A 56,190-nucleotide genomic window follows, 5' to 3' on the forward strand; every position below is an offset into this window, starting at 1 on the left:
GATCTCCAGCGACAGCGCGGGCCCCTGCGGTCGGGGACCCCGCAGGGGACGGCCGGGGGCACCCAGGCGCGCGGAGGACTCGCTCGACCGCGTCACCGGTACCTGTCCGGGCTCTGTCACGGGTCCCTCCTCTCACTGGGCTCGCGCGACATTGTGCCGCACGCTACTGTTTCCATGATAGAACTATTTCTCGATAGAAGTGCATCACTGCGATGGAGGAGACGACGTGAGTGGCGGACATGGGTTCTCGGGGGCGGGGCGCGTCCTCGGCAGGCTGGTGGGGCCCCGCGTGAAGTGGCTGGTCGTCGTGGCGGCGGTGCTCGTCTCCGCGGCCGCCTTTGCCTTCGCCGGTCAGCCCAAGGCGGTCTCCACCACGGCCGCCTCACTGCCCGACAGCGCCGAGGCGGCCCAGGTCGCCGCCCTGCGCGAGCAGCTCCCCTCCAGTGGCGTCACCCCGGCGATCGTCGTCTACAAGGCCGCCTCGGGCGAGGTCGACACCCAGGCCGTCGAGGCCTCGCGAGCCCGGGCCGTCGCCGCCGTCCAGAAGTGGGCGCCCACCAGCGCGGGCGCGGGCGGCGGGGCCCCGGCCACGACGATCCCGCCGCAGCTGTCGAAGGACAAGGGCACCGCCCTGGTCCTCGTGCCCCTCAAGGCCGACCTGCCCGACGGCGACAACTCCGAGGCCGTCAAGGCCCTGCGTGCCGCGGTCCGCGAAGGCCTGCCGCAGGGCCTCACCGCCACGGTCACCGGCGGCCCTGCGTTCGGGGCCGACATCGGCGCGGTCTTCGACGGAGCCGACATCCGCCTGCTCGGCGCCACCGCCGGCGTGGTCGCCCTCCTGCTCCTGGTCACCTACCGCAGCCCGTGGCTGTGGCTGGTGCCGCTGACCGTCGTCGGCACCGGCGACCAGGTCGCGAGCAAGGCGCTCACCGTGCTCTCCCGCATCAGCGAGGTCCGCGCCGACGGCGCCGTCACCGGCATCACCTCGGTGCTCGTCTTCGGCGCGGGCACCAACTACGCGCTGCTGCTCATCGCCCGCTACCGGGAGGAGCTGCGGCGCACCGAGGACCGCCACGACGCCATGCGTGCCGCGCTGGGCTCGGCCGCCCCGGCGATCCTGGCCAGCGGCGGCACCGTGATCCTCGCCCTGCTCAGCCTCGGCCTCGCCGAGGACCCCTTCGCCCAGTCGCTCGGGTACGCCGGCGCCATGGGGATCGCGGTCGCCCTCCTCTACGCGCTGCTCGTGCTCCCGGCCGCCATGGTCCTCTTCGGCCGCCGCCTCTTCTGGCCCTTCGTACCCCGTGTGGGCACCCTCGACCCCAGCCACGCCGGGGTGTGGCGTCGCCTCGGCGACGCCGTCACCGGCCGTCCCGTGGTCGTCGGCCTCGCCGCCGTGGCGGTGCTGGTCACCCTGGCCCTCGGCGGGCTCAGCCTGTCGGTCGGCCAGTCGCCCAACGAGCAGTTCCTCGAGAAGCCGGAGGCGGTCGTCGGTCAGGAGCAGCTCGCCGCCGCGTTCCCGGCCGGGACGAGCGAGCCCGCGACCATCATCGCCAGGGCCTCGACCGCGGACGCCGTCACGAAGGCCGCCCAGGGCGTGGCCGGAGTGCAGGAGGTCCGCAAGGCCGGCGGTGGTGACCAGCTCGTCGAGCTGAGCGCGGTCCTCGACGCCTCACCGGGGACGACCAAGGCCTTCGACCAGGTGCGGGCGTTGCGCACCGCCGTGCACGCCGTACCCGGTGCCGACGCCCTCGTGGGCGGCACCGACGCCGAGGCCCTCGACGCCCGCACCACCGCCGACCGCGACCGGTGGCTGCTGTTCCCGCTCATTCTCGGGATCGTGGTCGTCGTGCTGCTGCTCCTGCTGCGCTCGGTCGTGGCGGCGCTGGTCCTCGTGGCCACCGTGATCGCCACCTACGTCGCGAGCATGGGCGCGAGCTGGTTCGCGTTCCAGCACCTGCTCGACTACCCGCCACTGGCCGTCAGCACCCCGCTGCTGGCGTTCCTGTTCCTCGTCGCGCTCGGCGTCGACTACAACATCTTCCTCACGACCCGGGCGCGCGAGGAGGCCGCCGGTGGCTCGCACGCCCGCGAGTCGATCGTCATGGCGCTGGCGGTCACCGGTGGCGTCATCACCAGCGCCGGCATCCTGCTGGCGGCGGTGTTCGCGGTCCTGGGGGTGCTGCCCCTGGTGCAGCTGGCGCAGATCGGTGTGATCGTCGGGTTCGGCGTCCTGCTCGACACGCTCCTGGTGCGGTCGGTCCTGGTCCCGGCGGTGGTCAGCCTGCTCGGCGAGCGGTTCTGGTGGCCGAGCCACCCGGCCGACCGCGCGGCCGGCCAGGCCGCCGGCCGCTCAGCGGACCGGGCGGGGTCAGCCGCCGAGCCCGAGGTCAGCCACTGACTTCTCCCGCATCTCGACCTTGCGCACCTTGCCCGTCACGGTCATCGGGAACTCTTCGACGACCATGACGTAGCGCGGGATCTTGTAGTGGGCGAGCTGACCCGTCGCGAACGCCCTCACGGCCTCCGCGTCGAGCGGCTCGGCCCCGTCACGCATGCGGATCCACGCGCACAGCTCCTCGCCGTACTTCTCGTCCGGGACCCCGATGACCTGGGCGTCGAGGATATCGGGGTGGGTGTAGAGGAACTCCTCGACCTCGCGCGGGTAGATGTTCTCGCCACCGCGGATGACCATGTCCTTGATGCGGCCGGTGATCTGGACGTAGCCCGACTCGTCCATGACGGCGATGTCGCCGGTGTGCATCCAGCCGTCGACCAGCACCTCGGCGGTCTTGTCGGGCTGCTCCCAGTAGCCGAGCATCACCGAGTATCCCTTGGTGCAGAACTCCCCGGCCTGGCCCCGCGGCAGCGTCTCCCCCGTGAGCGGGTCGACGACCTTGATCTCCAGGTGCGGCCCGACGCGCCCGACCGTGCCGACCTTCTGCTCGAAGGTGTCGTCGGTGCGGTTCTGCGTCGAGACCGGCGACGTCTCGGTCATGCCGTAGGCGATGGTCATCTCGGTGATCCCCGCCTCGATGAGCTTGGTCATCATCGTTGCAGGACAGGGAGATCCGGCCATGATGCCGGTGCGCACCGAGGACAGGTCGTACTCCGCGAAGTCCGGGAGCGACCACTCCGCGATGAACATCGTGGGCACGCCGTACAGCGAGGTGCACCTCTCCTCGGCCGCCGCCCGCAGGGTCGCGGCGGGGTCGAACCCGGGCGCCGGGATGACCATCGCGGCACCGTGGGTGGTGGCCGCCAGGTTGCCCATGACCATGCCGAAGCAGTGGTAGAAGGGCACCGGGATGCAGATCCGGTCGGCCTCGGTGTAGCGGCACAGCTCGCCCACGAAGTAGCCGTTGTTGAGGATGTTGCGGTGGCTGAGGGTCGCCCCCTTCGGGAACCCGGTGGTGCCCGACGTGTACTGGATGTTGATCGGGTCGTGGCGGTCGAGGCCCGCCTGCACCTGCGCCACCTGCTCGACGGTGACCTCGCCGGCCCGGGCCAGCAGGGCGTCCCAGCTCTCGCGGCCCAGGACGTACGCCCCGACCACCGCCGGGCAGCGGTCGCGGACCTCCTCCAGCATCGCCACGTAGTCGCTGGACCTGAAGGACTCGGCGAGGAAGAGGTGGGAGATGCCCGCCTGGTTGAGGACGAACTCGAGCTCGTGGGTGCGGTAGCTCGGGTTGATGTTGACCAGGACCGAGCCGATCTTGGCGGTGGCGTACTGCACGAGCGTCCACTGCGCGCCGTTCGGCGCCCAGATCCCGACCCGGTCGCCCTTGGCCACGCCGGCGGCGAGCAGCGCGCGGGCGAGCAGCTCCACCTCGGCGCCGAGCTCGGCATACGTCCACCGGGTCCCCTGCGCCACGTCGACGAGGGCCTCACGGTCCCCGAACCGCGCGACCGTGGCGTCGAGGTTGTCGGGGATGGTCTGCTCGAGCAGGGGCGGCTCCGTCTCGCCGACGGCGTGCGACAGCGTTGTCATGGTTGCCATCCCACCGTGCAGGGGGCCATCCCACAACCCCGTGTCCGGCGGGTTCGGTGGACGGAAACCCGGTGTCGGCGAGGGGGCCCGCCCGGGTACCGTCGCTGGCGACATGAGTGCCACCCTCAAGGCCACCGACCTCGCCGCCGGCCACGGCGCCCGCGCCCTGTTCTCCGACCTCGACCTGGTCGTCGCCCCCGGCGACGTCGTCGGGCTCGTCGGGGCCAACGGCGCCGGCAAGTCCACCCTGCTGCGGCTGCTCGCCGGCGAGCTGGAGCCGGAGAACGGCTCGGTCTCGCTGAGCCCTCCCACCGCCACCGTCGGGCACCTCCCGCAGGAGCCGGAGCGCCGGCCCAGCGAGACGGTCGCCGGCTTCCTGGCCCGCCGCACGGGCGTCGCCGACGCCGAGGCGACCATGAACGCGGCCGCCGACGCCCTCGCCGACGGCGCGCCCGGCGCCGACGACCGGTACGCCGCCGCGCTGGAGACGTGGCTCGCCCTGGGCGGTGCCGACCTCGACGAGCGGAGCGCCGTGACGGCGGCCTCCCTCGGGCTCGGGGTCGACCTCGGGACGCCGATGAGCGCGCTGTCCGGGGGCCAGGCCGCCCGTGCGGGGCTGGCGGCACTGCTGCTGTCGCGTTACGACGTGCTGCTGCTCGACGAGCCCACCAACGACCTCGACCTCGATGGTCTCGAGCGGCTGGAGCAGTTCGTCAGCGGCCTGCGGAGCCCCGCCGTCATCATCAGCCACGACCGGGAGTTCCTCGCGCGCACGGTCACCCGCGTGGTCGAGCTCGACCTCGCGCAGCAGCAGGTGGCCGTCTACGAGGGCGGCTACGACAGCTACCTCGCCGAGCGCGAGGTGGCCCGGCGGCACGCGCGAGAGGCCTACGAGGAGTTCGCCGACACCAAGGAGCGGCTCGAGCAGCGCGCAGTCACCCAGCGCAACTGGATGACCGTCGGCGTTCGCAACGCCCGCCGCAAGAAGACCGACAACGACAAGTTCATCCCCGCGTTCCGCGCCGAGTCGGCCGAGAAGCAGGCGGCGAAGGCCCGCCAGACGGAGCGGATGATCGAGCGGCTCGAGGTGGTCGAGGAGCCGCGCAAGGAGTGGGAGCTGCGCATGACCATCGCCGCGGCGCCGCGATCGGGTTCGGTGGTGGCCTCCGCCTCGCAGGCCGTGGTGCGCCGGGGCGGCTTCACCCTCGGACCGGTCGACGCCCAGGTCGACTGGGCCGACCGCGTCGTCATCACCGGCGCCAACGGCTCGGGCAAGACGACCCTGCTCGGCGCCCTGCTCGGCACCATCCCGGTGGACGAGGGGACCGCCGGCCTCGGCTCGTCGGTCCGCCTGGGCGAGGTCGACCAGGCGCGCGCCCTGTTCCTCGGTCCCCAGCCGCTCGCCCGGGCGTTCGGCGAGGCGCTGCCCGACTGGCCCGATGCGCAGGTGCGCACCCTGCTGGCGAAGTTCGGGCTCGGCAGCGAGCACGTCCACCGGCCTGCGGCGTCGCTGTCCCCGGGCGAGCGCACCCGCGCCGCCCTGGCGCTCCTGCAGGCCCGCGAGGTCAACCTGCTGGTCCTCGACGAGCCGACCAACCACCTCGACCTCCCGGCGATCGAGCAGCTCGAGCAGGCCCTGGACTCCTTCGGCGGCACGGTGCTGCTCGTGACCCACGACCGCCGGATGCTCGCCGACGTGCGCGCCACCCGCCGCTGGCACCTCGAGGCGGGGCGCCTCACCGAGCTCTGAGCTGCCGCCTCAGCCGATGAACAGGTCGGGCGCGAGGCCCTCGTCACGACCGGTCATGGAGTACGGAGCGAAGTCCTCGACCCCGCGCGAGCGCAGCAGCTCCTCGTCGACGACCGTCTGCCCGTTGAGGGCCTGGCCCGGCGTCACCAACACCTCGTACGCGGCGTCGGCGACGATCTCGGGGCGGCGCGACACCTTGACCATCTGGTCGCCGCCGGGCAGGTTGCCGATGGCGTCCGTGGCCACGAGCGTGGCCGGCCACAGGCAGGTCGAGGAGATGCCCTTGGCGCCCAGCTCGTGCGCGAACCCGAGGGCCGCCAGGGTCATCCCGTACTTCGCCATCGTGTAGGCGGGGTGCCCGCTCAGCCAGCGCGGGTCGAGGTTGATGGGCGGGCTCAGCGTGAGGACCTTGGGGTTCGGCGAGGCGAGCAGGTGCGGGATGGCGGCCCGGGTCAGCATGAACGTCCCACGCACGTTGACGTCCTGCATGAGGTCGTAGCGCTTCGGGTCGAGGTCGACCGAGTGGCTGAGGTTGAGGACGCTCGCGTTGTTGACGACGACGTCGATGCCGCCGAACTGCGCCACCGTCTGCTCGACCGCCGTGGCGATCGTCTCGTCGTCACGGATGTCCCCGACGATCGGCAGCGCGTGGCCGCCGGCCTCCTCGATCGCCCGGGCGGCGGTGTGGATGGTGCCGGCCAGGCGCGGGTCGGGCCGGTCCGTCTTGGCGACCAGGGCGATGTTGGCCCCGTCGCGGGCCGCCCTCGTGGCGATGGCCAGGCCGATGCCGCGGCTGCCGCCGGACATGATGATCGTGGTCCCGCTCAGCGACGTCGTCATGGGGCCTGAGCCTAGTTACCGATCGGTAGCCCCGGAACGCCGTGGAGGCGTGGGGCTCGTCACCCCCGTCGTCTCCCCTCTCGGCTCCTCCTCGTCCAGCCCGGCGAGCACGAAGGGCGGGAACCCCACCCGGGTTCCCGCCCTTCGTGCCCACTCAGGAGGCCTTGCGGCGCCCTGCTGGTCGCCTCACGGCTGGCGGCTGCGCTGGGCCAGCTCGCTGGTGCGCTCCGCCTCGAGCCTCGCCCGGGCGATGATCGCCTCCGCCTCGGCGTGGGCGGCCGCCACCACGTGGTCGGCGGTCGCCTGCGTGCTGCGCAGGAGGGTGAACTCCAGGTCGTGCAGCGCGTCGGCCGCCCGGTGCTGGGAGTGACGACCCTCGGCGGGGTGCTCGAGCTCGTGGATGACGGCGGCCAACCCGGTGTGGAAGTGGCCGAGCGCCGCGTCCACGTCGCGGCCCAGGCCCTGGAGCAGGTCCCGCGCGGCCACGATGGCGTCGTCGCCGGAGCGCACCCGGGCACGGACCTCGTCCTGGGCCGAGGTCAGCACGTCGAGGGCGGCGAGCGCCTTGAGCTCGTGCGACTCGGAGGGCGACTCCTGGGCGAGGGCGCGGCGGGCGCGCAGCTCGGTCCGGGCTTCGGCCACGGGCTCCGACGCGGGCTCCGGCTGGACCTCCGACGCGGTCCCGGTCTCGGGCGCTCCGTCCTCGGGAGCAGCCTGGACGGCCTCCGCCAGGGCGGGGGCACCCGTACCGGTCGCGGCGGCCGTGGCCGCCTCGTCCCCCATCGAGACGGTGGTGCGCAGCGGCGTCTCCTTGACGAAGAGCACGGCGAGGAGGGCGACGAGGCCGGCCACCGCGGCGATGAGGAAGATGTGGCCGGTGGAGTCGCCGTAGGCGGCGCGGACGATCTCGCGCACCGGTGCCGGCATGTCCTTGACGTCGAGCGTCCCGGTGCCACCGCCGGACTGGGCGGCCGCTGCGGCCTTGGGGCCGAGCGCCTTGAGCCCCTCGACGATGTGGTCGCGGACGCCGTTCGCGAGCACGGCCCCGAGGACCGAGACGCCCATCGCGCCACCGAGGGTGCGGAAGAACGCGATGCTCGCCGAGGCCGCACCGATGTCACGGACGTCGACCGAGTTCTGCACGGCCAGGACGAGGTTCTGCATCATCGCGCCCATGCCGAGGCCCATGAGGGCCATGGCCGTGCCGATCTGCCACATGGGGGTGGTGTGGTCGAGCTGGCCGAGCCAGGCGAGGCCGACGGTGAGGAAGACGCCGCCGACGATGATGATCCCCTTCCACCTGCCGGTGTTGCTCACGAACCGGCCACCGAGGGTCGAGGACACCAGCAGGGCGCCCATGAGCGGGATGGTGAGCAGGCCGGCGTGGGTCGGCGTGTAGCCACGGGAGATCTGGAAGTACTGGGTGAGGAAGGTCGTGCCGCCGAACATGGCGACCCCGACCGCGACGCTGGCGACGATGACCAGGCCGGTGGTGAGGTTGCGCAGCAGCCGGATCGGGATGATCGGCTCGGCCGCCCGCAGCTCCACGGCGATGGTCAGGGCGAGGCCCACGAGGGTGCCGCCGAGGTAGAGCCCGGTCTGCGTCGACCACCACGGGAAGTCCTGCCCGGCGAAGGTGACCCACAGGAGGGGCAGCGACGAGGTGATGGCGATGAGCACGGCGCCCAGGTAGTCGATCTTCGGCATCCGCTTGGGCGTGGTGATGTGCAGGGTCGCCTGGAGGATGAACATGGCGATGATCGCGAGCGGGACGCAGACGTAGAACGTCCAGCGCCAGCCCAGGCCGCTGTCGACGATGAAGCCACCGAGGAGCGGGCCGCTCACGGTCGAGACTGCCATGACGGCACCCATGTAGCCGGAGTACCGCCCGCGCTCACGCGGGGCGATCATCGCGCCCATGATCGACTGGGTCAGGGCGGTGAGCCCGCCCATGCCGAGGCCCTGGACGACGCGGCAGGCGATGAGGAAGCCGACGCTGTGCGACTGTCCCGCGGCGATGGAGCCGAGGACGAAGACGCCCAGGGACAGCTGGACGAGCAGCTTCTTGCTGAACAGGTCTGAGAGCTTGCCCCAGATCGGGGTGCTCACGGTGGTGGCGAGCAGCGACGCGGTGATGACCCACGTGTACTGGCGCTGGGTGCCGTGCAGGTCGCCGATGATGGTGGGCAGCGCGGTCGAGACGATGGTGCTGCTGATGAGGGCGGTGAACAGTCCGGCGAGCAGGCCGGTCATGGCCTCGAGGATCTGCTTGTGGCTCATCTCGTCGGCGGCGGGTCGCACGACCGGTTGGCGGGGTGGCGCGGAGGCGGTGGTGGCGGACATCACTGGCTTTCGGTGGTGGGGTGGTTCGTGGTGGCGGGGCGCAGGCTGGGGGCGAGCCCGCTGTGGCGGGGTGCGCCCTGGGCTGCGGCCCGCAGGAGCGCCTGCTCGAGGTGGGCGAGGGTGCCGGGCATCCGCTCGACCTCCTCCTCCGGAACGCCGTCGAGGGCGGCGCCGAGGAGCTCTGCGTACTCGCGCTGGATGGCGGCCAGCTGCTCGCGCCCCGAGTCGGTGAGGATGATGTGGCAGGACCGGGCGTCGTGCTCGTCGCGCTCGCGGGTGACGAGGCCGTCCTCCTCGAGGCGCGGCAGGACCCGGCTGACGACCGAGGGGGCGACGCCCGCGGCGACGGCGAGGTCCCCCGGGCGGTCGCGGCCACCGGTGGCGCGGGACAGCGCCTTGAGGACGGCGACGGGGGTGCCCGACGCACCGAGCTGGTCGTGCCGCTGGCGGGCGACCGCCCGGCTGGCGCGGATGAGGCTGGTGAGGGCGGCGATGACCTCGGCTGGCCCGTCAGGACGGTCGGTGCCTGCGGCGGGCCTGGTCGCGAAGCTGGTGACCACGGCTACTCCTTTGGTTGCAGAACACAACCATAAACCTCCTTGGTTGCCCTATGCAACTTGTCGCGGAGACCGCGGAACACCGGTGGGGTGCGGCCCGGGTACGAATGCCGGGGTGGGCCCCGGAAGTGGACCCGGAGGACAGCCCGGGGGAACAGTCCCCGGAGGCGGCGGATCAGTGGGCGGTGTCGTTGAGCAGCTTCAGGAGCCGCGCCAGCTCGGCGATGTCACCCTGGTCCCACGTCGTCAGCTGCGCCCGCAGCCGTTCGCGGCGTCCTTGGAACGAGCGCTCGAGCGCCTCGGAGCCCAACGGCGTGAGCCGGACCTGGCGGGCGCGCGCGTCGATCGGGTCGGGGACGCGCTCGATGAGGCCGAGCTCCTCGAGCACCGCGAGGTTGCGGCTCATGGTCGACTTGTGGAGGCCGAGGGCCTCGGAGATGTCGCCGCCGCGGGCGCCCCCGCCGGCGTCGCCGAGGTCACGGACGGTGACGAGCACGGCGTACCCGGAGGGGTCGAGGTCCGGGTGGACCTCGGTGGCGGTGCGCTGCTGGGAGCTGCGGGCCCGGCGCAGCAGCCTGGTGAGCTCCGTCTCGAGCTCGCCGTGGGGCGTCGTGGGCGGCATGGGGAAAGAGTAGGGGCGCCGCGGGCTGCTCCGCTGCCGCTGGAGGCAGTCGCTGCGGACTCGTGACAGGGTGGGCCGGTGCAGGGACGCCAGAGCTTCCGCGGCCAGATCGCCGGGGTCGGCAGCTCCAGCGGCACCCGGGTCGTGGTCGGTCGCTGGACCTCCTCCCCCTTCGGCGCCTTCGCCGACGTCATGCTCGAGCAGGCCGACGGCCACCGCGTCCTGCTGGCCCCCAGCCCGGAGGTGGCCGGGTTCGTCGCCGACACCTACGTCTTCGACGAGGTCGTCGTGGGTCCGGTCAGTGCCGCGGTCACGCTCGGGAGGGCCGGCAGCCCGGAGGGCTCACGGTGGGACGTCCGCGCCGGTGAGCTCGTCGCCCGCTTCACGGTCGGGGGCCGCGCTCCGCTGGGCAGGGTGTTGCGCGCCGTACCCGGACGCGTCGGCGACAGCACGGCGTTCGCCACGCTGGTCGGCCCCGTCGCCCGGGTGGTCCTGCGCGGGGTCCGCACCCGCGGTCAGGCCCGGTCGGGGCGCAGGGAGTGGTACGCAGCCCAGGACCTGCACCGCGTCACGTCCCTGTCGGGTCGGTGGCGGGGCACCGAGCTCGGCACGCTCGCGCCGGTGGACCCGCCCTGCCGCTTCGGCTTCTCCTCGACCCCGCGCACGCCCGGGGTGACCCGGGTCGTGACGACCGTGGAGAGCCTGGGCTGACCCCCGTGCCGGGCTAGAGGACGACCGCTGCGCCCATCGCGACCGTCCGGTCCTCAGGCAGGTGGAAGTACTCCGTCGGCGAGGCCGCGTTGTGGGCCAGCCCGACGAAGAGGCGCTTGCGCCAAGCGGGCATCTCGCGACCGACGCCCCGCTGGATGCTGATCCGGGACAGGAAGTAGTAGGCCTCGGCCGGGTCGAGGTCGACCAGACCGCGCTCGCGCGCCTGCGCGAGCGCCTGCGGCACGTCCTGGTCCTCCTGGAAGCCGAAGCTCACCGTCAGGTGGTCGATGGCGTCGTACGGGTCGCCGAGGGGGTCCACCTCGAACCGGTCGTCCGGCGCGACCACGGGGACGTTGGCCGACCGGGTCGTGACGATGAGCACGTGCTCGTGCAGCACGTGGTTGAAGGTGGCGTTCTCCCGCAGCGCGAGCGGGGTCGTGTCCTTGTCGGTGTGCAGGAACACGGCGGTCCCGGGGACCTTCGTCACCGGGTCGGTGCCCAGCCACTCGACGAACGGCCCCAACGGCCCTTCCTTCTCGACACGGCGCTCGGTCACGAGGGTCCGGCCCCGCTGCCACGTGAGCATGACCGTCGCGACGAGGACGGCGATGAGGATGGGGAGCCAGCCGCCGTGCACGACCTTGGTCAGGTTGGCGCCGAAGTAGACCAGCTCGAGCACCGCCAGCGGCACCCCGAGCAGGAGGAGCCGACCCCGGCTCCACCCCCAGGCGGACTCGGCCAGCAGGAGGAACAGGGTGGTGGTGATGAGGAACGTCCCCGTCACCGCGAGCCCGTACGCCGTCGCGAGCTTCTCGGAGGACCGGAACGTCACGAGGAGGAGCAGCACCCCGGCGAACAGCGTCCAGTTCACGGCCGGCACGTAGATCTGCCCGCGCTCGACCCGGGAGGTGTGCCGCACGGTGAGGCGCGGGAGGTAGCCGAGGCGCTCGGCCTGCCGCGACACGGAGTACGCCCCCGAGATCACCGCCTGCGACGCGATGACCGTGGCCAGGGTGGCCAGCACGACGAGCGGCACCTGCGCCCAGCCCGGGGCCATGAGGAAGAACGGGCTGCGCGCCGAGGTCGGGTGCTCGAGGATCATCGCGCCCTGGCCGAGGTAGTTGAGCGTCAGGCACGGGAAGACGACGAAGAACCACGCCCGCCGGATCGGTGAGCGGCCGAAGTGGCCCATGTCGGCGTACAGCGCCTCGGCACCGGTGATGGACAGCACCACCGCGCCCATGGCCACGAACGCGACGAACGGCCGGTCCACCACGAAGAGCACGGCGTAGGACGGGGACAGGCCGCGCAGGATGGCCGGGTCGCGGACGACCTGCCCGATGCCCAGCACCGCGAGCACGGCGAACCACAGCACCATGACCGGGCCGAAGAAGCGTCCCACCAGCTGGGTGCCGAACCGCTGGACGACGAACAGGCCGGTGATGATGACCGCGCCCAGGGGCACGACGAGGTGGCCCAGGCCCGGGGCCGGCACGGCCAGGCCCTCGATCGCCGACATCACCGAGATGGCCGGGGTGATGACGCTGTCGCCGTAGAACAGGGAGGCACCGAGGACGCCGAGGACCATGACCAGCCCGAAGCGCCGACCTCCCGGGCGCACGGAGCTCCTCGCCAGCGCGGCCAGCGCCATCACGCCGCCCTCGCCGTCGTTGTCCGCCCGGAGGATGAAGACGACGTACTTGATGCTCACCACGAGGGTGATCGACCAGAACACCAGGGAGATCACGCCGTACACGTCGCCGGGGGTGGTGGCGACGGCGTTGTGGTCGATGGAGAACACGGTCTGCACCGCGTAGAGCGGGCTCGTCCCGATGTCGCCGAAGACGACGCCGAGGGCGGCGAGCGCCAGCGGCACCCAGCCCTTGCGCGGTGCGTTCGCATGTGAGGTCACAGCCGCCAAGCCTCGCACGCCGACCGCACCACCCCCACCACCCATGGTCCCGAGATCACACCGCGAGACACGGTCCGCGGGTTGGGACACGCCTGCGGCGGGAGCGCCGAGTCGACCCGTCAACTGGAACACTGCACCCGTGCGCCGCATCACCCAGTCCCGCAAGCTGCACCAGGTCCGCTACGACGTCCGCGGGCCGATCCTCGTCGAGGCCCAGCGCCTCGAGGCCGAGGGGCACAAGATCCTCAAGCTCAACATCGGCAACCCCGCGCCCTTCGGGTTCGAGGCGCCCGAGGCCGTGCTGCAGGACATGGTCCACCACCTGCCCAACGCCCAGGGCTACAGCGACTCCCGCGGCATCTACTCGGCGCGCACCGCAGTGGCGCACTACTACCAGTCGCGCGGGCTGACCGACACCCACGTCGACGACGTCTTCATCGGCAACGGCGTCTCCGAGCTCATCTCGATGGTGCTCACGGCGTTCGTCGACGACGGCAACGAGGTCCTCGTCCCGGCGCCCGACTACCCGCTGTGGACCGGCGCGGTGACCCTGGCCGGCGGCACCCCCGTCCACTACCGCTGCGACGAGTCGAACGGCTGGAACCCCGACCTCGAGGACATCGAGTCGAAGATCACGCCCAACACCCACGCCCTGGTCGTCATCAACCCCAACAACCCGACCGGCGCCGTCTACAGCGAGGACGTCGTCCGCGGGCTGGTCGACATCGCCCGCCGCCACGACCTCGTCCTCATGTCCGACGAGATCTACGAGAAGATCCTCTTCGCCGACGAGCACCACCGGCCGGTGCACCACCACACGGCGAGCTTCGCCGGGGACGACGTCCTGTGCCTGACCTTCAGCGGCCTGTCCAAGGCCTACCGGGTGTGCGGGTACCGCGCCGGCTGGGTCATGGTCTCGGGTCCCAAGTCGATGGCCGCCGACTTCCTCGAGGGCCTCACCCTCCTGGCCAACATGCGGATGTGCGCCAACGTCCCGGGGCAGCACGCGATCCAGACCGCCCTCGGCGGCTACCAGTCGATCGAGGAGTACATCCACCCCGGCGGCCGGTTCTACGAGCAGAGCAAGACCGCGTGGCGGCTGCTCAACGAGATCCCCGGTGTCTCGTGCGTCGAGCCGCACGGCGCCCTCTACTGCTTCCCCCGGCTCGACCCCGAGGTCTACGCCATCGACGACGACCAGGCCTTCGTCATCGACCTGTTGCGGGAGAAGAAGATCCTGGTTACCCACGGGACGGGCTTCAACTGGTTCGAGCCCGACCACTTCCGCCTCGTCACCCTGCCCGACGTCGAGGTGCTCACCGAGGCGATCGGCCGGATCGCTGACTTCCTGGAGACCAAGCGCGGCTGATGACCCCGCGCCCACGAAGCCGCGCCCACCGCAGTCGTGTCGGGCTGCTTGCTGCCCTGTCCGGCGGAGGGGTGCTCGGCTCCCTGGGCCGGTACGCCGTGGGCGCGGCCGTGCCCCACCCCACCGGGGGGTTCGCGTGGTCGACCCTGCTGGTCAACGTGACCGGATCGTTCGCCATGGGCGTGCTGGTGGTGTGGGTGCTGTCGATGGACCGCCCCCACCCTCTGCTGCGGCCGTTCCTCGGGGTCGGGGTGCTCGGTGGCTGGACGACCTTCTCGTCGTTCGCCCTCGACGCGCGCACCATGGTCACCGCCGGGCACGGCCTCCTCGCCGCGGCGTACGTCGTGGGGTCGGTCGTCGTCGGGCTGGCCGCAGTCGGCCTCGGGGTCACCCTCGGCGAGCGGACGTTCGGGCCGCGCCCATGACCCTGACCTCCGCGCTCCTCGTCGCGCTCGGGGCCTCCGTCGGCGCGCCCCTGCGCTTCCTCGTCGACCGCTGGGCCCGCAGGCACAGCCGAGCCGGCACCACGCTGGGCACCCTCATCGTCAACCTCGTCGGCTCGTTCCTCCTCGGGGTGGTCGCCGGCCTCCCCGACGCCACCTCCTGGGTCCTGCCGCTCGTCGGGATCGGTTTCTGCGGTGCGCTGACGACGTTCTCGACTCTCGCGTTCGAGCTGTGGGTGTTCCTCGAGCGGCGCGAGTGGAAGCCGTTCGCCGCGACCCTGGGCATCTCCCTGGGCGCCGGCCTCCCCGCCGTCTGGCTGGGGTGGGCCGTCGCCGCCGGGTGACCTCGCCGCCACGAGCACGCGCGGCCGGCGCGAGCACCTGGGTGCTGGCGCCGGCCGACGTGCCCGGACGGCGGCGGTCTCAGTGCCCGCTGGAGCCGGCGGCCCGGTCGGCCGCGACGGGCATCGCGGGCAGCTGGCGGGCCACCACGGCGGCCACGAGCATGAGCCCGACGAGGATCGCGAGCGCGACCTCCATCGCGGGACGGAACATCTCGACGGGCACCGAGGACGCGTGGCTCTCGACCACGGAGAAGAACACCGAGCCGACCACCGCGACGCCCGCCGCGCCGGACAGCTGGCCCGTGGTGCTGAACAGGCCCGACGCCGAACCCGCCTTGTCCACGGGCACGTCCGCCAGGGTGAAGACACCGATCGGCGACACCATGAGGCCGAACCCGGCCCCGGCCACGACGAACGCCGGCACGAAGGACCAGACCGAGGTGCCCGAGTCGGCGCCGTGGACGGCGAGGGCGAACAGCACGGCCCCGGCGGCCCACGTCAACGCACCGACCTGCAGCACCCGACGCCCGATCCGCGGCGCGAGCACGACCACCCCGACGCCGGCGAACATCGTCGTCGTCAACGCGAACGGCACCCCGGCGAGCCCGGCCTTGAGCACCGACCAGCCGAGACCCGCCTGCAGGTAGACGGTCTGGCACAGGAAGTACGAGCTCATCGCGAGGAACAGCAGCGCGTTCAGGGCCGAGCCGGCGGCGAACCCGCGGCCGCGGTAGAGGCTCGTCGCGACGAGCGGCTCGCGCCCGGCCCGCTCGGCGCGCACCTGGGAGCGGGCGAAGACCCCGAGCACCACGGCACCGGCGGCCATCGCGGCGTACACCCAGGCCGGCCACCCGAGCTCGCGACCCATGGTGAGGGGGTAGAGCACCGCGAGCAGCCCCGCGGCCAGGACGGTGACCCCGCGCAGGTCGACCCGCGGGCGGCCGGTGGCCACGGACTCGGGCACCCAGCGCAGCGCGGCGACGACCGCGAGGGCGCCGAACGGGACGTTGACGAGGAAGATCGAGCGCCAGCCGAGGCCACCGAGGTCGGCCTCGGTGAGCAGGGCACCGATGACCGGGCCCAGGACGGCGGAGAGCCCGGCGAGCCCGGTGAACATGCCCATCGCCTTGGCCCGCTCGTGCGGGGCGTACATGACCTGCAGGCTGGACAGCACCTGCGGGATCATCGCGGCCGCGGCCAGGCCCTGCAGCGCGCGGAAGCCGACCAGGGCCGAGGCGTCCGGGGCGAAGCCGCACGCGGCCGACATGAGCGTGAAGCCCACCAGTCCGGCGAGGAAGACCTTCTTGCGGCCCCACAGGTCGCCGAGGCGTGAACCCGTGATGAGGCCGACGGCGAACGCGAGGGGGTAGGCCGCGACCATCCACTGCAGCTGCGCCGCGCTCGCCCGCAGGCCGGTCTCGATGGTGGGCAGGGCGACGTTGACGATCGTGGTGTCGAGCAGCTCCATGGTGGAGGCGAGGAAGAGGCTGAGCAGGGCGATGGTGCGCGCCCGCCCGTACGGCAGGGGGCTGCGGGCGACGGCGCCCTCGGGGGCTTGGACGCCTGCAGGTTCGTCGACGGCGACGGTGGCGGTCATGGTGGTCTCCTCGTGGATGGGGATGGTCCGGGTGCTTCCGTCATCGACGCTAGGGATCCTTCCGGTCAGTTCCTGACCGCTTTCTCGGGCATCCTTGAGGACATGGCCAACACCAGCTCCCGGACGCTGCGCCTGCTGTCCCTGCTCCAGACCCACCGCTTCTGGTCCGGCCCCGAGCTCGCCGGACGGCTCGAGGTGTCCGAGCGCACCCTGCGCCGCGACGTCGAGCGGCTGCGCGAGCTCGGATACCCCGTGGACTCGGTACGTGGCGTCGAGGGCGGCTACCAGCTCGGGGCCGGCGCGACGATGCCCCCGCTCACGGTCGAGGAGGACGAGGCGATCGCGATGGTCGTCGCCCTCAACGGAGCCGCCCAGCTCACCGCGGGCGACCTGTCGCAGGCCTCGGTCAGCGCCCTGTCGAAGGTCGTCCAGGTGCTGCCACCCAGGCTGCGCCGGCGGGCGGAGGCGCTGCGTGCGGTCACCGACGACTCCCCGTTCGCCCAGGCGCCCGCGGTCCACGCCGACGTCCTGGCCAGCGTGGCCCAGGCGATCCGCGACACCGAGCGGGTCCGGTTCACCTACGAGGCGCGCGGGGGCGCCAGCGCCGGCGCCCAGGTCCGGCGCCACGTCGAGCCCCACCGGCTCGTGACCGTGGGCCGCCGCTGGTACCTGCTGGCGTACGACCTCGACCGGCAGGACTGGCGCTCGTTCCGGCTCGACCGGCTCACCGACCCCCTCGGCACCCGTGCCCGGTTCCGCCCGCGCGAGGTGCCCGGCGGGGACGCGGCGGCCTACGTGCGAAAGGGCTTGTCCCGCAGGGAGATCGGCACCGCGGTCACCGCCCTCGTGGACGCGTCCGCGGCGAAGGTGGAGGCGCGTATCGGGCGGTGGGCGACCGTCACGGCCGTGGATGCTCAGAGGTGTCGCATCCAGATGGAGGGTCGGCAGGCGCACTGGGCGGTCTTCGGCCTCGGCGTGCTGGAGGCCCCCTTCACGATCGAGGAGGCACCGGTCGAGGTCCACGAGCTCCTGCGCCGGTGGGGCGAGCACTTCACCGCCGCAGGCAACCCGGCCGGCCCGGCTGCTCGCGGCTGATCCTCGCGCCGACCCTCCCGGCTGACACCGCTCGCTGACAGACTCGGGGCATGACCAAGACCTGGCAGCTCACGGTGGACTGCTCCGACACCGCCCGGCTCGTGGAGTTCTGGTGCGCCGCCCTCGGCTACGTCGCCGAGCCGGCACCCTCCGGCTGGGCCAGCTGGCTGGACTACTGGCGCGCGGCCGGCATCCCCGACGAGGACCTCGAGGGTGCCGAGGACGGCAGTGGCGCGATCATCGACCCCGAGGGCGTCCTGCCGCGGATCTGGTTCCAGCAGGTACCCGAGGGCAAGACCACCAAGAACAGGCTGCACCTCGACCTGCGCCACACGCCCGGTCGGGAAAGCGCACCGTACGCGGAGCGCCGCGCCGCCGTCGAGGCGGAGGCGCAACGCCTCGTGCGCCTCGGCGCGACCGTCGCGTACGTCAACGCACCCGAGGGGGCCGACTACTTCGCGGTGACCCTGCGGGACCCCGAGGGCAACGAGTTCTGCGTCTCCTGACCGCTTCGCGCGCCTGCCCCGTGGCACGTCCGCCCACCTGAGAGGGTGGGCCGGTGCTCACCACGAACGACGTCGCGAAGTGCGAGCGCTGGTTCGACGACAACGGCCTGCCCTACTTCGTCGAGTCCGGCCACGAGGCGATCCAGCGGGCCCTGGCCCCTCGGGTCGTCGGGCTGTGGAGCGTGCTGCTCGCCGTGCCGGCCGCGGCTGCCGCGCTTCTGGGCCTCGCGCTGCACTGGTCGGCCGCGGAGGTAGTGGGCCTGGCCGTGGCCGTGCTGCTCGGGGGCGCGCTGGCCCGCGCGGTACGCGTCTTCCGGGTCCGGCTCATCGGACGCTGGGCGCTGCGCCACGCCTGGGAGAACCGCTCGCTGATCGGCCCGCTCGCCACCCGCGCCCTACCGTTCCTGCTGCTGTTCATCACGTTCCTGTTCATCAACACCGAGGTGTGGCAGGTCTGCGCCGCCCTCCCCCGGCCGCTGCTGTGGGTCAGCGTCGGGATCTTCGCGCTCATGGCGGTGGCGTTCCTCGCCCCCTCCTTCGCGACGGAGATCGCCCGGGTCGGGGTGGAGGTCGAGGGCGAACGGCTCGCCGTCACGTGCCAGGGCACCCCCGTCGCATCAGCCGCCCGCGAGATCCTGGCCGAGCCGCACCTGGCCTCCGAGGTCGCGGGGATCCGCCTGCCCCCGCTGCAGCGTCGCAACCTGATGCTGATGCTGTTCGTCGCCCAGGCGGTCCAGATGCTGTCGCTCGTCCTGATCGTGTTCGCGTTCTTCGTGGTGTTCGGCTCGGTCGCCATCCAGTCGTCGGTCATCGAGACCTGGGTCGGCGCGCCGCCGCACTTCACCGGCCCCCTTCACCTCGTCAGCGACGAGCTGTTCTCGGTGGCCGTGTTCCTGTCCGGGTTCGCCGGGCTGTACTTCACCGTGCAGGCGGTCATCGACGACACCTACCGTCGCGAGTTCTTCACCCGGATCGAGGACGACCTGCAGCAGGCCATCGGTGTCCGCAAGGTCTACGTCGCCCTGCGCGCCCACCTGTCCCCCGCGCCCCGCTGAGCGCCGACCCGACTCACTGCAGACGGGATTCACTCCAGACGCGACGAAGCCCCGGTCCGAGGGACCGGGGCTTCGTCGTTCTGTCTCAACACAGAGTGCGCCCGAAGGGATTCGAACCCCTAACCTTCTGATCCGTAGTCAGATGCTCTATCCGTTGAGCTACGGGCGCCAGTGCTGCCCCGGGGATCGCCCGGAGCAACGACGGGAAAGACTACCGGCTCACCCCCTCGCCCACGAAATCGACTCCTCGGGCGGTCGACGCCACCGGTCACGCGGACCGGACCCGGGCAAGAAAAGCCGGGTGCTTCGGGGGTTTCTTGCAGGCCTTGCAAGAACCAAACACGCAGGTCAGGCCTACTCGCTGGTTGTGAGGCTTTTCACGAGCGATCTCCGCCGTCGGTGGTACCGGCCACCTCGGCGGCGGGTCTACCTTGGCCAGACCAGAAGCGTTCAGCATGTGGACTCCCCCGGGGACGTCCCACATCGACAGGGGCGCATTGACCTCACGGTTCCGGGGCCACGGACCCGGGCGAAAGGGACGGCCGATCAGCATGACGACCGAGGCGACGCAGCACACCGACCAGCGGGCTGGGGGCACCACGCACGCAGGCCTCCAGGCATGGGTCGACGAGGTGGCCGCTTTGACCACCCCTGACCAGATCGAGTGGGTGACCGGCTCCGACGCCGAGTGGACCCGGCTCACCGACAAGCTCGTGGCGGCCGGCACGTTCGTGCGGCTCGACGAGTCCAAGAAGCCCAACAGCTTCTACGCCGCCTCCGACCCCACCGACGTCGCCCGGGTCGAGGACCGCACCTTCATCTGCTCCGTGGACGAGAAGGACGCCGGGCCCACCAACAACTGGATGGACCCGAACGAGATGAAGGACCTCATGCGCGGGCTCTACGCCGGCTGCATGAAGGGCCGCACCATGTACGTCATCCCGTTCGTCATGGGGCACCTCAACGCCGAGAACCCGATGTTCGGCGTGGAGATCACCGACTCGGAGTACGTCGTGGTCTCCATGCGCGTCATGGCGCGCACCGGCGTCAACGTCCTGCGCCGCATCGAGGAGCTCGGCGACAAGGCCAACTACGTCCCCGCGCTGCACTCGGTCGGCGCCCCGCTCGAGCCGGGCCAGCAGGACGTGAAGTGGCCCTGCAACCCCGAGAAGTACATCGTGCAGTTCCCCGAGGAGCGCATGATCTGGAGCTACGGCTCCGGCTACGGCGGCAACGCCCTGCTCGGCAAGAAGTGCTACTCCCTGCGCATCGCCAGCGTCATGGCCCGCGACGAGGGCTGGCTGGCCGAGCACATGCTCATCCTCAAGCTCATCTCCCCCGAGCAGCAGGTCTACTACATCGCCGCTGCGTTCCCGAGCGCCTGCGGCAAGACCAACCTGGCCATGCTGGCCCCGACCATCCCGGGCTGGAAGGTCGAGACCCTCGGCGACGACATCGCGTGGATGCGTTTCGGCGAGGACGGCCGGCTGTACGCCGTGAACCCCGAGTTCGGGTTCTTCGGCGTCGCGCCCGGCACCAACGAGCACACCAACCCCAACGCCATGAAGACCATCAACAAGGGCAACTCGGTCTTCACCAACGTCGCGCTCACCGACGACGGCGACATCTGGTGGGAGGGCCTGGAGAACATGCCGGCCCACGCCACCAGCTGGAAGGGCGAGGACTGGACGCCCGACTCCGAGGAGCTGTCCAGCCACGCCAACAGCCGCTACTGCACCCCCATCGAGCAGTGCGACATCCTGGCCGAGGAGTACTACGACCCCAAGGGTGTGCCGATCTCGGCGATCTTCTTCGGCGGCCGCCGCAAGACGACGGTCCCGCTGGTCACCGAGGCCCGCGACTGGATGCACGGCACGTTCATGGGCGCCACGCTCTCCTCGGAGACGACCGCGGCAGCGACCGGCGCGGTCGGCGTCGTCCGCCGCGACCCCATGGCCATGCTGCCGTTCATCGGTTACAACGCCGGCGACTACTTCCAGCACTGGATCAACGTGGGCAAGGACGCCGACGCGACCAAGCTCCCGAAGATCTTCTACGTCAACTGGTTCCGCCGCGACGACGAGGGCGGCTTCCTGTGGCCCGGGTTCGGTGAGAACAGCCGCGTGCTGAAGTGGGCCATCGAGCGCATCGAGGGCAAGGCCGCGGCGGTCGAGACCCCGATCGGCCACGTGCCGACGCCGGAGTCGCTCGACACCACCGGCCTGGACATGAGCGACGCCGCCCTCGAGCAGGCGCTGGCCGTCGACGCCGAGGAGTGGAAGGCCGAGATCCCGCAGATCGAGGAGTGGTTCGCCAAGTTCGGCGAGACGCTGCCGACGCAGCTGCAGGTCGAGCTCGACGGCCTCAAGGCCCGCCTCGGCATGGCCTGACCGAACCGGTCCCGACTTCGGGGGCGCTGGGGTGACGAGCTCGTCACCCCAGCGCCCCCGTCTCAGTTCTGGGGGACCGGGCGCGTCGGCAAGCGGGCCTCGAGCACCGCGAGGTCACGGGTGGCGTAGGCGTGGTGGTGCCACTCCTCGTTGACGATGCACCCGACCACGCGCTGTACGGGATACGCCTCGGGCTCGGGGTAACCCGGGTCCGTCACGGGGGTGGTCACCCCGGCGAGCTGCTCGTCGGTGAGGCCGTCGACGACCTCGCGCATCGTGGCCATCCGGTCACTCCGCAGCTCGAGCACCTCGTCGAGGGAGGGGCGTGCGTCGTGGTCGCGGGGCACGGACGGGATGTCGCCCATGTCGTCGTGGGGCAGGTCGAGCGGGCTCCACGGCGCCGGGTCGCCGAGCAGCGCCCGGCGGATCCACGCGTCGGTGGCGAAGACCAGGTGGCGCAGCGTCTCGATGAACGACCACTCGCCGTCGACCCGCTCGTGCAGCAGCTCGGGGTCGACGGCCTCGAGCCGCCGCGCCCGGTCGACCGTCTCGGACCACCGGCGCTCGAGGACGTCCCAGGCCTCACGGAACCCGGCCGGGTCGGTGGGGTGCATCCTGGTCCGGTCGGGGTCGCGCCGGTTGAGCTCGGCCTCGACGAAACCGGTCACGTCGACACCGTTGACGGTGAGGCGCTCGACCTCGCCGCTGATCTCCACGTCGAGGAGCATCGACCCCCTGATCACCGCCCTCCGCAGGTCGACGTTCTTGAACCGTGCCCCGGTGAGGTAGGTGTCGTCGAAGACGGCGCCGCTGAGGTCGAGCCGGCGGAACACCTCGCCGCGCCTGCTGTCGTCGTAGTCGCTCATCGCTGCGCCCACCTCCAGCCGTCGCCGGACACCGGGTGCCAGCCGGGCGGCGGGTCCTCCCCAGTGCGGCCGTCGACGGCTTCCCTGAGCAGGTCGGCGTGCCCGGTGTGCCGCCCGTACTCCTCGACCATGTCGAGCAGGAGCCGCCGCAGGTTGGCGTGCTGACCATCCGGTCCGCTGACGGCCACCGTGCCGTCGAGCCCACCGGCTGCGACGGCCGCGTCGGTGCGGTCGCGCGCGCGGGCCACCGCCCGGTCGTACAGGTCGTACAGCCTCTCCGGCGGGTCGTCGGCGGCGGAGGTGAGCTCCCAGTCGACGTCGCCGTCCCAGCCGTTGTCGTCCCACACGGGGTCCATCGGGGCACCGGACAGCTTCACCGCGAAGTTGTGGTCCTCGGCGACGGCCAGGTGCTTGAGCAGGCCGCCGAGCGTCAGGCTCGAGGCGCCGACGGTGGCGCGCAAGCCGTGCTCGTCGAGCCCGTCGGCCTTCCAGCGGAACGTCGCCCGGAGGCGGTCCAGCGCACCCAGCACGGCCTGCACCTCGGTGCCTGCCAACGGCGGTTCCCACGGGGTCGGTGTGGTGTCCATGGCGGCACCGTACCCAGTGTTGTGGACGGATCGCGTCCACTTCACGGGCCGAGTGACGAAGACTCGGATACGGGCGCCACACGGCATACTCGCCGCATGGCTCACAGCGGAGTGGTCTTCCCGGAGGTCGACGGCAGGCGGAGCACCTCCGCGCTGGGGCGGGCCGTGGTCGCCGACGCCCTGCGCGGTGTCGACCCGGTCGGGGCGCAGGCCGCGGAGCGCGAGACCAACTGGCGCCAGGGCTACCTCGACCACTTCCGCCGGCTCGTCGAGGCGGGCCTGCTGCGTGACGGCGAGGCTGCGCTGGACGTCGCCAGGGCAGGGCTGGAGTCGCTGCACACCCGGATGCGCTCGGCGACCGAAGAGGGTGAGGTGCCGCTGGCCGAGGTGTTCGCCGCCGGCACCGGCGCCGTCCCGCCACTGGAGACCGCGACCGTGCGCGGCACCGGTGAGCGTGCGCTCGAGCTCAGTATCCCGCTGCACGGCGAGCGCCTCGGCGGTGACGCGCTGCACCGCCAGCTCGACCGCTGGGTGGCGGCCGGGAGCATGGAGCCGTCGGCGGCCGAGGCCGTCCGGGAGGTGGTGGCCCACCCCGAGTGGCTCGACCTGCGCGACCAGAAGCTCGTCGTCCTCGGCGCCGGCGCCGAGATGGGCCCGCTGCGCGCAGTGCTTTCCTGGGGCGGCGAGGTCGTCGGCGTCGACCTGCCGCGGCCCGACGTCTGGCACCGGGTGCTGGGGGTCGCCGCGGGCTCGGCCGGCACCCTTCACCTCCCCGTGGCCGGCTCGACGTGGTCGGCGTCCAACCTCGCCGCGCACGCCGGTGGCGACCTGGTCCACGACCTGCCCCGGCTGGCCGACTGGCTGGGCTCGCTCGACGGACCTCTCGTGCTCGGCAACTACGTGTATGCCGACGGGGCGACGAACGTGCGCGTCGCCACCGCGGTCGACGCCCTCAGCGTCGAGCTGCTGCGTCGTCGGGACGACGTGGCCCTGGCGTTCCTCGCGACGCCCACCGACGTCTTCGCGGTGCCGAGGGAGGCGGTCGAGTTCTCCACCCGGGCCTACCGCGCACCCTCGGCGGCGATGCGCGTGGCGCGGCCGGCGCTGCGGACGGTCAGCGGCGGCCGCCTGCTGCGCCGCAACTACGCCCCGGGCTCCGACCCGGGGCTCAACGACAGCCTCGTCCCGCAGCAGGGCCCCAACTACGCCCTGGCCAAGCGGCTCCAGCGGTGGCGCGCCACCGTGGCCCGGCGCGACGGGGTGACCACCTCCCTCAACGTGGCACCCCCGACCCGCACCCGCTCGGTGGTCAAGAACCGCGCCCTCGCCTCCGCCTACGCCGGCGCGCACCGCTTCGGCATCGAGGTGTTCGAGCCGGCGACCAGCAACACCCTCATGGCCGCGCTGCTGGTCCACGACCTGCGCACCGGCGGGGACCAGGGCGACGCGTCGGCCGGGGGGACCGCGGCACCGTGGGAGGAGGAGGCCCGCGGCGCCGTCCACGGGGGCCTGTGGCGCACGGCGTACGACCCGCGCAGCGCGCTCGGGCTCGCCGTCGTCCTGGGTCTGGGCTCCGCCCGGACCTGACCGCCCGCCCGTCGCCCGTTCGCCCGCGCGCCCGTCCGGACACAACGGTACGCCGCGTGGTCACGGCGACCACGCGGCGTACCGGTGAGCAGTGGGGCTAGGAGCCGGCCTTGGCGGCCTTCACCGCGAGCACGGCGCACGAGGCGTCGAGCAGGACCTGCTGGGAGGTGCTCCCGAGGAGGAGCTTGCCGACCGGGGAGCGGTGGCGCAGCCCGATGACGATGAGCTCCGCCCCCTCCTGCTCGGCGAGCCGCAGGATCTCCTCGGCCGCCGGGAGGCCGGCCGTGGGCTGGACGACGTCGTAGTCGAGCCCGGTCTCCGCGAGCTCGTGCGCGATGGCGTCGACGTCCTGTGCCGTGGCGAACGACTTGCTGGCGAAGTCGCCGTTCTGGCCGGTGTTGACCACCACCAGGCGCGAGCCGCGCAGGACGGCCTCGTCCTTGGCCCGCACGAAGGCGGCCACCCCCTCGGGGCTCGGGATGTAGCCGACGACGATGGTGCTCACGACGCGCTGTCCAGGCGCTTGGCCCCGGTCATGATCGCGACGCCCTCACCCATGTCGTGCGACTGCGGGGTGATGACTCCCGCCCGGCCGCCGAGCCGCTGGATGTGGATGCGGTCGGCCACCTCCCACACCTGCGGCATGTTGTGGCTGATGAGGATGACCGACAGCCCGCGGTCGCGCAGCTGCTTGATCATGTCGAGCACCATGCCCGACTCCTTGACACCGAGGGCGGCGGTCGGCTCGTCGAGGATGACCACCTTGCTGCCGAACGCCGCGGCGCGGGCGACGGCGACGGCCTGTCGCTGACCGCCGGAGAGGGTCTCGACGGCCTGCCCCATGTTCTGGATGGTCTGGATGCCGAGGTCCTGCACCGACTGCCCGGCCCGCTTCTCCATGCCCTTCTTGTCGAGCATGCGGAAGACCGAGCCCAGGACACCCTTGCGGCGCTCCTCGCGGGCGAGGTAGAGGTTGCTCGCGATGTCGAGCGCCGGGATGACGGCCAGCTGCTGGTAGACGGTCTCGATGCCGGCTGCCCGCGCGTCCTGCGGCCTGGCGAAGTGCACGCGCTCACCGCTGAGGGTGATCTCGCCCGAGTCAGGCGTGTAGGCACCGGTCAGGCACTTGATGAGCGTCGACTTGCCCGCGCCGTTGTCACCGATGACGGCGAGCACCTCGCCGGGGTAGAGGTCGAGGTCGACCCCGTCGAGGCCGATGACGCGGCCGAAGGTGATGACGAGCTTGCGGGCGGAGAGGACGGGATCCTTGCCGTAGATGTCCTCCTTGCCGGCGGGGACGCCTCCGTGGGCGACCTCCATGGTCGGGGCACTCATGCCTTGACCCTCCTGATCCACTGGTCGATGGCGACGGCCACGATGACGAGCAGGCCCGTGGCCAGCACGCGCCACTGCTGGTTGACGCCCATCTGCGAGAGCCCGAAGTCGAAGGTCTGGACGATCAGGGCCCCGATGAGGGTGCCGATGAGCCGGCCGCGGCCGCCGAAGAGGCTGGTGCCACCGATGACGACGGCGGTGATGGAGTCCAGGTTCGCGGTGGGTGCCGCGTTCGGCGTCGCTGCTCCTGCCCGGCCGATGAGGATCCACGCGGCGAGCCCGTAGATCAGCCCCGCCACGGTGTAGACGGCGAGCAGGATCCGCTTGCTCGGCACACCGGAGAGCCGCGCGGACTCCACGTCGTCACCGACGGCGTAGACGTACCGTCCCCACGCGGTCTGGGAGAGGACGAACGCCATGACCGCGTAGATCACCACGACCAGGACGATGCCCCACGTGAGCCTGAACTTCCCGATGCCGAAGTCGTTGCCGAGGGCGTTGAGCAGTCCCGGGAGGTGCTCGGCCTGGATGCTCTCCCCACCGGAGTAGAGCAGCGCGATGGCGGTGAAGATGCTCAGCGTGCCCAGGGTGACGATGAACGGGGGGAGGTTGATCCGCGTCACCAGGAGGCCGTTGAGGAAGCCGGCGACGACGGCCAGGAGGACGCCGATGAGCAGCCCGACGATGCCGGGCAGCCCGCCGTCCTTGGTCAGGGTCGCCATCACCATCATCGACAGCACCATCACGGCGCCGACCGACAGGTCGATCCCCGCGGTGAGGATGACGAGGGTCTGGCCCACGGCGAGGGCGGCCACGACCGCGGTCTGCTGGAGCAGGATGCCCATGGAGTTGGCGGTGAGGAAGGTCGGCGTCGCGATGAAGAACGCCACGAACGCGACCAGCAGGAGGAAGAGGGGGCTCAGCCACGGCCTGCCGTGGAGCTGGTGCTGCACCCTCTGGAGCGGGGAGTGCTGCCGCCGAGCGAACTCGGCGGCAGCACTGCTGACGTCAGCGGTCATGGTCAGTTGCCCCAGCAGATCTTGGCGCCCTCGTCAGAGGTGATGCTCTCGACGCCGTCGGCCTTCTTGTCGGTGACCAGGGCGACGCCGGTGTTGTAGAAGTCGAGACCCGGCGACGGCTTCGGCTTCTCGCCGCCGTTGGCGATCTTCGCGATCGCCTCCATGCCGAGGGTGGCCATCTTCAGCGGGTACTGCTGGGCGGTGGCACCGATGACACCGCTCTTGACGCTGGCCACACCGGCGCAGCCGCCGTCGACCGAGACGATCAGGGCCGTCTTGCCGGCGGCCTTGAGGGCGGCGTTGGCACCGACCGCGGTGGGCTCGTTGATGGTGTAGACCAGGTTGATGTTGGGGTTCTTCGCCAGGCACTTCTCCATCGCGGAGCGGCCACCGTCCTCGGCACCCTGACCGGCCTCGTTGCAGACGATCGTGTAGTCGCCGCCCTTGCCGCCGGTGTACTTGCCGGTCTTGGCCTCGTCACCGTTCTTCTTGGGGTCCTTGACGTCGATGCCCATGCCCTCGAGGAAGCCCTGGTCGCGGTTGTAGTCGACCGAGACGATCTTGTCGTTGAAGAGGTCGAGCAGGGCGATCACGGCCGGCTTGCCGGCCATCTGCGCCGCGGCCCACTGACCGTCGAGCTTGCCCGCCGACCGGTTGTCCGTGGCGAACGTGATGTCGACCGTGCTCGCCGGGTCGGGCGGCGTGTCGAGCGCGATCACGAACAGGCCCGCCTTGCGTGCCTTCTCGATCGCTGCGTTGACGCCGGTGCTCATGGGCGTGATGAGGATGCCCTTGTCGCCACGGGCGATGGAGTTCTCGATCGCGGTGATCTGGCCCTGGTCGTCACCCTCCTGCTTGCCCGAGGCGACCGTGAGCTTGACGTTGTTCTTGGCCGCGTCGGCCTTGGCGCCCTTCTGCATGGCGACGAAGAACGGGTTCGTGGAGTCCTTGGTGATGAGGCTGACTCCGACGGTCTTGGTGCCGCCGCCGCTACCGGAGTCGGAGCTGCCGGACCGGTTGCAGGCGGTCAGGGCGAAGGCCGTGGAGGCGATGGTGGCGACGGCGACGGTCCGGCGCAGGGTGGGGGTGTGACGAGACATGAAGGGCTCCCTCTCTGGCGGCTGCGTCGCCGCACTGTGACAACGTTGTCAAGAGAATTTGTAGACCCCGGTTGTGCTGTTGTCAATGGACCCTGTACAACTACGTCCGTGATCGTGACATCGATGTCAACGAGCGGTCGGCCACCCCGAGCGACCATGCGCGACGTCGCCGCCCTGGCCGGCGTCAGCCTCAAGACGGTGTCACGGGTGGTCAACCGGGAGGCCGGCGTCTCCCCCGACGTCACCGCCCGCGTCGAGCGCGCCGTGGCCCAGCTCGGCTACCGCCACAACCTCGCGGCGAGCAACCTGCGCCGCGCGCACGGTCGCAGCGCCATGGTGGGTGCGGTGCTGCAGGACGTGAGCAACTCCTTCTCCGCCAGCCTCCTGCGCAGCCTCGAGGACGAGGCCCGCGACCGCGACGTCGCCATCGTCGCCTCCAGCCTCGACGAGGAGCCCGAGCGGGAGCGGAGCATCGTCGAGAGCCTGGTCCGTCGGCGCGTCGACGGCCTGCTCCTCGTGCCCGCCACCGAGCGTCAGGACTACCTGGCCGACGACCTGCGCAACGGCCTCCCGGTCGTGTTCGTCGACCGCCGCCCGCAGGGCGTCGACACCGACTCGGTGACGGTCGACAACGGGCTGGGCGCACGCCTGGCGGTCGACCACCTCGTGGCGCACGGCCACCGCCGTATCGCGATGGTGGGCGACATGCCCTCGATCCAGACGGCGCAGGCCCGGCTCGAGGGCTACCGGTCAGCGCTGCGCCACGCAGGGGTCGAGCCGGACCCGGCGCTCGCGGCGATGTCGGTGCGCTCGTCCGACGACGCCATCGCCGCCGTGTACCGGCTGCTCGACCTCGACGACCCGCCCACCGCGATCTTCGCGGCGCGGAACTCGTTGGCAGTAGGGGCGATCCGCGCCCTGCACCAACGCGGGCTCGCCGGCCGCGTGGCCCTGGTCGGGTTCGACGACTTCCCGCTGGCCGACATCGTCGACCCACCACTGACCGTGGTGCGCCAGAACGTCCGGACGATCGGCGCCGAGGTGGCCAAGCGGCTCTTCGCCCGCATCGACGGCGACACCTCGGCGCCGCACCACGTCGTGCTCACCCCCGAGCTCGTGGTCCGTGGTTCGGGGGAGATCCGCCCCTAGTCCCGCACCGCCGCGCGGGCCCGCTGCGACGCGAGCGGGCGCACCGACCCGCACACCGGCACGGCGCCGAAGTCCTTGACGCACCACGGCTCCTGCTGGGACTGCGCCACCGGGGTGTTCTGCGCGAGGTGGGCGACCCGGGACCACCACCCAGCGCGCCGGAGCGAGACGGCGGTCATGTCGTCGCCGCGTTCGGGTCGGCCGGTGTGGCGCCGGACTGACCGGGCAGCCCGGGTGCGCCGGGGACGACCCGGCCCTGTTGGCTCGTGCCGTTGGGCAGCTGCCCCTGAGGAGCCGAGCCGGGACCACCCTGCGGTAGCTGGCCGCCCTGCCCGGGGGGCTGTTGGGTCGTGCCGCCCTGCTGGCCGAACCCTCCCTGACCGCGGCCGCCGAACCCTCCGGGCTGGAACTGTCCCGCCCCACCCTGGGTCGACCCGACCGGCAGGGCCGCGGCGGCGCCGACGGCGCCCACCGCGGAGATGCCGATGGCCAGCGCCGCGGCGATGGCCGTCTTGCGACCGGACCACACCGGCGGGTTGAGGGCCGGAGCCGTCGCGGGGGCAGGGGCCGGCGCCGCGTCCGCAGGGGCGGCATACGGCATCGTCCGGGTGGTGGCCCACCCGATCGGCGCGGTATCGGCACCCGGGTCGGTGCTGGGGTCGCTGCTGGGGTGGCGCACGGCATCGGTGGGGGTCGTGGGGTTGGTCATCGGACGCCTCCGGCGAGGTGGTGGTGGCTCGGTCACCCCGAGAGTCGGCGCGCAGGCTGTGGGCAGGCTGTGCCCGTCGTGTCGGGTGACTTTGCATCCCGCCCACTTCTCGAGGTGGTGGCAGACCATCGCCCCACGCCCGAACGCCAGCGGTTTGCCACCATCTCGAGGAGACCACCACCGTGGGGCACCGACCTAGCCGTGCTCCTTGGTGTGGGCGGCGCGCCAGGAGGTGTACTCAGTGACCTGCTCCACCTCGTCCCACGCCTGCTTGAAGATCCGCGCCGACGCGGCCTTCACCGGGTCCTCGGGTCCGCGGGGCAGCTCCGCCCTGCCGTGGGCGCCGCTCTGCCCGCGACGGTCGGCCGGCACCGGGCCGTCGTACTTGCGACCCCCGGGATGGTTGGCGTATCGCCGCGCCCTCGTGAAGCCCATCTGGAGGAACTTGCGCGCCATGTCCGCCCCGACCAGGTCGCCCGCGGCGAGGTACCGGTCGAACGCGGCGCGGAGTGCGGCGGCGCTCTCACGGGCGACATCGGGCGTGCGGAACCGCCACAGCGGCAGCAGCTCGTCCTTGTAGGGCTGCACGGTCAGCACCCCCTGCTCGCCGCGCCCGACGCGGTAGCGCTCGGGGTGCTCGCGCAGGTCGTCATGGTCCGCGGTCCTCTGCTCCGGGGGCGTCCGCTCGGCTGGCACGCGTCGATCATCCCCGTCCCCGTGCCACGCCGCCCGTCGGCCGGCACAGAGGCCTCACAGAATTCGCACAGCCTGTGCGTGGCCTTTGCCCAGCAATCCGGTGTTCCCTAGGGACATGAACACGCAGCCGTCCACCTCCTCCCGCCTGCAGCGCCTCGACGGTTCCCCCGTCCGGGTCCTCGTCGTCGACGACGAGAGCAACCTCACCGAGCTGCTGAGCATGGCGCTGCGCTACGAGGGCTGGGAGGTCCGGACGGCAGCCACCGGCGCCGCGGCGGTGCGCGCGGCCCGGGAGTTCCAGCCCGACGCCGTCGCCCTCGACATGATGCTCCCCGACTTCGACGGCCTCGAGGTGCTGCGCCGCATGCGTGGCGACAACGCCGGCGTGCCCGTGCTCTTCCTCACGGCGAAGGACGCCGTGGAGGACCGCGTCGCGGGGCTGACTGCCGGCGGCGACGACTACGTCACCAAGCCGTTCAGCCTCGAGGAGGTCGTCGCGCGGCTGCGCGCCCTCATGCGGCGCACGGCGATCGTGGCCGACGAGTCCTCCTCCGTACTGGTCGTGGGCGACCTCACGATGGACGAGGACAGCCACGAGGTGACGCGCGGCGGCGAGCAGGTCCAGCTGACGGCCACCGAGTTCGAGCTGCTGCGCTACCTCATGCGCAACCCCAAGCGCGTGCTCTCCAAGGCGCAGATCCTCGACCGCGTCTGGAACTACGACTTCGGCGGCCAGGCCAACGTCGTCGAGCTCTACATCTCCTACCTGCGCAAGAAGATCGACGCCGGTCGCGAGCCGATGATCCACACCATGCGCGGCGTCGGGTACGTCCTCAAGCCCGCGTCATGAGCCCCGCAGCCGCTGTCGGCGCGGCTCGCCACCGCCTCCACCCCGCGACGTGGTCGCTGAGCACGAAGCTCATGGCCACGGTGGTGGGGCTGTTCCTCACCGTCACCCTGGCGACCTCCTCGCTCACCGTGCTGCTGCTCCACGACTACCTCCAGGGGCAGCTCGACCAGGACCTGCGCTCGAGCGCCGTGCGCCTCGGCGGGGGGCCCGACGACGGGGACGGCGACGGCCGTGGCCGCCCGCCGGGCGCTCCGCCCGGCGGCGCAGGACGGTTCCTCACGCTGACCCTCGTCGGCGGCACGGTCACCAACAACCGTGTCGTGCGCGGCGACAGCTACGGCACCCTGACGACCGCCCAGGTCACCCAGATCGATGCTGCCGGGATCGGCCAGAGCCCGACGTCGCTCGACATCAAGGGGCTCGGCGAGTACCGCCTGGTGTCCACCCGCAGCCCGAGCGGCGCGACCACGATCACCGGCCTGCCCCTGGCCGGCGTCACGGAGACCGTCAACAAGATGGTCACCCTGGTCGTGGGCGGCACCATCATCGGGTTCGTGCTCGTGGGCAGCGGCGGCCTGTGGCTCGTGCGGCGCAACCTCGCTCCCCTGCAACGCGTGGCGCACACGGCGACCCGGGTGTCCCGGCTGAAGCTGGACTCCGGCGACGTCGCCCTCGCAGAACGCATCCCGCCCGACGACGCCGACCCCCGCACCGAGGTCGGCCAGGTCGGCCTCGCCCTCAACAGCATGCTCGACAACGTCGAGGGCGCGCTGCAGTCACGGCACGAGAGCGAGCAGCGCGTGCGCCAGTTCGTCGCGGACGCCTCCCACGAGCTGCGTACTCCGCTCGCCTCCATCCGGGGGTATGCCGAGCTGTCGCGTCGCGAGCGCGAGCCCGTGCCCGCCTCGGTGAGCCACGCGCTGTCGCGCGTCGAGTCCGAGGCGCTGCGGATGCAGGGTCTCGTCGAGGACCTGCTCCTGCTCGCACGCCTGGACGCCGGCCGCCCGCTGGAGCGGGAGCCGGTGGACCTGTCGCTGCTCGCCATGGACGCGGTCAGCGACGCCCATGCCGCAGCCCCCGAGCACCGGTGGGAGCTCGACCTCCCCGACGAGCCGGTGGAGGTCGCGGGCGACCAGGCCCGGCTCCACCAGGTCGTGGCCAACCTGCTCGCCAACGCCCGTACGCACACCCCGGCCGGCACCAAGGTGGTCACCTCGGTGCGACCCGAGGGCGACTGGGTACGCCTCAGCGTCGCCGACAACGGTCCAGGCGTGCCGAAGCCCCTGCAGCGCAACGTATTCCAGCGCTTCACCCGAGGCGACGACTCACGCAACCGCGCTGCTGGCTCCACCGGTCTGGGGCTGAGCATCGTCGACGCCGTGGCGAAGTCGCACGGCGGCCGCGTCGAGCTCGCGAGCCGGCCGGGCGACACCACCTTCACGGTGCTGCTCCCCGCGCGCTGATCCCCGCGCGGCACCGTCAGGCGCGTTGGAGGGCCTCGCCGAGGATCCGCCCGGCCTCGGGGAACCGCGCAGGGTCCTCGGCGGCGAAGTTGAGGCGGACGAAGGGACCTGAGGGTTCGGCAGGGAACCACTCGTCGCCGCCGGCGATGGCGAGCCCGCGGGCCTCGCAGTCACGGACGAGCTGCTGGACATCGGTGCCGTCGGGAAGCCGCGCCCAGAGGTTCAGGCCACCTCGGGGCACCTGGTCGACGTGGAGGCCGGGGGCGCCCGTGCGCACCGACTCGAGCAGCTGGTCGCGCCGGGCCCTCAGCTGAAGCCGCATGCTGCGCAGGTGGGTCGACCAGCCCGGTTGGGTGACGACGTCGAGGGCAGCCGCCTGCAGGAGCCCGCTGACGTACATCGCCTCGGAGGCGCGGTCGGCGAGGATGCGCTCCCGCGCCGGCCCGCGCGCGATGACCGCTGCGACCCGCAGGGCCGGTGAGACCGACTTGGTCAGCGAGCGCAGGTAGACGACGTGGCCGTCATGGTCCTGCGCCACCAGGGGTTGCACCTCGTCGTCGATGCCGAGGTCGTGGGCCCAGTCGTCCTCGATGAGGAAGGCCCCACGGCGCCGGACGACGTCGAGCACGGCCCGGCCCGTGTCCGGTGACCACTGAGCCCCGGTGGGGTTGGCGAAGCCCGGTTGCGCGTAGAACGCCCGGGCGCCGGTAGCGGCGAAGGCCCGGTCGACGTCCTCGGGATCCGGGCCGCCCGCGCCGCTGGGCACCGGCACGAGGACGACGCCCGTCTGCTCGGCTGCGAGGATGGCCCCCCAGTACGTCGGGGACTCGACCAGCAGCGGCTGCCCGGGCCCCACGAGCGCACGGAAGACCGAGCTGAGCCCGCTCTGGCTCCCCGGGGTGATCAGCGCCTCCCGGGGCGCCGGCGCTGCGGTCCCCGGGACGGCTGCGGCGACCTGGCCGGCGAACCACGACTGCAGCTCGGGCAGCCCGGCCGCCGGGGAGCTCGTCATGGCCGTCTCGGTGCGCGCCGCCCTGGCCAGCGCGGCGCGCACCAGCCGCTCGGGGAGCAGCTCGCGGGCGGGGTACCCGGAGTGCAGCGCGATGGCGTCCGGCACCGTGGCCCGCTGCGTGGCGGAGATTCCCCGGGCGCGGGTGCGTGGGGCGCCGAGCGCCGCGGTCTGCCACCCGAGGTCGGCAGGGCGGGAGGATCGGACGGTCCTCACGAAGGTTCCGACGCCGGGGCGGGTCTCCACGAGCCCCAGGGCGCTCAGCTGCCTCACGGCTTTCTGCACCGTGACGGGGCTGGCTCCGTGACGGGTGACCAGCGTGCGGTTCGACGGGAGCTGGGCTCCGGGGGGCGCGGCCTCGATCCAGGAACGCAGCACCGCGACGATACGGGCTGCGCTATCGTTGTTCATGGAGCCACAGAGTAGCGTTATCGATCCCGCGCCATCGGTGCTACCCGTCGCACCGCGGTCGGGCCTCCGGTGGGGACTGGTCGGGGTCACGGCCTTCTCGTTCACCGTCCCGCTCACCCGTGTCGCCGCCCACGACGGGCTCTCGCCCCTCTTCATCGGCGCCGGGCGTGCGGTCGTCGCCTCCGTCCTCGCCTGCGTCGCACTGGTCGTGACCCGCCAGGCCGTGCCCCGGGCGGCACAGTGGGGCCGGCTGGCCGTGGTGGCCGGCGGCGTGGTGGTCGGCTTCCCGCTCCTCACCTCGTACGCGTTGACGACCGCTCCCGCTGCCCACGGAGCAGTCGTCGTCGGGCTGCTCCCGGCGGCCACCGCCGTCATGGCCGTAGTGCGCGGCAAGGAGCGCGTCCCGGCGTCCTTCTGGGTGTTCGCCGCCCTCGGGGCAGCGGCCGTGGTGACGTTCACGGGCCTCCAGGACGGTGGGCTCGGCTCGGTGGACCGAGCGGACCTCCTGCTCCTCGGCGCGGTCCTGGCCGCGGCCGTCGGGTACGCCGAGGGTGGGCTGCTGGCACGGGAGCTGGGCGCCTGGCAGACGGTGTCCTGGGCCCTGGCGTTGTCCGCGCCCCTGATGGTCGTCCTCACGAGCGTCTCCGTCGCCGAGCAGACCCCCTCCGCGACGGCCGTCCAGTGGCTCGCCTTCGCCTACCTGGCAGTGGTGTCGATGTACCTGGGGTTCTTCGCCTGGTACCGCGGCCTCGCCATCGGGCCCATGGCCCGGGTCAGCCAGGTCCAGCTCGTGCAGCCCGTCCTGAGCCTGCTGTGGGCCGGGCTCATCCTGCGCGAGCAGCTGACGTGGCCGACGGTGCTCGGGGGCCTGGCGGTCATCCTCTGCGCCCGCTTCGCCGTGCTCGCACGGATGGGGCGGACGGTCCGCTGAACCACTGCCGCGTGCCTGCGGCAGCGGCTCACTACCGCGGCTCAGGGGTGGCACAGCCACCGCACAGTGACCGGCCCGACCGTGGGAGCCATGGACACCATGACCCTCCACCGCGAAGCGGCCGACGGCACCCCCGCCCTCCCCCGCGCCACCACCGTGCAGGCGGGCCCGACCGCACCCAGCCGTCTCCAGCGCCTGTGGCGCGGACACGAGGAGGACCCCTCCTGGGCCCGCCCCGCGATGCTGGGTCTGCTCGTGGCCACCGCCCTCCTCTACTTCTACGACCTGACCTCGAGCGGCTACGCGAACTCGTTCTACTCGGCCGCCGTCCAGGCCGGCAGCAAGAGCTGGGAGGCCTTCTTCTACGGCTCCTCCGACGCCGGCAACTCGATCACCGTCGACAAGCCCCCGGCCTCGCTGTGGGTCATGGCGCTGTCGGTGCGGGTGTTCGGGCTCAGCTCGTTCGCGATCCTCATGCCCGAGGTCCTCATGGGCGTGGCCACCGTCGGTGTCGTCCACGCCACGGTCCGCCGCCACTTCGGCGCCGTTGCGGGTCTGGTGGGCGGCCTCGTGATGGCCCTGACCCCGGTGGCCGTCCTGATGTTCCGGTTCAACAACCCGGACGCGCTGCTCGTCCTCCTCATGGCCCTGGGCGCCTGGGCGACCATGAAGTCGATCGAGCAGGGGTCGCCCCGCTGGTTCACGGTCGTCGGCGTCCTCATCGGCCTCGGCTTCCTGACCAAGGCGCTGCAGGTCCTGCTCGTCGTCCCGGCGTTCGGCCTCGCCTACCTCCTGTTCGCCGACACGACCCTGCGACGCAGGATCGTCGGCGCGCTGATGGGCACGGCGGCCATGGTGCTGTCGGCGGGCTGGTGGGTGGCGGTCGTCGAGCTCGTCCCGGCGAGCATGCGGCCCTGGATCGGCGGCAGCCAGGACAACTCGTTCCTGTCGGTCACCTTCGGCTACAACGGCCTCGGACGCATCAGCGGCAACGAGACGGGCTCGGTCGGTGGCGGCAACGGCTGGGGGGCCACGGGCATCGGTCGGATGTTCAGCACCTCGATCGGCGGACAGATCTCCTGGCTCATCCCGTCCGCGCTCATCCTGCTCGCCGTGGGCTTGGTCCTGCGAGGCCGCGCTCCGCGCACCGACGGCCGCCGCGCTGCGTACGTCGTCTGGGGCGGCTGGCTGCTCGTCACCGCGCTGACCTTCTCCTTCATGGCCGGCATCTTCCACGAGTACTACACCGTGGCCCTCGCCCCGGCGGTCGCGGCCGTCGTCGGCATGGGGGCCGGTGAGGCCTGGGAGAACCGCCACCGCCCGATCGGCTCCATCACCCTCGCGAGCGCGACGGCCGCAGCTGCGACGTGGTCGTTCATCCTCCTGTCGCGCACCGACTGGCAGAGCTGGCTCCGCATCGCGGTCCTCGTGGTCGGCATGGCGAGCGCATTCCTGCTGCTGGCCGTCACCCAGCTGCACCGCCGCTGGGTCCCCGTGGTCGTCGCCGGCGCCCTGGTGGCCGCCCTGGCCGGCCCCGCGGCGTACAGCATCCAGACCGTGGGCACCGCCCACACCGGTTCCATCGTGACCGCCGGCCCGTCCACGGGTCGCGGAGGCCCGGGCGGCGGTGCGCCCGGTGGTGGCCCCGGTGGCGCGCTGGGCACCCCGCCCGGGGCGACCCGGGGCGGGACGGGCGCCGCCGCCAACGGTGGCACCACGGGTACGCAGGGGGGCACCGGTACGGGTACCGGCACGGCCCAGGGCGGACCCGGCGCAGCCGGCGGCATGGGTGGCCTGCTCGACGCCAGCACGCCCTCGACCGAGGTGGTCTCGGCGCTCAGCGCAGATGCCGGCTCCTACCGCTGGGTGGCCGCTGCGATCGGCTCGCAGAACGCGGCGGGGCTCCAGCTGGGCACAGGGCTCCCCGTGATGGCGATCGGCGGCTTCAACGGCAGCGACCCGTCCCCGACGCTGTCGCAGTTCCAGCAGTACGTCGCGGACGGCGACATCCACTACTTCGCCGCCGGCGGCGGACAGGGCGGCGGACAGGGTGGCGGTCCGGGTGGGGGCATGGGCGGCTCGGGCACCGGGTCGGAGATCTCGACCTGGGTGGCCGCGAACTTCACCTCCGTCACCATCGGCGGCTCGACGTTCTACGACCTCACGCAGCCGCTGTCCGGGTCCACTGCCACGACCACCGGGGCGACCACCGCCCAGACGACCTGAGGCCGGCCATGAGCACCCCACCCGTGGTGGCACCCGTTCTCGACGTCGTGGTCCCCGTCCACAACGAGCAGCACACGGTGGCGGCCTGCGTCCGGCGGCTGCACGAGCACCTGGTGCAGACCTTCCCCTACCCGTTCCGGATCACGGTGGCCGACAACGCCAGCACCGACGCTACCGTCGAGGTCGCGTCGGGGCTGGTGGCCGAGCTCCCCGGCGTGGCCGTGGCCCGGCTCGACCAGAAGGGTCGTGGCCGAGCCCTCAAGGCGGTGTGGCTCGCCTCCGACGCACCGATCCTCGCCTACATGGACGTCGACCTCTCGACCGACCTCGATGCCCTGTGGCCCCTGGTGGCCCCGCTCATGTCGGGCCACTCCGACCTCGCCATCGGCTCACGCCTGGCCCGTGGCTCACGGGTCGTGCGGGGCTCCAGGCGTGAGGTCGTCTCCCGCTGCTACAACCTCCTGCTCCGGGGAGCGCTCGGCGCGCGGTTCACCGATGCGCAGTGCGGGTTCAAGGCGATCCGCGCCGACGTGGCGGCAGAGCTGCTGCCGCTGGTCGAGGACACCACCTGGTTCTTCGACACCGAGCTGCTGGTCCTGGCCGAGCGCAGCGGGCTGCGGATCCACGAGGTGCCGGTCGACTGGTTCGACGACCCCGACTCGCGCGTCGACGTCGTCGGGACCGCGATGGACGACCTGCGGGGGGTGCGGCGCCTGCGACGGGCGCTCGCCTCGGGGCAGCTGCCGCTGGACGACATCGCGCGCCGCATCGGCCGCGGCACCGCCGGCAGACGCACCTGGCAGCAGCTCCAGCGGTTCGCGGTGGTGGGTGTGGTGAGCACCGTCGTGCACCTGGGGCTCTTCGCCGCCCTGCGCAGCGGCGGCACCGCAGCGCAGTCCGCCAACCTCGTCGCCCTGCTGGTGGCCACCGTCGCCAACACCGCCCTCAACCGCCGCTGGACGTTCGGCGTCCAGGGGCGCGGGGCGTTCCGCCACCAGGCGCAGGGTCTCGCCCTCTTCGGGGTCACCTGGCTCCTGACGGCCGGCGGCCTCGGGCTCCTGCACCTGCTGGTCACCTCGCCGCCGACCGTGCTGCAGACCACCGTCGTCGCCGCCGCGACCGCCCTGTCGACCGCCGTACGGTTCGTCGCGATGCGGACGTGGATGTTCCGGGCGGAGCCTCAGAGCTCCTGGAGGGTGAACGTGCCCGAAGAGTCCTCGAACACCACGATGCCCGTCCAGTCGAAGCCGTCCACGGAGCCGTGGCACACGGTCACGAGCCCCTGACCCACGGCCGAGGAGTCCGGGCAGCTGACCTGCTCGACGGAACCCCCGTCGTCCTCGATCACCGTGGTGAGAGCCGGTACGAGCACGCCGCTGGAGACGGCTCCGCCGGCCGGTGCCACCTGCCCGGTGAGCACGCCCGACCCGCCGCCCGCGACGCCGACCGCGATGAACGCGACCACGCCCAGCGAGGCCAGCAGCGCCACCGCACTCATCACGATGGCCGTGACGGCCAGCCCGTTGCGCTGCCGGGGCGGCGCACCGAAGGGCTGCTGGCCGGCCTGGTTCCAGACCTGCCCGGGCGCGGGGTACGGGTACGGGTGGCCGGGGCCGGCGAGCGGTGCGTACGGGGGCTGGGCCTGGTTCTGCCCCTCGTACTGCGCCTCGTTCGGTGGTTGGTTCGGTGGCTGGCCCGGTGGCTGGCTCGGTGCGTAGGGGTGGTGCATCTGCTCGGACATGGCTCTCCTCGGGGCGGTCGCGACAGGATGTCGCACCGGATCGGCGAGCACGCGCCGTACCCGTCGGGTCCCGGCCGAACGGACGACTTCCGGCGCGGCGCCTGCGAGGATGGCGCACACCATCCACGAGGAACAGGACAGTCCCGATGCAGATGAAGCTGGAGCTCGTACCGCTGCCCGTCTCCGACGTGGACAGGTCGATCGCCTTCTACACCGAGCAGCTCGGCTTCACCAAGGACGTCGACGTCCAGCCCGCCGACGGCATCCGCGTCGTCCAGCTGACGCCGCCGGGGTCCGGGTGCTCCATCGGCTTCGGGACCGGGCTCGACGTCTACCGGGGCGAACCCGGGAGCGCTCGGGGGCTGCACCTGGTGGTGGAGGACGTCGCCGAGGCGCGCGAGGAGCTGCTGCGGCAGGGCGTGGCGGTGGGTGAGGTCCGCGACTTCGGTGGCGGCGTCAAGGGCGCGGACTTCGCGGATCCCGACGGCAACTCGTTCGAGCTGCAGGAGATGGCGTGGCGCCGGGGGGACACCTACTAGCGAGACTCCCGCGCGATCCAGAAACCGAAGAAGGACCCGACGAGAAGCTCGTCGGGTCCTTCCTCGTTCTCGTGCGGAGACGGAGGGATTTGAACCCTCGATGGGCGATAAACCCAAACCGCATTAGCAGTGCGGCGCCATAGACCGGACTAGGCGACGTCTCCACACCCGGACGACAGGTCGACCGAGCCCGCACAGGGTATCCGGAGCCCGCGCGCCGGAGCAAAGCGACCCCCCGGGGCGTGTGCCCGGGGGGACCACCGTCAGCTGCAGATGTCCTGGTTGGCCGTGCGCGCCGGGATCGTCGCCGCCGTGCTCGGGGTGCCGGTCGCGGTGACCGTGGGCTTCGGCAGTGGCTGCGTGCCCTCGCGGTTCGGGATCTCGACCGCCTTGGGCGAGTTCAGGCCCATGCTCAGCTCGATGGTGGAACCGAGCGTGGCGTCCGCCTTGAGCTTCGCGCCCGGGTACACGGCGGCGACCGTGCGGGCGGCCTCCTCCTGGCCGGGTCCGTAGCGGACGACGACGCCCTCGGTCGGGGTGCCGGTGCCGGTGAGGTAGGTCGCGACCTTGAAGCCCTCGGTCTGCAGCTCCGCGGCCGCCTGCTTGGCGAGCCCGGGGACGCCGGAGTCGTTGGTGACCCGCACCGAGATCTTGCTGGGGGCCACGGTGAGCGCGGCCGCACTGGTCGTCGAGGGCGTCGGCTTCGGGGTGCCAGCCGGGGGCTTGGTGCCGGGCAGCGGCTGGTCCTCGCGGATCGCCTTCCAGATCGCGTCGGCGGAGGGAAGCCACTCCACCCGGTTGGTGTCGGCCGGGTAGGGACGCGTCGGCAGCTTGACGAAGCGGATCTGGTCGGTGCCGATCCGCGCCACGCTCTGGGCGATGTCCTTCATCTCACCGGTGTCGAGACCCTTGTCGGTCGTCATCGCACCGGTGGCGGCGTCGAGGAAGCGGAACAGCTTGTCGGGACGCAGCAGCAGCGAGGACTTCGTCGCCTCCTGGATCACCGAGGACAGGAACGCCTGCTGGCGGTCGATCCGGCCGAGGTCGGAGCCGTCGCCGATCCCGTGGCGGACGCGGACGTAGCCCAGCGCCTGCTTGCCGTTGACCTTGGTCCTGCCGGCCGGCAGCGTCAGCTGCGCGTCCCGGTCGTTGATCGCGACCGGAGTGCAGACCGTCACCCCGCCGAGGGCGTCGACCATCTGCTGGAACCCGCGGAAGTCGATGATGACGAAGTGGTCGATGTAGATGTCGGTGAGGCCCTCGAAGGTGCGGATCGTGCAGGCCTCGCCACCGTCCTGGAAGTTCGCGTTCCACTGGCGGATCACGCCGTTCTGGACCGTGTCGTTGAGGTTCTTGCAGTCGCGCGGCGCCATCGTCATCGAGTCCCGCGGGATCGACACGACGATGGCCGACTTCCGGTCGGCGGAGAGGTGGACGACGAGGTTGGTGTCGGAACGCGCACCCACGATGCTGCTGCCCGAGCCGCGGCTGTCAGAGCCGATCACCATGATGTTGACGGCCTTGAGCTTGGTCTTGGCGTCCGCCGTGGCGACCTGCTTGGGGCGCTCACCGAGCGCGCTGCTGATGTCGACCCGGTCGATGTTGCCGTTGAGCTTGATGTAGGCGGCGACACCCAGCACGAGCACGACCACGAGGAGGGCGGAGACGCCGAACGCGACCCGGCGCAGCCACGGGTGGCGGTGGGTCCTGCCCGCATGGCGGTCCGCGCGCCGGCCGGTGCCCTGCTGGCCGTCAGTGGCCTCGTGGCCGGCACTGGCGTCCTGGCCGGGCTCGTCACCCTGCGCAGAGCCGTGGGTGGGCTCGCTCACGTGTACCTCTCTGGATCGATCACGCCACCGGGGGTGGCTGGGCGGCGCATCGCCCCGCCGAGTGTACGGGCGCAACCTGAGGGTCTCACCCGGTACGCGTCCACCTCCCTGACGTCCGGGACCCCGGTTTGGTTGCCTCCGACGGACAAACCGGACAGGGCATCCGAGGCACGTGCTGTTGGATGGGTGCATGGACAGACGTGCAGTGGTGGGGTCGGTGGCAGCTCTCGTCGTCGTGGCAGCGGCCGCAGGAGGGGGGCTGTGGTGGCAGCAGTCCGAGGCCGCGAAGAAGGCGGACCGCGAGGCTGCAGCGGCCGTCGACGCCTTCGCCAGCGGTTGGGCGCAGCGGTCGTTCCCCAAGGCAGGGGCGAGGTTCGCCGGCACGACCGCCCAGGCGGTGCAGGAGTCCTTCACCACGGCCACCAAGGGACTGGGCAGCGGCCCGGTGAAGGTCGACCCCGGCACGGTGACCCGCAAGGGCGAGCGCGCCACCTCGACCCTCGGCGTGACGTGGACGTTGCCCGGTGGCGTCCCATGGACCTATGACGTCCCCGTGACGGCGAAGCCCGCCGGCTCCGGCGGGAAGTGGGCCGTCAGCCTGCCGACGGCCGGTGCGGCCTGGGCACCCGGGCTCCCCACGGGCGCAACGCTCGCCGCCTCGCGGACCTGGGGCCAGCGCGGTGACCTGCTGGACCGGGACGGCCAGCCGCTCATGCCGATCGGCAAGGTCTACCCCGTGCAGATCGACCCGAGCCGCGCCACCGCCGCGACCGTCCGCCAGCTCGAGAAGATCGTCGACGAACCCGCCGGCTCGCTCGTCGCGAAGCTCGAAGCAGCCACGAAGAGCGGCAGCAAGTCACCGATCGCCGTGATCACCTACCGCGAGTCCGACTTCCAGCAGCGCAGGGCCGCGCTCGACAACCTCAAGGGCATCATCTACCCGGTCCGTGATCAGCCACTGGCTCGCACGCGGACGTTCGGCCAGCCCCTGCTCGGGTCGTACGGCCCGGTGAACGCGGAGCAGGTCAGCGCGAGCAAGGGCCGCTACGTCGCCGGCGACTACGCGGGCACCAGCGGGCTGCAGGGCCGTTACGACGCCCAGCTCGCCGGCACGCCGGGGGTGCAGGTGACCTCCAGCGCCAAGCCCGACGCCCCCCTCTTCAGCAAGGCGGCGGTCGCCGGCACCGACGTGAAGACGACACTCTCCCCGACCGTGCAGGCGGCAGCGGAGTCGGCCGTCGCGGGCACCGGCTCGGTGCCGTCGGCCCTCGTCGCGGTCGACGTCAGGACCGGTGGCGTCCTCGCCTCCGCCAACTCACCGGCCCTCGGTTTCGACCGTGCGCTCACCGGCCAGTACCCGCCCGGGTCGGCGTTCAAGATCGTCAGCACCTACGCCCTGCTCACCAGCGGCAAGGTCAAGCCGACGACACCCGTCGACTGCCCGGAGAAGTTCGTCGTCGACGGCCGCTCCTACAAGAACTACGAGGGCGAGTCCTTCGGCGCCCCGGACTTCGCCACCGACTTCGCGCACTCCTGCAACACCGCGTTCGTGAGCCTGTCGACAGACCTCGGCGACAGCGACCTCAGCAAGGCCGCGACCGCCCTCGGCCTCACCGGCTGGGCCAAGGGAGTCGGGGTCGGCAACGTGTTCGACGCGAGCGTGCCGACCAACAACGGCAAGACCGACAAGGCGTCGGCCATGATCGGGCAGGGCCGCAACCTCACCTCGCCCCTCGCCCTCGCGACCCTCGCCGCGTCGGTGGCCAGGGGCAGCGCCGTACCGCCGACCCTGGTGACCGAGCCGGCCCCGGCCGGCGCGGACGGCGCCGCGAAGCCGCTCGACACGGCCGCGGTGGCGCAGCTGCGCGAGCTCATGCGGCAGGTCGTCACCGGCGGCACCGGAGGCGTCCTGCGCGACGCCCCCGGCGGCGCGGTCCGGGGCAAGACGGGCACCGCGGAGTTCGGGTCGGCGAACCCGCCGGAGACCCACGCGTGGTTCGTCGGCTACCAGGGCGGGGTGGCGTTCGCGGCCCTCGTGGAGAAGGGCAAGAGCGGCGGCACCGTCGCCGCACCCGTCGTCAAGGACTTCCTCACCGCACTGGCCAAGAAGTAGGGCGCTGAGCCCGGAGCCCGGCCACGCTCGTGGCGGTGCCTGCTCCCGGCGACAGACAGAACGAGGCCCCCACCGGCATCCGGTGGGGGCCTCGCTGAAGACCGTGGTTGAGCAGTCCTCGGATCAGATCGGGCGAACGGCGTCAGCCTGCGGGCCCTTCGGGCCCTGGGTGACCTCGAACTCCACGCGCTGCGCCTCGTCCAGCGAGCGGTAGCCCGAGGAGTCGATCGCCGAGTAGTGGACGAACACGTCCGGGCCGCCGCCGTCCTGGGCGATGAAGCCGAAGCCCTTCTCAGCGTTGAACCACTTAACGGTTCCCTGTGCCATGGGGTAACTCTTTCCTTCGTAGCCATTGGAACCACGCACTTTGCGAGGCCCCCGGCTGCCGTACACAACCCCACCGACGAGACATGCCCGCCCTCAGATGAAAAAGGCCCGCTCTGGTGGTGCTAGGGCGGGCACTTCGTCGACCTCTGCGAGGAACTGCTTGATGCAACCGCGACAGACGCTAGCACGCAGGATGCGAATCGTGGAGACCGATGCGAGTCATTTTCTGCCCCGGTCCCGCACCCCTTCGCGTGCTCCGGGCAGGCCGACGGGCCCGGCCCGGCGGACCCGACCCCGCAGGGTCGAGCCCGTCGAACCGGACCCGTGACGGGTGCGCCCGTCAGCTGAGCTTGATGAGCGTCGTGTAGACGTCACCGCTGTCGAGCTGCACGCCGACCCGGTAGTAGTGGCCTGCACCGGACTTCGGCGTCTGCCACGTGTAGATGTACTGGCCCGAGTCGTACTTGTACGAGCCGCCCACGGTGCCGGCGTCACCGGTGACGGTGCCGGCCCCGGAGGTCGCGGTCGTGCCGAGGTCCACCGGCGCGAGCCACATCGGTGCGTACGCCGCCTGCCTCACCGTGCCGCTCGCGTCCTTGAGGACGAACTTCATCGGCACGGTGCTGCCGGCCTTGAAGGTGCTCGCCGTCCCGAGGTCGTGCGCGGTGTTGGTGACCGGCTGGAGGAAGCCCGCCCAGCCGTACCCGACGTGGAGGGTGACGACCTGGGTCGCCGTGTTCCCCGCCTTGTCCGTCGCCATGAAGGTGTAGACGAGGTCGCCCACACCACCCGGGTTGGTCGTCGCCGAACCGGTCCGCGAGGTGAGGACGCAGCCGGCCAGGCCGGACAGCGCGTCACTGGCGCGCGTGCCGCAAATCGGCTCGACCACCTTCTGCCCGACCGTGTAGGCCGTCGTGCCCTGGTAGGGCGCGAACACCGGGTTGGTCTGGTCGATGTTGATCGGCGCGACCGTGGCGCTGGCGGTGTTGCCTGCCTTGTCCTTGACCGTGCCGGTCACCGACTGGCCGGCGCCGTCAGCGGACAGCGTCCGGTCCGGGCCGCAGGTGCCGTCGACCGCGGTCTGCGCGTCGGCGCAGGTGAAGCGGACGGTAACCGGACCGGCGTACCAGCCGTTGGTGTTCGGCTGTCGGTCCGCAGCGCCGCTGATGGTCGGGGCGAGGTCGTCGACCCTGACGACGAGGCTGTGCCCGTCGGCCGTGCGGTCCTCGACGTTGCCCGCGACGTCCGAGCTCCACCAGGTGACCGTGTGGACACCCTTGCCGACCGCGAACGGCTGGCCGTAGGTCTTCGGGGCACCGCCGTCCACGCTGTAGGCGGTCGAGGCCACACCCGAGCGGTCGTCCGACGCCGAGAGCGTCACGGTGACCGGGCTGTCGTACCAACCAGTCGCGTACGGGGCCGCGGGCACCGAGCCCGTCGTCACCGGTGCGGTGCGGTCGATCTTGATGCCGGACACGGTCGCCGACTTGGAGTTGCCCGCCTTGTCCACCACCGTGGCCGAGGCCGACAGGTTGTCGCCCTCGCCCTTGACCGTGCTGTCGGCGGGGCAGTCCCCGTCGATGCCGGAGAGCGCGTCCGAGCAGGTCCAGTGGACGACGACGTCACCGCGGTACCACCCACCGGCGTTCGGCCGGGTCGTGACCGCACCCGTCAGGACGGGCTTGGTCTTGTCGACGTCGATGCCGCCGACCGTGGTGGAGTCGGTGTTGCCGGCACGGTCGGTGGCGGTGCCCTTCACCGACTGGTTCGCGCCCTCGGAGAGCGTCGACGCGGCGCTGCAGTCGGCGACGCCGGACAGGCCTGCCTGGTCCGCGCAGGTGAACGTCACGGTGACGTCGTCGCCGTACCAGCCGTTGGCGTTGGGCTTGCGGTCCGCGGCACCCGACACAGTGGGCTTGCTCTTGTCGAGGTTCACCGTCGCAGTGTCTGAGCTGGAGTTGCCCGCCACGTCGACGGCGGTGCCGACGACCTGGGTGCCGGCAGCCTCTTGGGTGACGACGGAGTCGCTCGTGCAGCTCTTGACGCCCGAGGTGGCGTCATCGCAGACGAAGTGCACGGTGGCGTCGGCGTTGTTCCACAGCGCAGCGTTCGGCTGCGGCGTGATGGTGTGCGTGATGGTCGGCGCGGTCTGGTCGACCTGCACCGTGCCGGTGCCGTGCACGCCCTCGTTGCCGGCCTCGTCCACGCTCCAGAAGGAGAGGGAGTAGGTCCCGTCAGCCGTGAGCGAGATGGCGTTGCCCTTCTGCGGCTGGCCACCGTTGACCGTGTACCAGGTCGAGGCGACGCCTGAGAGGTTGTCGGTGGCCGTGACGTCCAGGGTCACCCCGTGCTGCTGTCAGCCGGACGGAGCGGAGACCGTGGTCACCGGCCCCGTGCGGTCGACGTGCAGCCCGGCGACCGTGGCGGTCGTGGCGTTGCCGGCCTTGTCAGAGACGGAGCGGCTCACCGACAGGTCGACGCCCTCGCCGCTCACCGTGCTGTCGGCCGGGCAGTCCCCGTCGATGCCCGAGAGGGCGTCGGAGCAGGTCCAGTGGACGACGACGTCGCCGCGGTACCAGCCGTTGCCGTTCGGGTCGGTCGTCGCCGTGCCCGCGAGGGACGGGTTGGTGAGGTCGATGTCGACGTCCTCCACCGTCGCTGACGAGCTGTTGCCGACGTTGTCGACGGCGTGCCCGGTGACGGCCTGGCCCGCGCCCTCCGCCGACAGCGTGGTCGGGTCGGCGCACGAGGCCACCCCGGAGCCGTCGGTGTCGTCGCACGTGAAGCTCACGGTCACGGGGCCGTTGTTCCAGCCGAAGGCGTTGCCCGCCGGGGTCCGCGAACCGGTGACGCCGGGGGCGGTCGTGTCGACGCGCACGGTGACCGTGTTGGCGTCGGCCGTCTCGTCCTCGACGTTGCCGGCGTTGTCGACGCTCCAGAACGTCACGGTGTGGACGCCCTCGAGCCCCTGCGTGAACGGAGCCGTGTAGGCCTTGGCCGTGCCGCCGTCGACGCGGTACCAGGTCGAGGCGACCTGCGACAGCGTGTCGGTGGGGGCCAGCGTGACGGTCACGCCGGAGCCGTACCAGCCGTTGGCGCTGTCCACCGCGCGGAGCGAGGCGGTCGTGCGGGGGGCGCTGCGGTCGATCTTGAGGCCGGTGACCGCGGCGGTGGTGCTGTTGCCGGCGAGGTCGCGGACCGTGGTGGTGGCCGACAGGTCTGCACCCTCACCCTTGACCGTGCTCGCGCCGGGGCAGTCGTCCTCGAGACCCGACAGCGCGTCGCCGCAGGTCCACTCGACCGGGACGTCCGAGCGGTACCAGCCGGCCGCGTTCGGCTCGGTCGTGGCCCGACCGGACAGCGTCGGGGCCGTCACGTCGACGTTCAGCCCGTCCACCGTGGCGGAGGCCGAGTTGCCGGCCGCGTCCTCGGCGGTGCCGTCGGCGGACTGGGCAGCGCCCTCACCGCGGGTGACGGGGGCCGAGCAGCTGGCCACGCCCGACAGGAGGTCCTGGTCGGCGCAGGAGAAGCTCACCGTCACCGGCGCGTCGTACCAGCCGTGGCCGTTGGGCTCGCGGTCCGGCGCACCGACGATGGTCGGGTCGGTCTTGTCGATGCTCACCGTGGCCGGGTCGTCAGCCGTGTTGCCGGCCTCGTCCTCGGCGTGGCCGGGGACCGGGACCTGGTGACCCTCCGTGGTGACGTCGACGGGCGCGGTGCAGGACTTGATGCCCGAGCCGCCGGTGTCGTTGCAGCTGAAGGTGACTCGCACGTCGGTCCGGTTCCAGCCGTTGTCGTTCGCGGCAGGGGACTGCGTGTGCGTGATGGTCGGCGCGCTCAGGTCGATGCTCACCGTGGCGCTCTTCGGCGTCTCGCGGTTCCCGGCCTCGTCGACGCTCCAGACCTCGACCTCATAGACGCCCTCCTGGGTGAAAGTCGCCGAGTCGCCCTCGACGGCGTCGCCGCCGTTGACGGAGGAGAAGGTCTTCGCGACACCGGACAGGTTGTCCGTCGCCGAGAACGACAGCGTGACGGCCTTGTTGCTCCAGCCCGACGGCGCCGAGATCGCCGTGCTCGGGGGGGTGCGGTCGATCTTGATCCCGGCCACGGAGGCGCTGGCACCGTTGTCGGCGCGGTCGCTCACGGATGCCGTGGCGGACAGGTCGCTGCCCTCACCGCCGACCGTGGTCGTGTCAGGGCACGCGCCCGTCGCGATGCCGGACAGGGCGTCGTCACACGTCCACGCGACCGTGACGTCGTCGTGGTACCAGCCGGCAGCGTTGGGCGCGGTGGTGGTGGCCCCGGCGATCGTCGGCTTGGTGCGGTCGACCTTGAGGCCGGACAGCGTGGCCGAGCGCGAGTTGCCGGCGAGGTCGGACACCGAGACCGGGCCGGCCGTCAGGTCGGACCCCTCACCCGTCACGACGGAGTCGGCGGGGGCGGTGGTGCCGTCCACACCCGAGGTCGCGTCGCCGGCCGTCCAGTGGACGGTGACGTCGCCGCGGTACCAGCCGTTCGCGTTGGGCGCGGTCGTCGCTGCACCCGCGAGGGTGGGCTGGGTCTTGTCGACGTTGACCGGGCCGACGGTGGCGGTGTCGCTGTTGCCGCCGTGGTCGGTCGCGGTCCCCGTGACGTACTGGTCGGCGCCGTCCTGGTCGAGGACGGTGTCCTTCGTGCAGTCGGCGATACCGCTCTCGGCGTCGGCGCAGCTGAAGGCGACGGTGACGTCGGTGTTGTTCCAGCCGTGGGCGTTGGGCGCCGGGGTCGCGGAGCCCGAGATCGTGGGCTTGATGCCGTCGATCTTCACGGTGACGGTGTGGCCGGAGGTGGTGGCGTCCTCGACGTTGCCGGCGGCGTCCACGCTCCAGAACGTGATGGTGTGGGTGCCCGGGGTGCCGTAGTCGAACGCCCCGGCGTAGGCGGCGGCGGGGCCGCCGTCCACCGAGTACCAGGTCTTCGCGACACCCGAGAGGTTGTCGCTGCCGGCGAGGGTGACGCGCGCCTTGTCGGCGAACCAGCCGGTGGCCAGCGGCTCGGAGACCGAGGCCGTGGTGACCGGTGCGGTCGTGTCGACCTTCAGGCCGAGGACGGAGGCCGTGCGCGTGTTGCCCGCGCGGTCGGCCACGGTCGCGACCGCACCGAGGTTGCTCCCCTCACCCGACACGGTGCTGTCGGAGGGGCAGGCGCCGTCGATGCCGGACAGCGCGTCGGAGCAGATCCAGTGGACGGTGACGCTGTTGTCGTACCAGCCGGCCGCGTTGGGCGCGGTGGTCGCGGCGCCGGTCAGGACCGGCGCCGTCTTGTCGACGTCGAGGTGGTCGAGCGTGGTGCTCGCGGTGTTGCCGGCGACATCGGCGGCCGTACCGCTGACGTGCTGGCCCGCACCCTGGCCGAGGGTGGTGCTGGCGGGGCAGGTCGCGATGCCGGAGAGCCCCGCCTGGTCCGCGCAGGCGAAGCTGACGGTGACGTCGTCGCCGTACCAGCCGTTGCCGTTGGGCGAGCGGTCGGCCGACGCGACGACGGTGGGCGGCGTGCGGTCGATGCTGACGGTCGCGGTAACCGTGGCCGTGTTTCCGGCGTTGTCGCGCGCCGTCCCGTTCACGGCCTGGGCGGCGCCCTCGCCGGTCACGTCCACCGGGGCGGTGCAGGAGCCGACGCCGGAGCCGCCGTCGGTGCAGGTGAAGGTCACGGTGACCTTGGTGGCGTTGGTCCAGGCGCTGTCGGTGTAGCTGCTCGGGGTGAAGGCGTGCGAGATCGACGGCGCCGTGCGGTCGATCTTCACGTGCGCGGTGCGGGTGGCCTCGACGTTCCCGGCCTTGTCGGTGCTGCTGTAGGTGATCGTGTGGTCACCCTCGGTGGTGAGGGAGAACGAGGTGCCGCTCTGCGGGGCGCCACCGTCGACGCGGTACGTCGTCGAGGCCACCTGCGAGAGGGCGTCGCTCGGGGACAGGTTCACCGCTACCGACCCCGCGCTGGTCCAGTCGTTGGAGGTACCGCTGATGGCTGTCACGGGAGCCGTGCGGTCGATGCGCACGGGCGCGCTGACGGCGCTGGCGGTGTTGCCGGCCTTGTCGGCGACCGAGGCGCTGACCGTCAGGTTGCTCCCCTCACCCGTGACCGTGGCGTCGGCGGGGACGGTCGCGGCGTCCAGGCCGGAGCGGGCGTCTGCAGCGGTCCAGTGCACGGTGACGTCGTCGCGGTACCAGCCGTTGGTGTTGGGGCCGAGCGGGGCGGCACCGGTCAGGGTCGGCGCGACGGTGTCGACGTTGATCCCGGTGACGGTGGCCGAGGCGGTGTTGCCGGCCACGTCGGTGACGGAGCCGGTGACCGAGCCGCCCGTGACGTCCTTGGACGAGTCGGTGGTGCTGCCCACGACCGTGGGGCTCGGGCATCCGCCGGCGGTGAGGCCGGACCCGTCCGTCGCCGGCACGTCCTGGCACGCGAAGCTCGCGGTCACGGGCGAGTTGTTCCACCCGAAGCCGTTGGCGGCCGGCGTGCGCGAGCCGACGATCGAGGGCGCGTCCTTGTCGAGTCGCAGGGTCCCGCTACCGGTGCCCACGTTGCCGAGCCGGTCGGTGAACGCCGGGGCGGTGAGGGCGTAGGTCTTGCTGGTGGTGTAGGTCGTCGAAGCGGTGGGCTGCGACGCGAATCCGGAGCCCGCGACACCGGCGGCGGCCTGCGGGTCGGTGGCGCTCCACGTGACGGTGGTGTCCTTGGTGGCCCAGGTGCCGGGGACTACCGCCGGGGTGAAGACGGGCGTGAGGGTCGGGCCGGTGTTGTCCAGGACGTAGGAGACCGAGGTGCCGCTCTCGCCTGCGTTGGCGGTGCAGTTGCCCTGGCCGTTCACGTTGCGCCAGGCCACGAACGTGAACTTCACGGGACCGTTGCCGCCGGCCGGGACGAGGCCGGGGTAGCCGCTCGAGGAGAAGCTCCACGAGGTGCGGTTGGACGCGGACGTCTGACGGGCGACGGTGGTCCCCCCGGCGTTGACCACGTCCACGCACTGGCTGGTGTCCGTGGTCAGGTCGATGGTCAGGGCGCCGCCCTGCTTGGCGTACAGCGTTCCGCCGACCGTGGCGGTTCCACTCCCACCGCTGATCGTGGCGGCGTTGACCGAGGCGGCGTCGGCGACAGGCGCGGTGCCCGCCAGCACGAGCGCCGCAGCGCCTGCGACCGCCACTACCCGACGACCGGTGCCAAACGCGCGGAAACGCACCGAGAATTGACCTGCCATCACACACACCCCTGAAGAAGCCCCTGAGCCCGAACGGCGGGAAAGCCGCAGGTCAGGACGGTAGGGGCGGGAATCGGGACGAGCGGACCGATTGGAGGAAAGTCCGAACATCCCATGCAGACGCTGGCCGTTCGGCTGATGGATGAAACGGGCAGGAGTCACCAGTGGTGGCGCTGAAGGGCGTTGGGTGCCGTCGGACGCGGTTGGGGGCACGTTGGGTGCGGACGCGGCCGGGTGTTGGCGGCGTCGGCGCCGGTGGCCCCGGCCCCGGCAGTCAGCGGCCGGGTCAGACGCCGCGGACCGCCCGCACCGGTGCCCGGTCGCCGCGGATGGTGGCGACCATGTCCACGACGCGACGGGTCGCCCGGACGTCATGGGCGCGGAACACCGTCGCGCCGAGCCACGCGGCCACGGCCGTCGCAGCCAGGGTCCCCTCGAGCCGGTCGTCGACCTCGACGCCCAGGGACTCCCCCACGAAGTCCTTGCGCGACAAGGCCTGCAGGACCGGGTAGCCCAGCTGCGCGAGGTCGGCCGTGTGCCGCAGGACCACCAGGGAGTGCGCCGTCGTCTTCCCGAAGTCGAGGGTGGGGTCGATGAGGACGCGCTCGGCCGGGACGCCGGCCTCGACGGCGGCCCGGGCGCCGTCGGCGAGCGTGCGCAGGACGTCCCGGACGACGTCGAGGGGGTCCGGGCCGTACGTGACGTGCACGGGGTCGGTCCGCGGGGGCAGGCCGCCGGTGTGCGAGCAGACCACGCCGGCACCGATGCGCGCGGCCACGTGGACGAGCTCTGGGTCGTGACCGGCCCAGGTGTCGTTGACGAGGTCGAGCCCGTGCCGACCCGCCTCCTGCGCCACCTCGCTGCGCCACGTGTCCAGGCTCAGCACGAGGTCCGGGTAGGTGGCGCGGGCATGCTCGAGGAACGGGACGACGCGGTCGACCTCCTCCTGCGCGGAGACGTGCTCACCCTCCTGCCCGGCGCGCACACCGCCGACGTCGACGATGTCCGCCCCCGCCTCGACCGCCTGGTCGAGGGCCCTCTTGGCGGAGTCCAGGTCGGCGTGCCGGTTGCCCGCGAAGAACGAGTCGCGGGTGCGGTTGATGATGCCCATCACGGCCGGCGCCGAGGCATCGAACGTGCGGCCCCTCAGCACCAGCGGCGGCGTACGGGGCAGGGTCAGGGCCTGCGGCTCCGGGATCGTCACCGCGCCATCCTCGCACCGGCCCCCACCGCCCCGTTCCCGGTCACCGCGGGCGGTCGCTGGGTAGGGTCGGGACGTGGCCTTTGACTTCAGCATGAGCCCAGCCGTCGAGCAGCAGCGTCGCCGGGTCGAGGAGTTCGTCGCGAGCGAGGTCGTGCCGCTCGAGCAGCGCGTGTTCGCCGAGGGGATGACCGACGCCCTGCGCGTGGAGCTGCAGGCCAAGGCAAAGGCCGCTGGGGTGTTCGCCCCCCAGGCGCCGAAGGAGCTCGGGGGTGGCGGCTTCCGGTTCGACGAGTCGGCCGTGCTGCTCGAGGAAGCCGGCTACTCGCTGCTCGGCCCGCTCGCGCTCAACTGCGCCGCTCCCGACGAGGGCAACATCCACCTGCTCCACATGACCGGGTCCGCCGCGCAGAAGGAGAAGTACCTCGAGCCGCTCGTCGCCGGCGAGGTGCGGTCCTGCTTCTCGATGACCGAGCCGCCGCCCGGGGCCGGGTCCGACCCCTCCGCCCTGAGGACACGCGCCCGTCGCACGGACGGCGGCTGGGTCGTCAACGGCGACAAGTGGCTCATCACCGGCGCCGACGGGGCGGCCTTCTCGATCGTCATGGCCCTCAACGAGGGTGACGACGTCCCGCAGGGCGCGACGATGTTCCTCGTCGACGCGGACAACCCGGGGTTCGTCGTGGGCGAGCACATCGACACCATCGACGCGACGGGCGTCGGTGGTCACTGCCGGGTCGCCCTGCGCGACTGCTTCGTCCCCGACGACCACGTGCTCGGGGAGGTCGGCAAGGGCTTCCAGAGCGCCCAGGTGCGCCTCGCCCCCGCACGGCTGACGCACTGCATGCGCTGGCTGGGCGCCGCCCGGCGCGCGCACGACATCGCGGTCGAGCGCGCGGTCGGCCGTGAGCTGTTCGGCTCGACGCTGTCCGACCTCGGCATGGCGCAGGCGCTCATCGCCGAGAACGAGATCGACCTCGACGCGGCTCGCTCCATGGTGTGGCACGCCTCCTGGGCGATCGCCGAGGGACAGCGCAGCAGCGAGCAGTCCTCGCGCACCAAGGTGTTCGCCAGCGAGGCGGCCTGCCGGGTCGTCGACCGCGCGGTCCAGCTGGCCGGGGGCATGGGCACCTCGGAGGAGCTCGTCCTCGGCCGGATCTACCGCGACATCCGGTCGTTCCGCATCTACGACGGCGCGACCGAGGTCCACAAGATGTCGATCGCCAGGCGGGCGGCCCGCAGGGCCGCCGAGCGGGTCGCGAACCGGGAGCCGCGCGCATGACCCGGCCCGACGGGGTACCAGCGCCGTCGCCGAGTGGCGCGCAGGGTGCCGAGGAGGTCCCCGGGCTGCCGCGGGAGCCGTTCACCCGCTGGGCCGCCGACGCCGTACCTGGCCTGGGGCCCGACTGGACCGCCGAGGTGGTGTCGGGGGGTCTGTCCAACCTCACCTACCGCGTGGCCAGCCCCACCGCCACGGTCATCGTCCGGCGCCCACCCCTGGGCAGGCTGCTCCCCAGCGCCCACGACATGGGTCGCGAGTCGAGGGTGCTGTCGGCGCTCTGGCCCACGTCGGTGCCGGTGCCCGAGGTGCTCGCCGCGACCACCGACGCCGACGTGGTGGGGGCGCCGTTCTACGTCATGGCGCTCGTCGAGGGCACCGTCTACCGCGACCCGGCACAGACCACGGATCTCACTGCGGCACAACGCGACCAGCTGTCCGACTCGCTCGTCGAGGTGCTCGCGGCGATCCACGCCGTCGACCTCGACACGACCGGCCTGCGCGACTTCGGCCGGCCAGACGGCTACCTCGAGCGCCAGATCCGTCGCTGGAGCGGTCAGTGGGAGGCCAGTCGCACCCGCGACCTGCCGGCCATGGACGACCTCATCCGGGCCCTGGACGCCCAGCGCCCGCTCGGCGGCGAGGTCACGCTCGTCCACGGCGACTACCGGCTCGACAACACCCTCGTCGCCGAGGAGGGCGGCCGGCCCACCGTCGCAGCGGTGGTCGACTGGGAGCTGAGCACGCTCGGCGACCCGCTGGCCGACCTCGCGACGTGGCTCACCTACTACTCCGGCCCCGGCGAGGACGGCAGCGCGGTGCCCGTGGCGGCGGGCCTCACCGCCCACGAGGGCTTTCCGACGACCGACGAGATCGCACACCGGTATGCCGCCGCGACCGGCCGCGACGTATCGGGCCTGGACTACTACCGCGCCTTCACCGACTTCCGCCTGGCCGTGATCCTCGAGGGCGTGCACGCGCGCTACCTGGCGGGCCGGTCGATGGGCGAGGGCTACGACCGGGTGGGCACGTCGGTGCCGCTGCTCGTCGAGCGGGCACTGCAGCGCCTCTGACCGACCCTCCTCGCGCCCACCACTCGCCCCCTCCTACCCGCACCCTCCTGCTGTCCCTGCCGCCGCTACTGCTCCTGCTGCCCCTGCTGTCCCCGCTGCCCCTGCTTTTGGGTGCTGCAGCGCTCGGGAATGCGCGCGCTCGAGCCCCCAAAGCCAGGGAGGTGAGGGGTCAGGAGTCGAAGCCGAGGCCGAGGCGGTCGAGGGTACGCAGCCAGGCGTTGCGCTGCCCGTCGCGCTCGTCGGCCCGGGCCAGCGACCACCGGGTCAGCTGGATCCCCGCGTAGGCCAACGGTTCCGGCGGGAACGGCAGCGGCTTCTCGCGCACCATCTGCAGGCGGGTGCGCTCGGTGTCGGCGCCGTCGAGCAGGTCGAGGACCACGGCCGCACCGAACCGCGACGCCCCGACCCCGAGGCCGGTGTAGCCCAGGGCGTACGCGACCCGGCCGTCGAACGCCGAGCCGTAGAAGGCGCAGAACCGGGTGCAGGTGTCGATGGCCCCTCCCCACCGGTGGCTGAACCGCAGTCCCTCGAGCTGGGGGAAGGTCTCGAAGAAGTGGCTGGCCAGGCGCTCGAAGGTCTGGGGCCGCTGGTCGTTCGACGGCCGCACGCGCCTGCCCAGGTGGTAGATCGCGTCGTAGCCGCCCCAGAGGATGCGGTTGTCCTCGGTGAGCCGGTAGTAGTGGAACTGGTTGGCCATGTCCCCGACCCCGGCCCGCGAGCCCCACCCGATGGAGGCGAGCTGCTCGGCGCTCAGGGGTTCGGTCATGAGCACGTAGTCGTAGACCGGCACCGTGTGCAGCCGGGTGCGGCGCAGGAGGGACGGAAAGGCGTTGGTGCCCAACGCGACTCGGGCCGCGCGCACGTCGTGACCGCTCTCGGTGCGCAGCAGCACCCCGGCCCTGTCGCGCTCGAGCCCGGTCACCTTGGTGCCCTCGACGACGCGGACCCCGGCCGACTCCGCCGCCGCGGCGAGTCCCCACGCGAGGCGCGCCGGGTCGACCATCGCCGTCTCGTCGGGGGTGTGGACACCGGCGAGGTAGGTCGGCGAGTCGAGCTCGGCCCGGATGGCGTCGCGGTCGAGGAACGTGCCCGTGCCGAGGTCCTCGCGCAGCCAGTCGACCTGGTGCGGTGCGGTGGCGACCGTGAGCTCGCCGGACCGGCGGAAGTCGCACTCGATGCCGTGGCGCTGCACGGTCTCCTCGATCGCGTCGAGGTTCGCGAGGCCCAGGCGGTGCAGCTGCTCGTACTCTGCGGGCCAGCGTTCGCGGCCGTTGGCCTCACCGTGGGTGAGGCTCGCGGAGCAGAAGCCGCCGTTGCGGCCCGAGGCCGCCCACCCGATGCGCCCGGCCTCCAGGAGCAGGACGTCGCGTGAGGGGTCCGCCTCCTTGGCGAGC

The 56,190-nt window shown here is 72.1% G+C and carries 46 protein-coding genes and 2 tRNA genes (2 of these 48 cut by a window edge); 21 read left to right on the forward strand and 27 right to left on the reverse strand.

The window, feature by feature from the left end; all coding sequences use genetic code 11:
- Positions 1–120: the 5' end (the start) of a MarR family winged helix-turn-helix transcriptional regulator gene (locus ABEA42_RS02820; protein WP_345501022.1), read on the reverse strand. 453 nt of this gene lie to the left of the window's left edge; only the first 120 of its 573 coding nucleotides appear in the window; the start codon lies at positions 118–120; its stop codon lies off the left edge, out of view.
- Between the two features lie 106 nt (positions 121–226).
- On the opposite strand from ABEA42_RS02820, the gene ABEA42_RS02825 reads away from it, so the two are divergent.
- Positions 227–2,398: an MMPL family transporter gene (locus ABEA42_RS02825; RefSeq protein WP_345501024.1), complete on the forward strand. Its 2,172-nt coding sequence runs from the start codon at positions 227–229 to the stop codon at positions 2,396–2,398.
- On the opposite strand, the gene ABEA42_RS02830 is transcribed toward ABEA42_RS02825, so the two are convergent.
- The gene (locus tag ABEA42_RS02830) at positions 2,369–3,997 is read right to left on the reverse strand and encodes an AMP-binding protein (protein ID WP_425571974.1); all 1,629 of its coding nucleotides are present in this window, start codon (positions 3,995–3,997) and stop codon (positions 2,369–2,371) included. The genes ABEA42_RS02825 and ABEA42_RS02830 overlap by 30 nt on opposite strands.
- Before the next feature lie 103 nt (positions 3,998–4,100).
- Between ABEA42_RS02830 and ABEA42_RS02835 the strand changes: the two genes are divergently transcribed.
- Entirely contained in the window at positions 4,101–5,738 is a 1,638-nt protein-coding gene (locus tag ABEA42_RS02835; protein WP_345501027.1) for an ABC-F family ATP-binding cassette domain-containing protein, read from the forward strand.
- A 9-nt stretch (positions 5,739–5,747) separates the two neighbouring features.
- Here ABEA42_RS02835 and ABEA42_RS02840 read toward each other — a convergent pair whose 3' ends face one another.
- The 4 genes from ABEA42_RS02840 to ABEA42_RS02855 all read right to left on the reverse strand — a co-directional run bounded on the left by ABEA42_RS02840 (position 5,748) and on the right by ABEA42_RS02855 (position 10,100).
- Complete coding sequence (locus ABEA42_RS02840; RefSeq protein ID WP_345501029.1) at positions 5,748–6,578, reverse strand: SDR family oxidoreductase; 831 nt, start codon at positions 6,576–6,578, stop codon at positions 5,748–5,750.
- 186 nt (positions 6,579–6,764) lie between these two features.
- A complete protein-coding gene (locus ABEA42_RS02845) occupies positions 6,765–8,921 on the reverse strand; it encodes an MDR family MFS transporter (RefSeq protein WP_345501031.1) in 2,157 nt (718 codons plus the stop codon).
- Positions 8,921–9,481 carry a MarR family winged helix-turn-helix transcriptional regulator gene (locus ABEA42_RS02850; protein WP_345501033.1) on the reverse strand — a complete coding sequence of 187 codons (561 nt, stop codon included), beginning with the start codon at positions 9,479–9,481 and terminating at the stop codon, positions 8,921–8,923. The genes ABEA42_RS02845 and ABEA42_RS02850 overlap by 1 nt, the downstream gene beginning before the upstream one ends.
- A 172-nt stretch (positions 9,482–9,653) precedes the next feature.
- Positions 9,654–10,100, reverse strand: coding sequence for a MarR family winged helix-turn-helix transcriptional regulator (locus tag ABEA42_RS02855; protein ID WP_345501035.1), 447 nt, complete (start codon positions 10,098–10,100; stop codon positions 9,654–9,656).
- 78 nt (positions 10,101–10,178) lie between these two features.
- On the opposite strand from ABEA42_RS02855, the gene ABEA42_RS02860 reads away from it, so the two are divergent.
- Positions 10,179–10,811 carry an HAD family hydrolase gene (locus tag ABEA42_RS02860; protein WP_345501036.1) on the forward strand — a complete coding sequence of 211 codons (633 nt, stop codon included), beginning with the start codon at positions 10,179–10,181 and terminating at the stop codon, positions 10,809–10,811.
- Between the two features lie 13 nt (positions 10,812–10,824).
- Here the strand turns inward: ABEA42_RS02860 and ABEA42_RS02865 are convergent, their stop codons facing one another.
- On the reverse strand, positions 10,825–12,723 hold the full coding sequence (locus ABEA42_RS02865; RefSeq protein ID WP_345501037.1) for a potassium transporter Kup: 1,899 nt from the start codon (positions 12,721–12,723) through the stop codon (positions 10,825–10,827).
- Positions 12,724–12,862: 139 nt separating this feature from the next.
- Here ABEA42_RS02865 and ABEA42_RS02870 point away from each other — a divergent pair, with 139 nt between their 5' ends.
- From ABEA42_RS02870 to ABEA42_RS02880, 3 genes are read left to right on the forward strand one after another with little or no spacing between them, the layout of a single operon-like run.
- Entirely contained in the window at positions 12,863–14,092 is a 1,230-nt protein-coding gene (locus ABEA42_RS02870; protein WP_345501038.1) for a pyridoxal phosphate-dependent aminotransferase, read from the forward strand.
- Positions 14,092–14,517 (forward strand): fluoride efflux transporter FluC, encoded by a 426-nt coding sequence (locus ABEA42_RS02875; protein ID WP_345501039.1) that lies wholly within the window; start codon positions 14,092–14,094, stop codon positions 14,515–14,517. The genes ABEA42_RS02870 and ABEA42_RS02875 overlap by 1 nt, the downstream gene beginning before the upstream one ends.
- Positions 14,514–14,879: a fluoride efflux transporter FluC gene (locus ABEA42_RS02880; RefSeq protein WP_345501041.1), complete on the forward strand. Its 366-nt coding sequence runs from the start codon at positions 14,514–14,516 to the stop codon at positions 14,877–14,879. The genes ABEA42_RS02875 and ABEA42_RS02880 overlap by 4 nt, the downstream gene beginning before the upstream one ends.
- A gap of 79 nt (positions 14,880–14,958) precedes the next feature.
- On the opposite strand, the gene ABEA42_RS02885 is transcribed toward ABEA42_RS02880, so the two are convergent.
- On the reverse strand, positions 14,959–16,476 hold the full coding sequence (locus ABEA42_RS02885; RefSeq protein ID WP_345501042.1) for an MFS transporter: 1,518 nt from the start codon (positions 16,474–16,476) through the stop codon (positions 14,959–14,961).
- Between the two features lie 102 nt (positions 16,477–16,578).
- Between ABEA42_RS02885 and ABEA42_RS02890 the strand changes: the two genes are divergently transcribed.
- From ABEA42_RS02890 to ABEA42_RS02900, 3 genes are read left to right on the forward strand one after another with little or no spacing between them, the layout of a single operon-like run.
- Positions 16,579–17,571 carry a helix-turn-helix transcriptional regulator gene (locus ABEA42_RS02890; RefSeq protein WP_345501043.1) on the forward strand — a complete coding sequence of 331 codons (993 nt, stop codon included), beginning with the start codon at positions 16,579–16,581 and terminating at the stop codon, positions 17,569–17,571.
- 50 nt (positions 17,572–17,621) lie between these two features.
- Complete coding sequence (locus tag ABEA42_RS02895; RefSeq protein WP_345501045.1) at positions 17,622–18,077, forward strand: VOC family protein; 456 nt, start codon at positions 17,622–17,624, stop codon at positions 18,075–18,077.
- A 53-nt stretch (positions 18,078–18,130) separates the two neighbouring features.
- Positions 18,131–19,132, forward strand: a complete 1,002-nt coding sequence (locus ABEA42_RS02900) for a hypothetical protein (RefSeq protein WP_345501046.1) — start codon at positions 18,131–18,133, stop codon at positions 19,130–19,132.
- A 96-nt stretch (positions 19,133–19,228) separates the two neighbouring features.
- Here ABEA42_RS02900 and ABEA42_RS02905 read toward each other — a convergent pair.
- Positions 19,229–19,301: transfer RNA gene (locus tag ABEA42_RS02905), tRNA-Arg, on the reverse strand.
- A gap of 382 nt (positions 19,302–19,683) precedes the next feature.
- On the opposite strand from ABEA42_RS02905, the gene ABEA42_RS02910 reads away from it, so the two are divergent.
- Positions 19,684–21,522 carry a phosphoenolpyruvate carboxykinase (GTP) gene (locus tag ABEA42_RS02910; protein ID WP_345501047.1) on the forward strand — a complete coding sequence of 613 codons (1,839 nt, stop codon included), beginning with the start codon at positions 19,684–19,686 and terminating at the stop codon, positions 21,520–21,522.
- Between the two features lie 62 nt (positions 21,523–21,584).
- On the opposite strand, the gene ABEA42_RS02915 is transcribed toward ABEA42_RS02910, so the two are convergent.
- Entirely contained in the window at positions 21,585–22,388 is an 804-nt protein-coding gene (locus ABEA42_RS02915; protein WP_345501049.1) for a DinB family protein, read from the reverse strand.
- The gene (locus tag ABEA42_RS02920) at positions 22,385–22,975 is read right to left on the reverse strand and encodes a DinB family protein (RefSeq protein WP_345501051.1); all 591 of its coding nucleotides are present in this window, start codon (positions 22,973–22,975) and stop codon (positions 22,385–22,387) included. The genes ABEA42_RS02915 and ABEA42_RS02920 overlap by 4 nt, the downstream gene beginning before the upstream one ends.
- A 96-nt stretch (positions 22,976–23,071) precedes the next feature.
- On the opposite strand from ABEA42_RS02920, the gene ABEA42_RS02925 reads away from it, so the two are divergent.
- Positions 23,072–24,562, forward strand: a complete 1,491-nt coding sequence (locus ABEA42_RS02925) for a hypothetical protein (protein WP_345501052.1) — start codon at positions 23,072–23,074, stop codon at positions 24,560–24,562.
- 97 nt (positions 24,563–24,659) lie between these two features.
- Here ABEA42_RS02925 and ABEA42_RS02930 read toward each other — a convergent pair whose 3' ends face one another.
- From ABEA42_RS02930 to ABEA42_RS02945, 4 genes are read right to left on the reverse strand one after another with little or no spacing between them, the layout of a single operon-like run.
- Entirely contained in the window at positions 24,660–25,067 is a 408-nt protein-coding gene (locus ABEA42_RS02930; protein ID WP_345501053.1) for a universal stress protein, read from the reverse strand.
- Entirely contained in the window at positions 25,064–25,882 is an 819-nt protein-coding gene (locus ABEA42_RS02935; protein WP_345501418.1) for an ATP-binding cassette domain-containing protein, read from the reverse strand. Before ABEA42_RS02935 ends, ABEA42_RS02930 begins: the two co-directional genes overlap by 4 nt.
- A gap of 11 nt (positions 25,883–25,893) precedes the next feature.
- Positions 25,894–26,916, reverse strand: a complete 1,023-nt coding sequence (locus ABEA42_RS02940; RefSeq protein ID WP_345501054.1) for an ABC transporter permease — start codon at positions 26,914–26,916, stop codon at positions 25,894–25,896.
- A gap of 2 nt (positions 26,917–26,918) precedes the next feature.
- The gene (locus ABEA42_RS02945) at positions 26,919–28,016 is read right to left on the reverse strand and encodes a substrate-binding domain-containing protein (RefSeq protein ID WP_345501055.1); all 1,098 of its coding nucleotides are present in this window, start codon (positions 28,014–28,016) and stop codon (positions 26,919–26,921) included.
- 156 nt (positions 28,017–28,172) lie between these two features.
- Here ABEA42_RS02945 and ABEA42_RS02950 point away from each other — a divergent pair, with 156 nt between their 5' ends.
- Positions 28,173–29,165, forward strand: coding sequence for a LacI family DNA-binding transcriptional regulator (locus ABEA42_RS02950; RefSeq protein ID WP_345501056.1), 993 nt, complete (start codon positions 28,173–28,175; stop codon positions 29,163–29,165).
- Here ABEA42_RS02950 and ABEA42_RS02955 read toward each other — a convergent pair.
- From ABEA42_RS02955 to ABEA42_RS02965, 3 genes are all read right to left on the reverse strand, one after another.
- Positions 29,162–29,344 carry a hypothetical protein gene (locus ABEA42_RS02955; RefSeq protein ID WP_345501057.1) on the reverse strand — a complete coding sequence of 61 codons (183 nt, stop codon included), beginning with the start codon at positions 29,342–29,344 and terminating at the stop codon, positions 29,162–29,164. The two genes, ABEA42_RS02950 and ABEA42_RS02955, sit on opposite strands and share 4 nt — an antisense overlap.
- Entirely contained in the window at positions 29,341–29,874 is a 534-nt protein-coding gene (locus tag ABEA42_RS02960; protein WP_345501059.1) for a hypothetical protein, read from the reverse strand. Before ABEA42_RS02960 ends, ABEA42_RS02955 begins: the two co-directional genes overlap by 4 nt.
- A 195-nt stretch (positions 29,875–30,069) precedes the next feature.
- On the reverse strand, positions 30,070–30,570 hold the full coding sequence (locus ABEA42_RS02965) for a DUF4385 domain-containing protein (RefSeq protein ID WP_345501061.1): 501 nt from the start codon (positions 30,568–30,570) through the stop codon (positions 30,070–30,072).
- A 115-nt stretch (positions 30,571–30,685) separates the two neighbouring features.
- On the opposite strand from ABEA42_RS02965, the gene ABEA42_RS02970 reads away from it, so the two are divergent.
- Together ABEA42_RS02970 and ABEA42_RS02975 are read left to right on the forward strand one after the other, a co-directional pair.
- On the forward strand, positions 30,686–31,420 hold the full coding sequence (locus tag ABEA42_RS02970) for a response regulator transcription factor (RefSeq protein ID WP_345501063.1): 735 nt from the start codon (positions 30,686–30,688) through the stop codon (positions 31,418–31,420).
- Positions 31,417–32,883 (forward strand): sensor histidine kinase, encoded by a 1,467-nt coding sequence (locus tag ABEA42_RS02975; RefSeq protein ID WP_345501064.1) that lies wholly within the window; start codon positions 31,417–31,419, stop codon positions 32,881–32,883. The genes ABEA42_RS02970 and ABEA42_RS02975 overlap by 4 nt, the downstream gene beginning before the upstream one ends.
- Before the next feature lie 16 nt (positions 32,884–32,899).
- Here ABEA42_RS02975 and ABEA42_RS02980 read toward each other — a convergent pair whose 3' ends face one another.
- Positions 32,900–34,303: an aminotransferase-like domain-containing protein gene (locus ABEA42_RS02980; protein WP_345501065.1), complete on the reverse strand. Its 1,404-nt coding sequence runs from the start codon at positions 34,301–34,303 to the stop codon at positions 32,900–32,902.
- Here ABEA42_RS02980 and ABEA42_RS02985 point away from each other — a divergent pair.
- From ABEA42_RS02985 to ABEA42_RS02995, 3 genes are all read left to right on the forward strand, one after another.
- Positions 34,302–35,234, forward strand: coding sequence for a DMT family transporter (locus tag ABEA42_RS02985; protein WP_425571977.1), 933 nt, complete (start codon positions 34,302–34,304; stop codon positions 35,232–35,234). The genes ABEA42_RS02980 and ABEA42_RS02985 overlap by 2 nt on opposite strands.
- A gap of 90 nt (positions 35,235–35,324) precedes the next feature.
- Positions 35,325–37,460 carry an ArnT family glycosyltransferase gene (locus ABEA42_RS02990; protein ID WP_345501068.1) on the forward strand — a complete coding sequence of 712 codons (2,136 nt, stop codon included), beginning with the start codon at positions 35,325–35,327 and terminating at the stop codon, positions 37,458–37,460.
- An 8-nt stretch (positions 37,461–37,468) separates the two neighbouring features.
- Positions 37,469–38,746 (forward strand): bifunctional glycosyltransferase family 2/GtrA family protein, encoded by a 1,278-nt coding sequence (locus ABEA42_RS02995; RefSeq protein ID WP_345501069.1) that lies wholly within the window; start codon positions 37,469–37,471, stop codon positions 38,744–38,746.
- On the opposite strand, the gene ABEA42_RS03000 is transcribed toward ABEA42_RS02995, so the two are convergent.
- Entirely contained in the window at positions 38,641–39,201 is a 561-nt protein-coding gene (locus ABEA42_RS03000) for a hypothetical protein (RefSeq protein WP_345501070.1), read from the reverse strand. The two genes, ABEA42_RS02995 and ABEA42_RS03000, sit on opposite strands and share 106 nt — an antisense overlap.
- 146 nt (positions 39,202–39,347) lie before the next feature.
- Between ABEA42_RS03000 and ABEA42_RS03005 the strand changes: the two genes are divergently transcribed.
- Entirely contained in the window at positions 39,348–39,740 is a 393-nt protein-coding gene (locus ABEA42_RS03005; protein ID WP_345501072.1) for a VOC family protein, read from the forward strand.
- Positions 39,741–39,814: 74 nt separating this feature from the next.
- Here the strand turns inward: ABEA42_RS03005 and ABEA42_RS03010 are convergent.
- Together ABEA42_RS03010 and ABEA42_RS03015 are read right to left on the reverse strand one after the other, a co-directional pair.
- Positions 39,815–39,904: transfer RNA gene (locus ABEA42_RS03010), tRNA-Ser, on the reverse strand.
- 99 nt (positions 39,905–40,003) lie between these two features.
- Positions 40,004–41,569 (reverse strand): LCP family protein, encoded by a 1,566-nt coding sequence (locus tag ABEA42_RS03015; RefSeq protein WP_345501074.1) that lies wholly within the window; start codon positions 41,567–41,569, stop codon positions 40,004–40,006.
- A 190-nt stretch (positions 41,570–41,759) separates the two neighbouring features.
- On the opposite strand from ABEA42_RS03015, the gene ABEA42_RS03020 reads away from it, so the two are divergent.
- The gene (locus tag ABEA42_RS03020; RefSeq protein ID WP_345501076.1) at positions 41,760–43,682 is read left to right on the forward strand and encodes a penicillin-binding transpeptidase domain-containing protein; all 1,923 of its coding nucleotides are present in this window, start codon (positions 41,760–41,762) and stop codon (positions 43,680–43,682) included.
- 123 nt (positions 43,683–43,805) lie between these two features.
- On the opposite strand, the gene ABEA42_RS03025 is transcribed toward ABEA42_RS03020, so the two are convergent.
- The 4 genes from ABEA42_RS03025 to folP all read right to left on the reverse strand — a co-directional run bounded on the left by ABEA42_RS03025 (position 43,806) and on the right by folP (position 52,447).
- Entirely contained in the window at positions 43,806–44,009 is a 204-nt protein-coding gene (locus tag ABEA42_RS03025) for a cold-shock protein (RefSeq protein WP_056915917.1), read from the reverse strand.
- Positions 44,010–44,349: 340 nt separating this feature from the next.
- Positions 44,350–46,353 carry an OmpL47-type beta-barrel domain-containing protein gene (locus tag ABEA42_RS03030; protein WP_345501077.1) on the reverse strand — a complete coding sequence of 668 codons (2,004 nt, stop codon included), beginning with the start codon at positions 46,351–46,353 and terminating at the stop codon, positions 44,350–44,352.
- Between the two features lie 12 nt (positions 46,354–46,365).
- Entirely contained in the window at positions 46,366–51,189 is a 4,824-nt protein-coding gene (locus ABEA42_RS03035) for a beta strand repeat-containing protein (RefSeq protein WP_345501079.1), read from the reverse strand.
- Positions 51,190–51,529: 340 nt separating this feature from the next.
- Entirely contained in the window at positions 51,530–52,447 is a 918-nt protein-coding gene (gene folP / locus ABEA42_RS03040; RefSeq protein ID WP_345501081.1) for a dihydropteroate synthase, read from the reverse strand.
- Between the two features lie 73 nt (positions 52,448–52,520).
- On the opposite strand from folP, the gene ABEA42_RS03045 reads away from it, so the two are divergent.
- Positions 52,521–53,726, forward strand: coding sequence for an acyl-CoA dehydrogenase family protein (locus tag ABEA42_RS03045; protein WP_345501082.1), 1,206 nt, complete (start codon positions 52,521–52,523; stop codon positions 53,724–53,726).
- Positions 53,723–54,796: a phosphotransferase family protein gene (locus ABEA42_RS03050; RefSeq protein ID WP_345501083.1), complete on the forward strand. Its 1,074-nt coding sequence runs from the start codon at positions 53,723–53,725 to the stop codon at positions 54,794–54,796. The genes ABEA42_RS03045 and ABEA42_RS03050 overlap by 4 nt, the downstream gene beginning before the upstream one ends.
- Before the next feature lie 169 nt (positions 54,797–54,965).
- On the opposite strand, the gene ABEA42_RS03055 is transcribed toward ABEA42_RS03050, so the two are convergent.
- A protein-coding gene (locus tag ABEA42_RS03055; RefSeq protein ID WP_345501085.1) for an NAD(P)/FAD-dependent oxidoreductase crosses the window boundary here: on the reverse strand, positions 54,966–56,190 show its 3' portion. The gene runs 197 nt beyond the window's last position; 1,225 of the gene's 1,422 nt are visible here — the last part of the coding sequence; the start codon falls outside the window, past its right edge — the gene reads right to left on this strand; the stop codon is at positions 54,966–54,968.

Origin of the sequence: Pedococcus ginsenosidimutans (genome assembly GCF_039544395.1) — a bacterium.
GTDB classification, from domain to species: domain Bacteria; phylum Actinomycetota; class Actinomycetes; order Actinomycetales; family Dermatophilaceae; genus Pedococcus; species Pedococcus ginsenosidimutans.

What these genes read in the sequence shown, in the direction of transcription:
- ABEA42_RS02920 (WP_345501051.1), bottom strand. Translation starts at nt 22,975, where the DNA reads ATGGACACCACACCGACCCCGTGGGAACCGCCGTTGGCAGGCACCGAG.
- ABEA42_RS02995 (WP_345501069.1), top strand. Translation starts at nt 37,469, where the DNA reads ATGAGCACCCCACCCGTGGTGGCACCCGTTCTCGACGTCGTGGTCCCC.
- ABEA42_RS02895 (WP_345501045.1), top strand. Translation starts at nt 17,622, where the DNA reads ATGACCAAGACCTGGCAGCTCACGGTGGACTGCTCCGACACCGCCCGG.
- ABEA42_RS02985 (WP_425571977.1), top strand. Translation starts at nt 34,302, where the DNA reads ATGGAGCCACAGAGTAGCGTTATCGATCCCGCGCCATCGGTGCTACCC.
- ABEA42_RS02830 (WP_425571974.1), bottom strand. Translation starts at nt 3,997, where the DNA reads ATGGCAACCATGACAACGCTGTCGCACGCCGTCGGCGAGACGGAGCCG.
- ABEA42_RS02980 (WP_345501065.1), bottom strand. Translation starts at nt 34,303, where the DNA reads ATGAACAACGATAGCGCAGCCCGTATCGTCGCGGTGCTGCGTTCCTGG.
- ABEA42_RS02970 (WP_345501063.1), top strand. Translation starts at nt 30,686, where the DNA reads ATGAACACGCAGCCGTCCACCTCCTCCCGCCTGCAGCGCCTCGACGGT.
- ABEA42_RS03005 (WP_345501072.1), top strand. Translation starts at nt 39,348, where the DNA reads ATGCAGATGAAGCTGGAGCTCGTACCGCTGCCCGTCTCCGACGTGGAC.
- ABEA42_RS02875 (WP_345501039.1), top strand. Translation starts at nt 14,092, where the DNA reads ATGACCCCGCGCCCACGAAGCCGCGCCCACCGCAGTCGTGTCGGGCTG.
- ABEA42_RS02990 (WP_345501068.1), top strand. Translation starts at nt 35,325, where the DNA reads ATGGACACCATGACCCTCCACCGCGAAGCGGCCGACGGCACCCCCGCC.
- ABEA42_RS02845 (WP_345501031.1), bottom strand. Translation starts at nt 8,921, where the DNA reads ATGTCCGCCACCACCGCCTCCGCGCCACCCCGCCAACCGGTCGTGCGA.
- ABEA42_RS02975 (WP_345501064.1), top strand. Translation starts at nt 31,417, where the DNA reads ATGAGCCCCGCAGCCGCTGTCGGCGCGGCTCGCCACCGCCTCCACCCC.
- ABEA42_RS03000 (WP_345501070.1), bottom strand. Translation starts at nt 39,201, where the DNA reads ATGTCCGAGCAGATGCACCACCCCTACGCACCGAGCCAGCCACCGGGC.
- ABEA42_RS02950 (WP_345501056.1), top strand. Translation starts at nt 28,173, where the DNA reads ATGCGCGACGTCGCCGCCCTGGCCGGCGTCAGCCTCAAGACGGTGTCA.
- ABEA42_RS02935 (WP_345501418.1), bottom strand. Translation starts at nt 25,882, where the DNA reads ATGGAGGTCGCCCACGGAGGCGTCCCCGCCGGCAAGGAGGACATCTAC.
- ABEA42_RS03025 (WP_056915917.1), bottom strand. Translation starts at nt 44,009, where the DNA reads ATGGCACAGGGAACCGTTAAGTGGTTCAACGCTGAGAAGGGCTTCGGC.
- ABEA42_RS02840 (WP_345501029.1), bottom strand. Translation starts at nt 6,578, where the DNA reads ATGACGACGTCGCTGAGCGGGACCACGATCATCATGTCCGGCGGCAGC.
- ABEA42_RS03050 (WP_345501083.1), top strand. Translation starts at nt 53,723, where the DNA reads ATGACCCGGCCCGACGGGGTACCAGCGCCGTCGCCGAGTGGCGCGCAG.
- ABEA42_RS02960 (WP_345501059.1), bottom strand. Translation starts at nt 29,874, where the DNA reads ATGACCAACCCCACGACCCCCACCGATGCCGTGCGCCACCCCAGCAGC.
- ABEA42_RS02940 (WP_345501054.1), bottom strand. Translation starts at nt 26,916, where the DNA reads ATGACCGCTGACGTCAGCAGTGCTGCCGCCGAGTTCGCTCGGCGGCAG.
- ABEA42_RS02955 (WP_345501057.1), bottom strand. Translation starts at nt 29,344, where the DNA reads ATGACCGCCGTCTCGCTCCGGCGCGCTGGGTGGTGGTCCCGGGTCGCC.
- ABEA42_RS02880 (WP_345501041.1), top strand. Translation starts at nt 14,514, where the DNA reads ATGACCCTGACCTCCGCGCTCCTCGTCGCGCTCGGGGCCTCCGTCGGC.
- ABEA42_RS02835 (WP_345501027.1), top strand. Translation starts at nt 4,101, where the DNA reads ATGAGTGCCACCCTCAAGGCCACCGACCTCGCCGCCGGCCACGGCGCC.
- ABEA42_RS02885 (WP_345501042.1), bottom strand. Translation starts at nt 16,476, where the DNA reads ATGACCGCCACCGTCGCCGTCGACGAACCTGCAGGCGTCCAAGCCCCC.
- ABEA42_RS03020 (WP_345501076.1), top strand. Translation starts at nt 41,760, where the DNA reads ATGGACAGACGTGCAGTGGTGGGGTCGGTGGCAGCTCTCGTCGTCGTG.
- ABEA42_RS02890 (WP_345501043.1), top strand. Translation starts at nt 16,579, where the DNA reads ATGGCCAACACCAGCTCCCGGACGCTGCGCCTGCTGTCCCTGCTCCAG.
- ABEA42_RS02945 (WP_345501055.1), bottom strand. Translation starts at nt 28,016, where the DNA reads ATGTCTCGTCACACCCCCACCCTGCGCCGGACCGTCGCCGTCGCCACC.
- ABEA42_RS02925 (WP_345501052.1), top strand. Translation starts at nt 23,072, where the DNA reads ATGGCTCACAGCGGAGTGGTCTTCCCGGAGGTCGACGGCAGGCGGAGC.
- ABEA42_RS02915 (WP_345501049.1), bottom strand. Translation starts at nt 22,388, where the DNA reads ATGAGCGACTACGACGACAGCAGGCGCGGCGAGGTGTTCCGCCGGCTC.
- ABEA42_RS02910 (WP_345501047.1), top strand. Translation starts at nt 19,684, where the DNA reads ATGACGACCGAGGCGACGCAGCACACCGACCAGCGGGCTGGGGGCACC.
- ABEA42_RS02855 (WP_345501035.1), bottom strand. Translation starts at nt 10,100, where the DNA reads ATGCCGCCCACGACGCCCCACGGCGAGCTCGAGACGGAGCTCACCAGG.